This window comes from Streptomyces sp. NPDC058619 (assembly GCF_042717785.1).
In the GTDB taxonomy this organism is placed as follows: Bacteria; Actinomycetota; Actinomycetes; order Streptomycetales; family Streptomycetaceae; genus Streptomyces.
Window position 1 is genome coordinate 113203 of the sequence record NZ_JBHXQN010000012.1, and the last position, 56095, is coordinate 169297.

Consider the following 56095-nt stretch of genomic DNA (forward strand, 5'->3'; position numbering starts at 1 on the left):
CTCGAACACGAGTGTGACGAGCCGCTCCCGCCCGCCCACCAGCTGCTGCTGTGGCTGCCGCCACTGCTGCTGCCGGCGCCCCCTCCGATGCCGGACGTAACGGCGCGCTTGACGGCCCAGATCGCCAGGGTCACGGCGACGGCGACGACGATGGCAAGAAAGATGATTCCGAAGACGAACATGGCGCCCGCCCCTCTCTCACGCCCCGGTCTTCCCGGGGGAACGGGATCCCCGCGTCCCGCGTGACAGGGGGATTCCCATCGGCCCCGCGGCCCAAAGCGCACTTGAGCAAGTCCAGAGGTTGCCCGCAGGATGGCGCCCATGACCGCACCCGTGAGCAGCAACCGCCCCTTCCTGAACCGCCGCCTGGCGGCCTTCGGGACCACGATCTTCGCGGAGATGTCGGCGCTCGCCGCCCGCACCGGGTCGATCAACCTCGGCCAGGGCTTCCCCGACACCGACGGCCCCGCGCAGATCGCCGAGGCGGCCTCCCGCGCGGTCCTCACCGGCCTCGGCAACCAGTACCCGCCCGGCCCCGGCGTCCCCGAGCTGCGCACCGCGGTCGCCGCCCACCAACAGCGCTTCTACGGTCTCGACTACGACCCCGACAGCGAGGTCCTGGTCACCGCGGGCGCCACCGAAGCCATCGCCGCCACCCTCCTGGCCCTCCTCGAACCGGGCGACGAGGTCATCGCCCTGGAACCGTTCTACGACTCGTACGCCGCCTGCATCGCCATGGCCGGCGCGGTGCGCGTCCCCGTCACCCTGCGCCCCCACGCGGGAGCCTTCACACTCGACCTGGACGAGCTGCGCGCGGCCGTGACCCCGCGCACCCGCCTGATCCTGCTCAACACCCCGCACAATCCGACGGGCACGGTGCTCACCCCCGCCGAACTGACGGCGGTCGCCGAACTGGCCGTCGAGCGCGACCTCCTGGTCGTCACCGACGAGGTGTACGAGCACCTGGTCTTCGAAGGGGCCCACGTCCCGCTGGCCGGCCTGCCCGGCATGCGCGGGCGCACCGTCTCCATCTCCTCGGCCGGCAAGACGTTCTCGTTCACCGGCTGGAAGGTCGGCTGGGTCACGGCCGCGCCGGAGCTGGTCGCGGCGGTCCGCTCGGCGAAGCAGTACCTCACGTACGTCGCGTCGGGCCCCTTCCAGTACGCCATCGCCGAGGCCCTCGCCCTGCCGGACACCTACTACGACGGGTTCCGCGCCGGCCTGGCCGCCAAGCGGGACATCCTCGCCGACGGCCTGACCGCCGCGGGGTTCGAGGTCTTCCGTCCGCAGGGCACGTACTTCATCACCACCGACATCACCCCGCTCGGCGAGAAGGACGGCCTGGCCTTCTGCCGCGCCCTCCCCGAACGCTGCGGGGTCGTCGCCATCCCCAACTCCGTCTTCTACGACGACCCCGACGCCGGCCGCAGCCAGGTCCGCTTCACCTTCTGCAAGAGGGACGACGTCCTCGCCGAGGCCGTAAGCCGCCTTCGACGCCTCACATCCTGAACTCACGCCGCCTTCGGCCTCGCCCGAAGCACGCGTCCTCGCCGGCAAGAACGGCGACGGTCAGTGGGAATCCGGCCATTCGTGTCGACCACACTCGGAAATGCCTCCGCCCATAGCGTGCGCCGCCGAGGACGTACGATGCCGGGAGCCACCGGTTCCCCGGCTCCGCGTCAGCGCCGGTCCCCCCTGCGCCTGCGGCGCGGGGGGATTCGCCACTGGTCAGCGGCGCCGCTTGCGGCCGCTCTTGTCGGCAGGACGCCCGCGCCTGTGGGCGCGGCCGAGACGGGCAACGGGTGCGCGCAGCGCCCGGGCCGCCAGCTGCCTGAGCTCTTCCAGACCGGCCCGGTCAGGGTGGGCGGAGTCCGACGCGGCGGCAATCGCGTCCATGACGTGGGGGCCCTGGGCGCGCAGCGCCTCCTCGGCGTTGCCCGAGCCGCCCGCCAGCTCAACGAGCTGGAGCAGGTTCTCGGCGAGCACCAGCAGATGCTCGGCATCGGTCATGTCCTCTGGAGACAGCAGTTCACGCTGCGCCAGCACGTTCAACACCAGCGGCGCCAGCTGGGTGTCGCGACGCAGCGTGTGCAGCAGCCGCTCGCCCTCACCGCCCGGCAGCGCCGTCAACAGCACGTCGAGCATCGCCTGCGCACGCGTACGGAAAGGCGTGGTCCGTACGGCGTCGGTCAGTTCCCGCAGTGCGTCCGCGCTCTCGCCGCGGGCCGTGATCCAGCCGACCAGCTCCGCCTGGGCGGCATCCGGGGGGTACTCCTCAGCCAGCACGCCCAGCAGGCCGGCCGCCGGCGCCTGGGCCAGTTCACCGATCAGCGGTGCGTCCCTGCCGACGGCCAGCAGCCGCTTCCGTACGGCCCAGGTACCGAGCTCGGTGAGACGGATGAGTTCGACCGGCCCGGCGGTCAGCTCCTCCCGCCGGGCATCGGCCCGCTCCCGCGCTGCCGGGTCCAGCGTTGCCCCCGTGACGCCCAGCAGCTCTGTGAGCTCAGGCGGCATGTCCGCGAGCAGCTCGGGTCCGGCATCGGAGAGGTCGACATCGAGGAACACCGGATCGGCCATCCCACGGTCACGCTCGATCGCGCCCAGATCGTCCAGCAGGTCGAGCACCGTGCGCAGGTCCCGGTCGGCGTGCTCGAACCACATCCGGTACTGGAGGTCCGACCGGCCGTCGAGCTGGAAGCCGGTCCGATAGGCCAGGTGTACTGTGTCGCGCAGCCGCGGCCAGGGCATCGGATACGGCAGGCTGTAGAGGGTGTTCAGCACATCCTGAAGGACGTCCTCGTAGACATCGAAGAGCATCGACTCGACGTGCCAGCCGCTGCGCGCTCCGATCAGGGCCTGCCGTACCTCGAAGCACGCGTCGAAAGCGCTCAGCCACAGCCGCAGCGGGTCGGCCAGCACTGGGCGGGCCTTCGCCACAGCGTACAGACGCCCCTTGACCACCCGGACCAGCCGCGCCTTCTTCGCCCACTCCACCAGCAGTCCCAGCCGAGGCAGGTCGGCCGAAGAGCGCACCCCGTCGGTCTCGTCTCCGGTGCCGAGCAGGCCCGCCAACTCGCGGGCGTCTGACATCCGCAGCCGTCCCGTCGCTGTCATGGTGCGCCCGCCCTGCCCCGCCCACTCGGTGAGTCCGCGCAACTGCGCCGCCGTAGTCGACGCCTCGGCCGGCCGGCGCAGTTCGTCGTCCTGGGGCAGTGCGACGGGCAGTTGCGGCTCGGCGCGGGCCGAGCCGGACAGCGCGCGGCCGGTCAGCCGCCGTTCCATGATCGCGTCGAGGGCCTGCCCGTCGTAGGCGGCTTCTCCTCGACGCGCCCGGTCCGCGAAGTGCTGCAACGCCGCCCCGTCCAGGATGTCCACGCCCTGCTCGGCGGCCGTCATCGCCCAGAACTTCGCCAAACCCCAGCGAGTGCGGTCCGTCATCGCCGCCGGATACTGCTCCGCGACCCTGTCGACCGCGGCGAGGGAATCCTGGAGTGAGGGGCCACGTGGGTCCGCCAACTGTGCGGCGTGCAGATAGCGCAGCAGCGTGCGCAGTGTGCCCGGGGCGTCGGAGCGTTCCTCCCCGGGAAGCTCGGTGACGTTCTGGGGCAGCCAGGAGAGCAGGAGCTCCTCCACGTGGCGCGACTCCCACAGCCCCAGTCGGCCGTCGGCCGTCGCCCGGTGCCGGTAGTCCAGCACCGTCTCGGCCGTGAACCCGTCCACCGGCAGCCCGTGTTCCCCGCCCCACCGGACCAGGCGGTCGACCAGCAGCCCACACGCGGCCTCGAACTCCTCCTCGGCCTCGGATTCGAACCTCATCCGCATGTTACTCGTCCAACCTGTCCGCAGCAGTCCTTGCCGTGCCACGCTACCGCCCAACCGCGGCCGCCGAATCGGCCGAGGACGAGCGGCCCGCCGCCTCAAGGGCCTTACGTGGCGGTAGTCACTGGGGCCAACCGCGACTTCGAACACCTTTACAGCAAACCGGACTTCGTCGCACGAACTTGCGGCACGGAGGGGGATGCCCCCAGTCCCGGCCGCTTTTCGTCAACGGGCGTTCGCCTCAGGCTCCGGACGCGGGAGTTCGTCGAGGTCGAGGGTGAAAGTGCGGCCGTCGGCCAGGGGGATGGGGAGTTTGCCTGTGCCGTACTTGTGGGTGTGCGCCGCGATGTAACCGGTGTCAGTCGGCTGGGTGTGGAGGACGACTTCCTGGGCGTAGGGGTCCACCACCAGGTAGACCGGGATGCCGTAGCGGCCGTACTTCGCGGTGCAGTCGTCGTAGTCCTTGCGTGCGGAGGAGGTCGAGACGACCTCGGAGATCAGCAGGACGTCTTCGAAGCTGTAGCGCTTGCCCTCGCGGCGGGCGTCCTCGCGAAGGATCGCCAGATCGGGGGCGGAGTTCTCGTCGGCGGGGAAGTCGATGTAGACGTCGGAGGTGACCTTCGCGTGACGACCGAGGGCGAGAGCGGAGTCGATCTGCATCGATCTGATGGTGCTGGAGCGCTCTTCGCTCTCCGGGGTCATGATCACCTTTCCGTCGGCCCCGAACAGGACCGTGTACCCCTTGGGGAACTCGGTGTGCACGATCGCGTCGACGCTCATGGAGGGCTCCTTCCCGTGTGTGGTCAGCATACGGCGGAGGGCGCCGTGCCATCGAGCCGCAGCCGCCTGCGCCGCCTCTAGGCCGGCCGGGCGCCGCGCCGCCCGGGCGGTGTCCGACGAGGCCGGTTTCCGGAGGCGCTTGCGGGGCGGGCGAGGCCGGTGTGAAGCTGACGGCCTTGAAGGTGCCCGAAGCTCCTATCATCGGATGAGCGTACGCACGACGAGCCGGAAAGTCGGGACACATGGCAACGGGCCGAGCCGCGGTGTCCGCGTCTCCGTTGGAGATCCGCGCCCTCCGCGCCGTCCGGGCCGCGGCCCCGGCGTCCGTGCTCGCGCTCGGGGTGTTCGCCGCCGTCCGCGGGACCGGTGTGCTCGTGGTCGCCCTCGGCTCCTGGTGGGCCGGGCGCGACCCCTTCGCGGTGCTCGGCGGGTCCTGGGACTCCGGCTGGTACCTCGGGATAGCCACCCGTGGCTACGGCCGCACCCTGATGTGGCCCGACGCCGTCACCGGCACCGGGCCCGTCCAGAGCGACACCGCCTTCTTCCCGCTCTACCCGGCGCTGATCCGGCTCGTCTCGGCCGTCCTGCCCGGCGGGCCCGCACCCGCCGGGCTCCTCGTCGCCTGGGTCGCCGCCGCCGCGGCCGCCGTCGGGGTCTACCGGGTCGGGGAACGGCTCCTCGGCGCGCGCGCCGGGCTGCTCCTCGTGGGGCTGTGGGCGGCCCTCCCGCACGCCGTGGTGCTGACCCTCGCCTATACCGAGGCCCTGCTCGCCGCGTTCGCCGCATGGGCCCTGTACGCCCTCCTGCGCGACCGCTGGCTGTGGGCCGCCGGCCTCGCCGTGCTCGCCGGGCTGACCCGGCCCACGGGACTCGCCGTCGCGGCCGCCGTGTGCGCCGCCGCGCTGTACGCGGTCGCCGTACGCGGGTCCCGCGCGCCCGCGGTGTGGGCGGCCGCGCTGCTGGCGCCCGCGGGCTGGGCGGCGTACGTCCTCGCCGTCGGGGCCCGCAGGGGGGATCCGCTCGGCGGCTACTTCGCGGTGCAGCGGCACTGGGGCTCGCGCTTCGACTTCGGCGCCGGGGCGCTGCGCTCCGCGGAGCGGGTGCTGACCGGCGGGCACGTGCCCCTCGCGACCACCGTGACCGTGGTGCTGCTGGCCGCGGCGGGCCTGCTGGCGGTGCTCCTGCTGCTGGACCGCACCCCGCTGCCGCTGCTGGCGTACACCGGGGTACTGCTGCTGATGGCCTTCGGCGGGGCCGGCTTCTTCGAGTCGAAGCCCCGCTTCCTGCTCCCGGCGTTCCCGCTGCTGCTGCCGGTGGCCGCCGCCATGGCGAGAGCCCGGCCGCGCACCTCGGTCGTGGTGACCGCGGGGCTGGCCGGGCTCTCCTACGGCTACGGGCTCTACCTGCTGCTCGTGGCGCGCGTACCGCTGTGACGGGCGACGGCTAGTTGCCGGCGTCGCCGTTCTTGTCCTCGTCGCCCTCGGCGGAGTCGACGTCCTTCTCCAGGCCGAGCTGCTCGACGAGCCACTTGTCGAACTCGATGGACGCGCGGACCCAGCTGACCGTGGAGGACACGAAGTGCTCCAGGTTCACGCCGGTGCCGATCAGCATCTGCGCCTCACCGATCAGACGGACGGAGCCGTCGTCGTGGGTGTGGCTGTAGACCTTCGGCCACAGGGTGCGGCGGTTCCAGTCGTCGATCGACTCGAGCAGCTGCGGCTTCTCGTCGATCTTGTGCGGGCGGTCGTAGAAGGTCCGCACGGAGAAGACCTGCTGCTCGTCCTCGCCGCGGAACATGAAGTACGTGCGGAACTCCTCCCACGGCGCCGCGAGGTCACCCTCGTCGTCGACGACGTACTTGAGCTCCATCTGCTCCAGCAGCTGCTTGACCAGATCCTGGTCGGGGACGACGGGGCCCGCCGGTCCTGTGGCCTGCGGATCGGGCTGCTGCCCTCCGAAGTTCGGAATCGAGGCCGGGTCGATGCTCACCGTGATTTTCCCTTCGTGCGGATACTTGCATCCTCCCCCATCGCGCCCGCTCCGTGTCCACCCCCGGGCGCGCGATCCGCTCCGGGCGGACACGGGAACCCCCGGGGGCGGGAGCGGGCCTCAGAGGACCTTGCCCACCAGCAGGCCCTCGCCGGCCACCTCGACCCGTACGGTGTCGCCGTCGCGGACCTCGCCGGAGAGGATCTCCTTCGCGAGGCGGTCGCCGATCGCCGTCTGGATCAGGCGGCGCAGCGGCCGGGCTCCGTACGCCGGGTCGTTGCCCTTGTCGGCCAGCCAGGCCAGGGCCTCGGGGGTGACGTCGAGGGTGAGGCGCCGGTCGGCGAGCCGCTTGGCCAGGCGGCCGATCTGAAGCCGGGCGATGTGCGCCAGCTCGTCGCCGCTGAGCGCGGAGAAGACCACCAGGTCGTCGAGGCGGTTGAGGAACTCCGGCTTGAAGGAGCTCCGGACCACGGTCAGGACCTGTTCCTTCTTCTGCTCCACCGGGGTGGCCGGGTCCATCAGGAACTGGCTGCCCAGGTTGGAGGTCAGGATCAGGATGGTGTTGCGGAAGTCCACGGTCCGGCCCTGGCCGTCCGTGAGACGGCCGTCGTCCAGGACCTGGAGCAGGACGTCGAAGACCTCGGGGTGGGCCTTCTCGACCTCGTCCAGCAGCACCACGCTGTACGGGCGGCGGCGGACGGCCTCGGTGAGCTGGCCGCCCTCCTCGTAGCCGACGTAGCCGGGCGGGGCGCCGACGAGGCGGGCCACGCTGTGCTTCTCGCCGTACTCCGACATGTCGATGCGGATCATGGCCCGCTCGTCGTCGAAGAGGAAGTCCGCGAGCGCCTTGGCCAGCTCCGTCTTGCCCACGCCGGTCGGGCCCAGGAAGAGGAACGAGCCGGTGGGCCGGTCGGGGTCGGCGATCCCGGCCCGGGTGCGGCGCACGGCGTCCGAGACGGCCCGCACGGCCTCGCCCTGGCCGATCAGGCGGCGGCCCAGCCCGTCCTCCATGCGGAGCAGCTTCTGCGTCTCGCCCTCCAGCAGGCGGCCGGCGGGGATGCCGGTCCAGGCGCCGACCACGTCGGCGATGTCGTCGGGCCCCACCTCGTCCTTGACCATGCTGTCCTTGGCGGTGCCGGTCTTGGACGCCTCGGCCTCCTCCTCGGTGGCCTCCGCCAGCTCGCGCTCCAGTCCGGGGATCTCGCCGTAGAGCAGCTTGGAGGCGGAGTCGAAGTCGCCGTCGCGCTGGGCGCGCTCGGCCTGGCCGCGCAGGTCGTCCAGGCGCTCCTTGAGCTCGCCGACCCGGTTGAGGGACTGCTTCTCCTTCTCCCAGCGGGCGGTCAGGCCGCGCAGGTCCTCCTCCTTGTCCGCCAGGTCCTTGCGGAGCCGCTCCAGGCGCTCGCGGGAGGCGGGGTCGGACTCGTTCTTGAGCGCCAGCTCCTCCATCCGCAGGCGGTCCACGGAGCGCTGGAGCTCGTCGATCTCCAGCGGGGAGGAGTCGATCTCCATGCGCAGCCGGGACGCGGCCTCGTCGACGAGGTCGATGGCCTTGTCGGGCAGGAAGCGGGAGGTGATGTACCGGTCGGACAGGGTGGCGGCCGCGACCAGGGCGCTGTCGTTGATGACGACCTTGTGGTGGGCCTCGTAGCGGCCCTTGAGCCCGCGCAGGATGGCGATCGTGTCCTCGACGGACGGCTCGGCGACCAGCACCTGCTGGAAGCGCCGCTCCAGCGCCGGGTCCTTCTCGATGCGCTCGCGGTACTCGTCGAGGGTGGTCGCGCCGACCATGCGCAGCTCGCCGCGGGCCAGCATGGGCTTGAGCATGTTGCCCGCGTCCATGGCGGAGTCCCCGCCGGCGCCCGCGCCGACGACGGTGTGCAGCTCGTCGATGAAGGTGATGATCTGGCCGTCGCTCGACTTGATCTCGGCGAGGACGGTCTTGAGCCGCTCCTCGAACTCGCCGCGGTACTTGGCTCCCGCGACCATCGCGCCGAGGTCGAGGGAGACCAGTCGCTTGTTCTTCAGCGACTCGGGGACGTCGCCCTTGACGATGCGCTGGGCCAGGCCCTCGACGACGGCCGTCTTGCCGACGCCGGGCTCGCCGATGAGCACCGGGTTGTTCTTCGTACGGCGCGAGAGCACCTGGACGACGCGCCGGATCTCCTGGTCCCGGCCGATGACCGGGTCGAGCTTGCCCTCGCGCGCGGCCGCCGTGAAGTCGGTGCCGAACTTCTCCAGGGCCTTGTACTGACCCTCGGGATCGGGGGTGGTCACCCGCCGTCCTCCTCGTGCGTTCTCGAAAGCGGCCAGCAGCTTCTTCGCGCTCGCGCCCTGGCTGGAAAGTGCCTCACCGGCGGCGCCGCCCTTGGCGGCCGTGCCGATGAGGAGGTGTTCGGTGGAGAGGTACTCGTCGCCGAGCTTCCCGGCCTGTGCGTCGGCCTCGGCCAGTACGGCGAGCAGCTCGCGGGTGGGCTGCGGCGGCGCGACCGTGGAGCCGGTGACGCTGGGCAGGGCGGCGAGCAGCCGCTCGGCCGCGGCCCGTACGGCCACCTGGTCGGCGTCGGTGGCCACGAGCAGGTCGACGACGTTCTCGTTGTCCTCGCCGGCGAGCAGGGCCAGCAGCAGGTGTGCGGGGGTCAGGGCGGCGTGGCCGTCCTTGACGGCCCGGCCGGTGGCCGCGTTCAGCGCGTCACGGCTCTTGTTGGTCAGCTCGGCTTCCACTGCGTCCCTTCCTCTCCCCAAGGGGTAACCCACTCACTCTGACAGAGTCAGCGTATGCAAAGTTGAGTCTATTCCACTCAAGGTGGGGAACGGTACTCCTTCGGGTCTCCGGGCGGGCCTTCCGGCCTTCGGGCACTGCGGGCCTTCGGGGACTCCGCGGCGGCGGCCGCGACCGCGCGGGGACGTACCCTTCGGGCCATGTCCCATGACGTACTCAACCCGACGCCCGAGTACCTCGCCTTCTGGCGGGAACGGCACGTCTGCACGCTGACCACCCACCGCCCCGACGGATCCCCCCACGTGGTGCCGGTGGGCGTGACGTACGACCCGGAGGCCGGCCTGGCCCGGGTGATCAGCAACCGGCACAGCAGGAAGGTCCGCAACATCCTGGTGGCCACCGCCGCGGAGCCCGAGGGGGCGAGGGTGGCGGTCTGCCAGCTGGAGGGACGCCGCTGGGCCACCCTGGAGGGGCGCGCACTGGTCCGTACGGACGAGGCGTCGGTCGCCGACGCGGTGGCGCGCTACGCGGTGCGCTACGGGCGGGTCCCCTCGCCCAATCCGGACCGCGTGGTCGTCGAGATCACCCTGGACCGGGCCATGGGGCGGGCCTGAGGCCGTGGGGCGGGGCTGAGACGCACAACTTTCAACTTGTCCGGTCGAGCACTGGACTCGGACATCACAACGGCGCCATCGTGGTCAGGTCCACGATGGCGCCGTTGTGTGGGGGTAGCGCCTGAGCGATCTGCAACGACGGGGGAATCGCTTCAGGCACTGCGGGGGGTGGCGGTGGTGATGTCGGGTTCGAAGAGCTGGTGATCGCGCTGATCAAGATTGACGAAGACCATTCCGTAGCGCACCTCGCAGCGGACCGGCTGCGGCGCGCCCCTCGGGCGGCGCAGGCACCGGTAGGCACGTACGTCCTCGTCCTCCTCGCGCACGACGACGATCGGCTGACCGAACAGGGTGACCATCAGCGAGTCCCCGGAGTACGGGATCGCGGTGGCAAGGTCGATGAACTGCCATCCGGAACGGTAGGCAGAGGCCATTTCGCGGCGGAACCCGCGGTCGTCGGGGGTCATGCGTCCGACGACTTCCCACCCACACCCCAGCCACTGTCGGACTGCGCGCCGGTCGGCGCGCTGCCCCAGCCGCTGTCGTCCTTGGGCGACGACGGTCCCCAACCGCTGTCGGCCCGGACACTTCCCCAGCCGCTGTCGCTCTTGCCGGGTGTTCCCCAGCCGCTGTCATCACTGGTGACACCGGCCCCCCAGCCGCTGTCGGCGGGCGCGCTGCCCCAGCCGCTGTCCGCGAGCGAGATTCCACCGACAGCAGCAGCCGTAGAGAGAGCAATGGCAGCCACCGAGCGAAGCAATTTCTTGTACATGGTCGACGTTGTCCTCACTTGATGGATTCCTCTCCCCCGCATCTCAGACGATGACTGATCGAGCCACGCCATTGCCACCGTGGCGATGCATCATGTTCCTGTACATGCAGGACCCTGGGGGTGGGAGATTTGCCGATTATGCGCATGAACCAGACACATCCCCATGCGGTGACGGACCTGTGCGACGTGGGGGCAGAGCTGTACGCGAGCGCGCTCAGCTCCGGCCGAATCGCCCGCGAGGAGGTCGAGCAGGTGCCCTGCCTGCTGGAATTCGCGCTGCTGCACCCTGATCCGGACGACGACAACTGGCTCCGCCCGGTTCCACCGTCGGTCGCATTGGCGCAACGCCTCCACCCGCTGGAACGGGAGATCCTGCACCGCAGGCGCTCCTCCATCGAGCTCGCCGAAGCGTTTGAGCCATTCATGGCCATCAGCGCACTCACGCCGGCGCCCACGCACGCGATCACCGTGCTGGAGGGATTCAACAGGATCAACGCGGCGCTCAACGTCGCCACCGCCGAGTGCCAGGCGGAGATGCTCACCATCCAGCCGGGCGGCGGGCGTTCCGAGAACATACTCAACCAGGCGATCGAGCGCGACCAGCCGCTGATCCGGCGCGGCGTGAGCATGCGGACCCTGTACCAGCACACCGTCCGGCACAGCCGGGGCACCATGGCCTACGTCGACCGGATGGCCAGCGGCAAGGTCGAGATCCGGACACTCGAAGAGCTGGTCGAGCGGTTGATCATCTGCGACGAATCGGTCGCTTTCATACCGGCCAGCGACGACCAGCAGATCGCCCTGGAACTGCGCCACCCGGCCCTGGTGCGCTACCTGGTCCGCGTCTTCGAACAGCTGTGGCGGCGGGCCACCCCACTCAACGAACAGATCCCCTACGATCCGACGCCCTCGGGGATCTCCGGCGTGCAGCGCTCCATCGCCCAGCTCCTCGTCGAGGGACACGTGGACGAGGCCATCGCCCGCCGTCTCGGCATGAACGTCCGCACCTGCCGCGCGCACATCGCCAAGCTGGCCACCGCCCTGGGCAGCGGCAGCCGCGCCCAGCTGGGCTACCTGATCGCCCAGTCGGGCATCCTCGGCCGCGTCTCGGGCCCCGCCGGCCGCCCGCCGCTGTGACGCGTGCGGGGAAGACCCCGTCCGGAATCATCCCGGCGGGGAATTCCCGTACTGCCCGAGGAGCCCGGTGAACCGGCTGGGGAAGACCGTCGAAGCAGTGAAGAGACTGACCCGGAGGGGTCGCGAGGAGGCGCCGGCCGGGCCGGCCACGCCGACCGTGACGTTCGTGACGTTCGTCGTCCAGGCCGGGCCGGACACCCCGATCACCGTGCAGTTCGAGCCGCAAGGGACCGAGTTCGAGCTCGCGCCCGGTGACCACCTCGTCGTCCAGTGGCCCGTCCCCGCGAAGGGGCAGCTGCTCGGCGTGTCACGCACGAACCGGACCGGGTGACCCTCAGCGAACCCGCGGGCGGCACGGCCCGCATCTGGAACTCGCGCCGCAGGGAACTCGACGTCTTCGGCTACTGGAGACACGAGAAGGCCCCGCCCGGAGCGTTCCGGGCGGGGCCTTCTCGTACGAGCGGTGCGGACCGGGACCGGGGCCGGCGTCAGGCCAGGGGGCGCTTCGGGGCCGGGCGCCAGACGACCAGGGCGTTGCCCGGCTGCGGGGGCTGGTACGGGACCAGGTCGCGGCGGTACGAGGCGTGCACCTGGGCCTCGCGGGCCTGGAGCGTGGCCGCTGCGCCGTCCACCGCCGCGGAGAGCTCGGCCACGCGCTGCTGGAGCGCGGCGACCTGGTTCTCCAGCTCGATGATCCGCTTGATGCCCGCCAGGTTGATGCCCTCGTCCTGGGACAGCGCCTGCACCGTGCGGAGCAGTTCGATGTCGCGGGCCGAGTAGCGCCGGCCGCGGCCGGCCGTGCGGTCCGGGGAGACCAGGCCGAGGCGGTCGTACTGTCGCAGGGTCTGCGGATGCAGACCCGAGAGCTGGGCGGCCACCGAGATCACGTAGACCGGTGTCTCGTCGGTGAGTTGGTAGCCCCCACCCAATCGGGAGGACTGTCGTCGGCGGCCGTCCATGTCATGCTCCCTTCGCGGACTCGAACAGCGCGGAGCGCGGGTCCTCCGACCCGGTCGCCTCGCGGTACTTCTCCAGTGCCTCGCGCGCCTCGTCCGACAGCTCCGCGGGGACGGCCACCTCGACCGTCACCAGCAGGTCGCCGCGGGTGCCGTCCTTGCGGACCGCCCCCTTGCCGCGCGCCCGCATGGTGCGGCCGCCCGGCGTGCCCGGCGGCAGCTTCAGCGTCACCGGGGGGCCGTTCAGGGTCGGGACCTTGATGTCGGCGCCCAGGGCCGCCTCGGCGAAGGTCACCGGGACGGTCACCGTCAGGTTGTCGTCCTTGCGGCCGAACACCGGGTGCGCGTCGACGTGCACGACGACGTAGAGATCGCCGCCGGGGCCGCCGCGCTCGCCCGGCGCGCCCTTGCCCCGCAGCCGGATCCGCTGGCCGTCGGAGACGCCCGCAGGGATCCGCACCTGCATGGTGCGGGAGCTGCGGGCGCGCCCGCTGCCCTTGCAGATGTCGCAGGGGTGTTCCGCGATCAGGCCGCGGCCCTTGCAGTCCGCGCAGGGGTCGGTCAGGGAGAAACCGCCGCCGCTGCCCCGCGAGACCTGGCCGGTGCCGACGCAGGTCGGGCACACCCGGGGGGTGCCGTTCTTGTCGCCGGTGCCCGAACAGGCCTTGCAGGGTGCCTGCGAGGACATCCGGAGCGGGACCGTGGCCCCGTCCACCGCCTCCGTGAAGGAGAGGGTGACCTCCGACTCGATGTCCTGGCCCCGGCGCGGCTGGGTACGGGTGCCCGCACCGGCGCCGGCGCCGGCACCTCCGCGGTTGAACAGGCCGCCGAAGACGTCGCCCAGACCGCCGCCGAAGCCGCCCGGGGCGCCCTGCGGCTGCTGCCCGCCGAAGAGGTCGCCGAGGTCGAAGTTGAACGAGCCGCCGCCCCCGCCCGGACCCGGGCGGAAGCCGCCGTTGCCGAACAGGGAGCGGGCCTCGTCGTACTCCTTGCGCTTCTTCGGGTCGCCGAGGATGTCGTTCGCCTCGGAGATCTCCTTGAAGCGCTCCTCGGCCGAGGCGTCGCCCTTGTTGGCGTCCGGGTGGAACTCGCGGGCGAGCTTCCGGTACGCCTTCTTGATCTCGGCCTCGGTGGCGTCCTTCGGGACACCGAGGACCTTGTAGTAGTCCTTCTCGACGAAGTCCTTCGTGTTCATCCCCGGTGTCCCTCCTCCCGTGCCTCTACGTGTGGTGCATCAGCCCTTGTCGGGGGCATCCGCGTCCTTGTCCGACGGCGCTTCGCCCTCCGCGTCCGCGGAGTCGGAGCCCGCGGACTTCGGGGCCGCGCCCGGCTGGGGCTCGGCCACCGCGACCCGTGCGGGACGGATCGTACGCTCGCCGATCCGGTAGCCCGGCTGCAGGATCGCCACGCAGGTCGTCTCGGTGACGTCCGGCGCGTACGAGTGCATCAGGGCCTCGTGGATCGTCGGGTCGAAGGGCTCGCCCTCCTTGCCGAACTGCTGGAGGCCCATCTTGGCGGCGACGGTCTCCAGCGATTCGGCCACCGACTTGAAGCCGCCGACCAGCTCGCCATGCTCCCGCGCCCGGCCGACGTCGTCCAGGGTCGGGAGCAGTTCGCTCAGGAGGGACGCGACCGCGATCTCCTTGACGGTGATCCGGTCCCGGTCGACCCGGCGCCGGTAGTTCTGGTACTCGGCCTGGAGGCGCTGGAGGTCCGCGGTGCGCTCGGAGAGCGCCGTACGGGCCTGGTCCAGCTGCGCCAGCAGCGCCGTCTCCTGGCCGGCGGTCTGTGCGTCGTCCCCGGCCGGAGCCGGGGCCGCCTCCTCCTCCTTGGCGGAGTCGGCGGCCTTCGGCTCGTCGGGCGTGCCGTCGACGGGGACTTCGGGCTTCTCGTCGAACCCCGGGGTCTCCTCCGACATCAGGCAGCACCACCCTTCGGCTTCTCGTCGTCGACGATCTCGGCGTCGACGACGTCGTCGTCGGCCTTGGCCTGGCCCGCGTCACCGGCGGCGCCGGCCGCGCCCTGGGCGGCCTGCGCGTCGGCGTAGATCGCCTGGCCCAGCTTCTGGCTGACCGCGGCGAGCTTCTCCGTCGCGGTGCGGATCTCGACCGTGTCCTCGCCCTTGAGGGTCTCCTTGAGCTCGGAGACGGCCGTCTCGACCTCGGTCTTGACGTCGGCCGGGACCTTGTCCTCGTTGTCCTTGACGAACTTCTCCGTCTGGTAGACGAGCTGCTCGCCCTGGTTGCGGGACTCGGCGGCCTCCTTGCGGCGCAGGTCCTCGTCCGCGTACTGCTCCGCCTCCTGGCGCATGCGGTCGACCTCGTCCTTGCCGAGCGAAGAGCCGCCGGTGACGGTCATCTTCTGCTCCTTGCCCGTGCCGAGGTCCTTGGCCGTGACGTGCATGATGCCGTTCGCGTCGATGTCGAACGAGACCTCGATCTGCGGGACGCCACGCGGGGCCGGCGGCAGACCGGTCAGCTCGAACATGCCGAGCTTCTTGTTGTACGCCGCGATCTCGCGCTCGCCCTGGTAGACCTGGATCTGCACGGACGGCTGGTTGTCCTCGGCCGTCGTGAAGATCTCGGACCGCTTGGTCGGGATCGTGGTGTTGCGCTCGATGAGCTTGGTCATGATGCCGCCCTTGGTTTCGATACCGAGGGACAGCGGGGTCACGTCGAGGAGCAGGACGTCCTTGACCTCACCCTTGAGCACGCCCGCCTGGAGGGTCGCGCCGATGGCGACGACCTCGTCCGGGTTGACGCCCTTGTTGGCGTCCTGACCACCGGTGAGCTCCTTGACGAGCTCGGCGACGGCCGGCATGCGGGTGGAGCCGCCGACCAGGACCACGTGGTCGATCTCGGACAGCTGGATGCCGGCGTCCTTGATGACGTTGTGGAACGGGGTCTTGCAGCGGTCCAGGAGGTCCGAGGTGAGCTGCTGGAACTGGGCGCGCGTGAGCTTCTCGTCCAGGTGCAGCGGGCCCTCGGCGGAGGCCGTGATGTAGGGCAGGTTGATCGAGGTCTCCGTGGAGGAGGACAGCTCGATCTTCGCCTTCTCGGCGGCCTCGCGCAGGCGCTGGAGCGCCATCTTGTCCTTGGCCAGGTCGACGCCGTGGCCGTTCTGGAACTGCTTCACGAGGTAGTCGACGACGCGCTGGTCCCAGTCGTCGCCACCGAGGTGGTTGTCACCGTTGGTCGCCTTGACCTCGACGACGCCGTCGCCGATCTCGAGGAGCGACACGTCGAAGGTGCCGCCACCGAGGTCGAAGACGAGGATGGTCTGGTCGTCCTTGTCGAGTCCGTAGGCCAGGGCGGCGGCCGTCGGCTCGTTGACGATGCGCAGGACGTTCAGGCCCGCGATCTCGCCGGCTTCCTTCGTCGCCTGACGCTCGGAGTCGTTGAAGTAGGCCGGGACGGTGATGACCGCGTCCGTGACCTTCTCACCCAGGTAGGCCTCGGCGTCCCGCTTCAGCTTCTGCAGGATGAAGGCGCTCATCTGCTGCGGGTTGAAGTCCTTGCCATCCAGGTTGATCTTCCAGTCAGTGCCCATGTGGCGCTTGACGGAGCGGATGGTCCGGTCCACGTTCGTGACCGCCTGGCGCTTCGCGACCTCGCCGACGAGCACCTCGCCGTTCTTGGCGAAAGCGACGACGGACGGCGTGGTCCTGGCGCCCTCGGCGTTGGTGATGACGGTGGGCTCGCCGCCTTCCAGAACGCTGACGACGGAGTTAGTGGTGCCCAGGTCGATGCCGACCGCACGTGCCATTTCGATTCCTCCAGCTGACTTGAGTGGAACAGACTCAACCATGCACGATCCCCGCGCGTGCGTCAACAGAGCTGAGTCGAGCCGACTCAACCTTTAGGCCTTCCTTACGCGCAACCGCCGGCGTGGCCTGCGCCGCTCCGCCGGAGCTCGCGCCGCCGGGACACCCGGCATCAGCCCCAGCGTGCGCCGCAGGGGCTACCCGGCGCCTGCCGCAGCATGCGCGGCGGGGCGCGCGTCGCGGTGCGCGGCGTCCGCCGAAGCGTGCGCCGCCGGGGCCCGCGGAGAGCCGCCCGGGACGGCGTCCCACCCGAACGGCCCAGCCCGGACACCCGTCCGGCCCCCGCCCGCCGCGCGGCGCGCAGGGCACGCCGCCGCCGTACGGGACCGTTCCCGCATGCCTCTGACGCTCGCCACGCTCCCCCGCCCGCGGCCGGCCCGGCCGCCGGCGAAACGGGTGCTCGACCTCATCGGGGCCGCGATCCTGCTGGCCCTGTGCGCCGCGCCGCTCGCCCTGGCCACCGCCGTGCTCGCGACCGCGCACGGCCGGCGGGTCCTCGTACGGGAGCCCGCGGCGGGGCTCGCCGGCCGCCCGTTCCTGACGTACCGGCTGCGCACGGCCGGCGCGGGCCGGGCCGGAGCGGCGGTGGAGCGGTGCGCCCTCGACGGGCTCCCGCAGCTGCTCAACGTGTTCCGCGGCGAGATGTCGCTCGTCGGTCCGCGCCCCGAACCCGGTACGGATCGGCCCGACCGGCTTCTCGTTCGCCCCGGAATGACCGGATTATGGCAGGTGAGCGCGCGCTCCGACCTCCCCTGGGAGGAGATGGCCCTGCTCGACCGGCACTATGTGGAGAGCCACTGGCTGGGGATGGATCTCGCGATCCTCGCTCAGACCCCTCGCGCGGCCTACCGACAGAGGTATGCCTGAGCGACACAGATCACCGCACGCTCGCCTACATTGCGGCGCGGGGAATGGGTAACCTCAAGCCTTGACTCAATAAGTTACCGCTTAGTAAGTCCCCGCCCGAGGAGCCCTTCCATGCAACTCGCCGCGATCATCGTGTCGCTGGTCCTGACCGTGGTCGGCGTCGCGCTGCTCGCACGAGCCGTGGCGCAGATCTACCGGTTCGTGAAGATCGGCCAGCCCGTACCGGCGGGCAGCCGTACGGACGACCCGAAGGCACGAACGCTCACCCTGGCCCGGGAGTTCCTCGGCCACAGCCGGATGAACCGCTGGGGCATCGTCGGCTTCGCGCACTGGTTCGTCGCGATCGGCTTCCTGACGCTGCCGCCCACGCTGGCGCAGGCGTACGGCCAGCTCTTCCAGGCCGACTGGACGCTGCCGGTCATCGGCGGCTTCCTGCCGTTCGAGATGTACATCGAGTTCATCGGCCTGATGACGGTCGTGGGCATCGTCGTGCTGATCGCGATCCGGCTGCTGAACCTGCCGTCGCGCGCCGGCCGCAAGTCGCGCTTCACCGGCTCGAAGGCCTGGCAGGCGTACTTCGTCGAGTACATCATCCTGACGATCGGCCTGGCGATCCTGGCCCTGCGCGGCCTCGAGGGCGCGATCCACCACGTGGACTCGTACGACGCGGCGTACTTCGTGTCGTACCCGCTGGTGCTGGCCTTCGAGGGGCTCTCGCTCGGCACCCTGCAGAACGCCATCTACTTCACCGCGATGATCAAGATCGGCACGTCGCTGGTCTGGATGATCGTCGTCTCGCTCAACACCAACATGGGTGTCGCCTGGCACCGCTTCCTCGGCTTCCCGAACATCTGGTTCAAGCGGAACGCGGACGGCGCGGTCGCCCTCGGCGAGCTCAAGCCGATGACGAGCGGCGGCAAGGAGATCGACTTCGAGGACCCGGGCGAGGACGACGTCTTCGGCGTCTCCCAGGTCGAGCAGTTCTCCTGGAAGGGCATCCTCGACTTCTCCACCTGCACCGAGTGCGGCCGCTGCCAGTCGCAGTGCCCCGCCTGGAACACCGGAAAGCCGCTGTCCCCGAAGCTCCTGATCATGTCGCTGCGCGACCACGCGCACGCCAAGGCCCCGTACCTGCTCGCGGGCGGCGGCAAGGACATGGAGGGCAACGAGAAGGCCACGGCGGAGCAGCTGAAGGACGTCCCCGCGGCCGCCCTCGCCGAGGCCGAGCGCCCGCTGATCGGGACGGCCGAGGAGAACGGCGTCATCGACCCGGACGTGCTGTGGTCCTGCACGACCTGCGGCGCGTGCGTGGAGCAGTGCCCGGTCGACATCGAGCACATCGACCACATCGTCGACATGCGGCGCTACCAGGTGATGATCGAGAGCGCGTTCCCGTCGGAGGCGGGCACGATGCTCAAGAACCTGGAGAAGAAGGGCAACCCCTGGGGCCTGGCCAAGAAGCAGCGCGTCGAGTGGACCAAGGAGGTCGACTTCGAGGTCCCGATCATCGGGAAGGACGCGGAGGACCTCTCGGAGTTCGACTACCTGTACTGGGTCGGCTGCGCGGGCGCGCTGGAGGACCGGGCCAAGAAGACGACGAAGGCCTTCGCGGAGCTGCTGAACATCGCGGGCGTCAAGTTCGCCATCATGGGCGGCGACGAGAAGTGCACCGGCGACTCGCCGCGCCGCCTGGGCAACGAGCCGCTGTTCCAGCAGCTGGGCCAGGAGAACGTGGCCATGCTGAACATGGCGTTCGGTGAGGACGACGAAGACCCGTCGACGAAGAAGCCGAAGTCGGCGAAGCGGATCGTCTCGACCTGCCCGCACTGCTTCAACACCATCGCGAACGAGTACCCGCAGCTGGGCGGCGAGTACGAGGTCATCCACCACACGCAGCTGCTCCAGCACCTGATCGACGAGGGCCGGCTCACGCCGGTGACGCCGGTCGAGGGCCTGATCACGTACCACGACCCGTGCTACCTGGGCCGGCACAACAAGATCTACACGCCGCCGCGCGAGATCATGTCGTCCGTACCGGGCCTGCGCCAGCAGGAGATGCACCGCCACAAGGAGCGGGGCTTCTGCTGCGGCGCCGGTGGCGCGCGGATGTGGATGGAGGAGCGGATCGGCAAGCGCATCAACAACGAGCGCGTCGACGAGGCCCTGTCCCTCAACCCGGACATCGTCTCGACCGCCTGCCCGTTCTGCCTGGTGATGCTGACGGACTCGGTGAACGGCAAGAAGAACGACGGCCAGGCCAAGGAGTCCGTGCAGGTCGTGGACGTGGCGCAGCTGCTGCTGGAGTCGGTGAGGACCCCGGAGCCGGTGGCGGAGCCGGAGCCTGAGCCGGAGCCTGTGGTCGAGCCCGAGCCGGTGGTGGAACCGGCCGCGCCCGCGGCCGAGCCGACCCCCGCCGCGAAGCCGGCGCCGAAGGCGGAGGCGGCTGCGGAGGCGGCTGCGGAGCCGACGACGCCGGCTGCCGCACCGAAGGCGGAGCCTGAGGCGCCTGCAGCTGCGGCTACGACGGCTGCCGTCAAGGCCGCGCCGAAGGCGGAGCCTGCTGCGGAGCCGGCCCCGGTGCCCAAGGCGGAGCCGGTGGCCACCGAGGCCGCGCCGAAGGCGGAGCCCACCCCGGCTCCCGCCGAGGCCGAGCCGAAGGCCGAAGCGGCACCCGCCGCCGAGGCCGAGCCGAAGCCGGAGCCCGAGGCCAAGGAGCCCGACGCCGAGCCCGAGGCGGAAGGCAAGCCCCAGACGGCGGAGAGCGGCAAGTAACCGCCCGCAGCCGACCACCGCGACGGCCGGTCCCCCACCCGGGGGACCGGCCGTTCGGCGTTCCGCAGGTATAGCCATGTCACCCCACACCGGACATCGCGCGGGGGTGGGGACAACCCCCCGGGGTTCCCCTAGGGGATGTCACAGGTCAGCCGCAAAGGCCGCGTGTTCCGGCCGCCCGGCCACCGGGACCCGCGGGACCAGGTACGTTCGATCACGTGGCTGGATTCAGGATCGGACGCGGCCGGAGCAACAACCGCACCCCGCAACAACCCCCGCAGCAGCAGCCGTACGGTCAGCAGCAACCGCCGCCACCGTACGGCCAGCAGCCCTACCCCCCGCAGCAGCAGTGGCCCTCGCAGGCCCCGCGGGACCACGGCGAGCCCGAGTACTTCGACCCGTACGGTCAGCAGCCGCAGGGGCGGCCCCCGTACGGCCACGGAGCCCCCGGCTCGCCCGGCGCCCCCGCGCCCGGGCCGGCGTACGGGAACGACAACCCGGGGCACACCCGTGCGTTCTCCATCGGCGAGGACCCCTACGACCAGGGCGCGACCTACCAGGCGGGCGCGGCCGCGGCGGCGCCGTCCGGCCCGCGGCTGCCGTGGAAGCAGCTGCTCCGCGGCATCGTGACCCGCCCGGGGCAGACGTTCCTCCAGATGCGCGACTTCGCCGTCTGGGGCCCGGCACTGACCGTGACCTTCCTCTACGGGATGCTCGCGGTGTTCGGCTTCGACAAGGCCCGCGAGGACGCCATAAAGGCGCCCCTCGGCGCGGCCATCCCGATCGTCCTCAGCACCGGAGCGGCCTTCGTCATCTGCGGGCTGATCCTGGGCGCGGTGACGCACACCCTGGCCCGTCAGATGGGCGGCGACGGCTCCTGGCAGCCCACCGTGGGTCTGTCGATGCTGGTGATGTCCATCACGGACGCGCCGCGCCTGCTGTTCGCCATGTTCCTCGGCGGCGACAACATCGTGGTGCAGGTCCTCGGCTGGGCCACCTGGGTCGCGGCCGGCGCCCTGTTCACCTCGCTGATCAGCAAGTCCCACGACCTGCCGTGGCCGAAGGCGCTGGGCGCGTCCGCGATCCAGCTCATCGCGCTGCTGTCGATCATCAAGCTCGGCACGCTGTAACGGCCGACCGCCCCGCCGAACACGCCGAAGGGCCCGCCGCGCAGTCACCTGCGCGGCGGGCCCTTCGTCCGTACGGCGACGATGCCGGATCAGGCGTCGAGGACCTGGCCCTCGCGCTTGACCACGGGCGGCTCGACCGACCAGGGGAAGTTGATCCACTCGTCGGTCTTCTTCCACACGTACTCGCACTTCACGAGGGAGTGGGACTTCTCGTAGACGACCGCGGAGCGCACCTCGGCGACGTGGCCCAGGCAGAAGTCGTGCACCAGCTTGAGCGTCTTGCCGGTGTCGGCGACGTCGTCGGCGATCAGGACCTTCTTGTTCGTGAAGTCGATCGCCTCGGGCACGGGCGACAGCATGACCGGCATCTCCAGCGTGGTCCCGACCCCGGTGTAGAACTCCACGTTCACGAGGTGGATGTTCTTGCAGTCGAGCGCGTACGCCAGGCCGCCGGCGACGAACACCCCGCCGCGCGCGATGCTCAGGATGATGTCGGGCTCGTAACCGTCGTCGGCGATGGTCTGCGCCAGCTCGCGGACGGCGCGGCCGAACCCCTCGTAGTTGAGGTTCTCGCGTACTTCGCTCATGCCTCGTGCCTCACCTGGGTGCGGTGGAAGTTCTGGAAGGAGCGCGAGGCGGTCGGCCCGCGCTGCCCCTGGTACCTGGACCCGTACCGGTCGCTGCCGTACGGGAACTCAGCGGGCGAGCTGAGCTGGAACAGGCACAGCTGCCCGATCTTCATGCCCGGCCAGAGCTTGATCGGCAGGGTCGCGAGGTTCGACAGCTCCAGGGTCACGTGACCCGAGAAGCCCGGGTCGATGAACCCCGCGGTCGAGTGCGTCACCAGGCCGAGGCGGCCCAGGCTGGACTTCCCCTCCAGGCGGGAGGCGATGTCGTCGGGCAGGGAGATGACCTCGTACGTCGAGGCGAGGACGAACTCGCCCGGATGCAGGATGAACGCCTCGTCGCCCTCGGGCTCGACCAGCCGGGTCAGGTCGGGCTGCTCGACGGCGGGGTCGATGTGGGCGTAACGGTGGTTCTCGAAGACCCGGAAGAACCGGTCGAGACGTACATCGATGCTGGAGGGCTGCACCATCGACTCGTCGAACGGGTCGATGCGGACCCGTCCGCTGTCGATCTCGGCCCGGATGTCTTTGTCAGAGAGAAGCACGTCCCGAGGATACGCAGAGCGCGCGGACCTCCCCCAATCGGAGCGGTACCCGCGCGCCCGGCCGTACGTCCCGCACGGCTACCGCTTGGCGGCGCCCCCACCCACGGGCACGGACTGCCTCAGCCGCGCGCACCGCGGACACCGCAGCAGCCGCCCCGGCCCGATCCGGCCGGCACCGAGGTGCTGCAGCGGAAACGAGGCGGTACTGAAAACGTGCCCTTCGGCACAACGGACGACGGTGTGCTCCATCGAGTCCCTTTCCCCAACGAGCCGTACTGCGTACTGCGACGAATCGCCACATTAGGGGATGATCGCGACCTGCTCCAGCCGCCGCTCCGCCCACACACGGTACGCCCCAACTCCCGCCCCCACAGGCCCCCGTGCCCACCCGACACGACAACGACCCCGCGGCAAATTCACCGGGGGTCGACGATGGGGTAGAGTGACGAACGAGACGGATCCAGGCAACTGGCCCGTTATGCGGATGTAGTTTAATGGTAGAACATGAGCTTCCCAAGCTTATAGCGCGGGTTCGATTCCCGTCATCCGCTCTTGAAAGAAGGCCCAGGTCAGCGACCTGGGCCTTCTTCGTTGTCTAGACCTCTCCGGCCCGGCGTGCCAATCACGTGCGATAAGTGACTTATTGGAGCGTCGGGTTGGGCATCGCACGCCTTCCGCTGTCATCTGAGTCCCGCCACAGCGGCTGCCCCGGCAGGACAGCGCTCACCCCACCAGACGCGTCCTGCCGCCAGAGCACCGTCAGCCTCCGGGAGCATGTCGGCGCTCGCTGCCATCACCGCCCGGCCGGCGCCACCGCCTCTGCCTCCAGCGCACTCCGGCAGTCGTCCTCGATGCACCTGGCAGGGGAGCGCGAAACCGCCGGGAGGACCCCCAGGCGGCTGGCCCTATAGTCGCAAAGTAACCACCGAGTAACTTCGAAGGGACAAACGGGTGTTCGGAGCAAGCCGGCAGGTGAGGGCACCCCGGGCCCTGTGGCTGCTGCTCCCAGCGTGCGCCGCCACCGTCGACATCGCCGTCCAGTTGGAATGGGCGTACGCCGACACGAACGACTCCCGGAAGCTGTTCTGGGCGACGGTGGCCCTGTGCGCGCTGCCCGTGGTCGTGCTGGCCCGGCGTCGCTGGCCGATCGCCACGTTCCTCACGACCCTGCCCGGGATGTACCTGGACAGTTGCATCCCCAGCATGATCGCGCTGTACACGGTGGCGCTCATGACCACCCGTCGCCAAGCGGTCACCGTGTGCACCGTCGTGTTTCTCCTCTGGAGCGGCTACACGCTGAACCCCGAGGAAGCCACGTGGGACAACCCCACCGACTACTTCATCCTGATGGACGCCTTTGCCCAGGCCATCCTGCCGGTCGCGCTGGGCCTGCTCGTCAGCAGCCGCGCGGAACTCACCGCACGCGTCGCCGACCTCGCCGCGGCACGCTCGCGCGAGGACGCACTGTCGGCGGAGCGGCTGCTGGTGGCCGAGCGCACCCGCCTGGCCCGTGAGATGCACGACGTCGTGGCCCATCAGGTGAGCCTGATCAGCGTCGAGGCCGCCGCGCTGCAGATGACCACGTCCGACCCCGCGGTGCGGGATTCCGCCTGCGCCGTGCGCACCATGGCCGCCCGCACTTTGGACGAGCTGCGCCAGGTGGTGGGGTCCTGCGGGACGACGGCAACCGCGCTGACACCGGTGCGCCCCAGCCCCGGCTCGCCGACCTTCCGCAGCTCATCCGCGAGTGCCAGCTCGAGGTCGAGGCGCGGATCGACCCGCGCCTCCTTCAGCCTGCCACCGGCTCCCCGAGCCGGTGGCAGGCCTTGGTCCAGCACGCGGTGTACCGCACGGTCCAGGAAGCTCTGACCAACATCCGCAAGCACGCGCCGGGGGCCGTCGTCAGCGTGCGGCTCCACGAGTCGGACGGACACCTGTGCCTCCGGATTCACAACGGCCCGCCCGGCCTCCCCGACCCGCACCCCGACCCGGACCCGGACCTGCCCTCCGGCGGCTACGGCCTCATCGGGCTGGCGGAACGCGCCCACCTCGTCGGCGGTACCTTCGAGGCCCGCCCCACCGACGACGGCGGGCATCTCGTGACCGCCTCCTTCCCGACCCGGCTCCCCGCACAGGCCACGTCCCCCTGAGTCGGCCTGCCCCCGGCCCCTCCCGCGCATCTCCGCGCCCCCTGAGGCCAGTTGGCGGGTTCGTCCGGCCAAGTGGCCGGTACCGAACGGCCAGACGGTGCCGAAATCATGATCGTCGAGTGGCGCCGGCGTGCTCCCGCACGCCGCTCACCCGAAGTTGTCCGCGCGGCGAACCCAACTTCGAACCGGGCGGGCAGAGATCCACGAGAGAGGCAGTTGAGGAAATGAAGAAGGTACTGGCAGGCATCGGTGTAGCCCTCGGCGGTGCGGCCCTGGTCGTCACCACCCAGGGGTCCGCGCAGGCCGCCACTGCGCAGGAGGTTCCTGCCACGGTCGCTTCCGTCGACGGACCCCAGAACGGCCCGATGGGCTTCGGTTCCTTCGTCGGCAAGGCTGCCGGCAAGTTCGCCGGCAAGGCCTGGGTGCACGCCAAGGCCGCCTGCCCGTCGGTGGCCGATGCCGCCGGACAGTTCACCGGCGGCGTCAGCCCGGCCGACATCCCCGAGGGCACGTCCGTCGAGACGGTCTTCGACAAGTGAGAGATCACCGCTTGACCAGGAGGGCGGCACTGCTCATCGGTGCCGCCCTCCTGGGCCTTCACTTCGCCGCCGCAGCCTTCTCCCAGATGCCCCTCACACCGATGAAGATCCGGTACTACAACAAGGTCGCCACCTATCTGGAGCCGTACTCCGCCCAGAACTGGATGCTCTTCGCACCCGACCCGCTGTCGGAGAACAGGGGAATCCTGGCCCGGGCGCAATGCCGGGACGGCTCGGTCACCTCCTTCTACGACGTGACGGCGAAGTACATAGCAGCGGCGCAGAGCAGCAGGTTCTTCCCCTCGCGCATGTCTCGGCTGGTGACCGGGAACATGCAGCAGCTGAGCGGTTCGGACGCCGTGCTGGCCCGGCTGCGGGAGTCCGAGCGGACGAAGAACAAGGCCGAACTGCCCCTCATGCCCCACGAGAAGACCTCCCAGCAGGAAGCCCTGCGCTTCGTTTCCCGCTACTCCCTGACGCAGTTGCCGGCCAACACGTGCGGCGACGGCGCCCCTCCCGAGCAGGTGCAGGTCCGCATGTACATCCAGAGGCTCCCCCCGTGGTCGGAGCGGCACGATCCCGCTGCGGAAGGCCAGGTCGACGCCTACGACATGGAATGGATGAAGGCCGGGGATCTCCTGTGAGCCGTACCCGTACGAACCGGCTCCTCGAGCGGCTGGACGCGGTCGGCAGCCGACCCCTCAGCGTGCTGGGGGTGAGCGGAACCCGCATGCTGCTCGGCTTCGTCGGCTTCATGTACTACGCGAGCCAGTACGGCGACCGGCGGTTCCTCTTCGGTCCGGCCGGGGTGCTGCCCTGGGCGGACTTCACCGCCCAGATCCACGGGAACGGCACCTTCAGCCTCTACACCTTGAGCGACTCCACTCTGTGGTTCGAAATCGTCTTCCACGCGGGGATGCTGGCCGCGCTGGCGGTCACCTGCGGTGTCGGCGGCCGGCTCGGCCTCGCCGTTCACTGGGCCCTCCTGTGGTCCGTCTACCAGCGTCAGCCCGTACTGCTCGACGGCGGGGACAACCTCGCCTATCTCGTCATCCCGATGCTCCTGCTGACGCGCTGCTACGACCGCCTCTCCTACCCCACCGGTCTCGCCCGCGCGCTCGCCCGGCGCGTTCCCCCAGTGCTGCGGTCGCTGTCCACACCGCTGCACAATCTTGGTGTACTCGCCATCGCCGTCCAGATGTGCCTGGTCTACGTCGTCAGCGGGCTGTACAAGGTGCAGGGCCGGATGTGGCAGGACGGAACGGCGCTGTTCTACGTCCTGCGCGTGTCCGAGTTCAACCTCCCCGGCGTGTCCGAGCTGGTGTTCGACAACGACTATCTCGTCTTCATCGGGACGTACTCCACCACGCTGTTCCTGGTGTACTTCCCCATGGGCATCCTCGTGCCGCGGCTGCGGCCCTGGGCTGCCGTCGTCTCCATCGGTTTCCATGTGTCCATCGGCGTCGTCATGGGCCTGACCGGCTTCGCCCTCACGATGGTGGCGTGCGACCTCGTGTTCCTGAGCGGGGCGCTGGAGACCGCCCTGGACCGGGCCCGCGCGGCCCTGCGCCGCCGCGAGCCCGTCCCGGCCGACGCCGTCCTGGCGTTCGACGGGGACTGCGGCTTCTGTCAGGCCGCCGTGAGTCGGATCACCGCCGGCGCTCGGCCCACGGTGCGTGCCGTGCCCTGGCAGTCACTCCCGGATGAGGTCACCGACCCGCATGTGGAGCGACTGGACCGGGAGGTACTACTCCTCCTGGACGGGCGTGTCCTGGCCGGCGGGGCGCAGGCGCTGGCGGAATTCGTACGGGACTCGCCCGTACGCGGATACCGGCTGGCAGCGGCCCTGCTGCGCACGCCCGGCATCAGGGCTTGCGCGGCGGTCGGTTACCGCTGGGTGGCGAACAATAGGCAACGTATGCCGGGCAGTTCGGACGCCTGCGCCCTGCCCGGCCCCAGCACCCGCTCGTGAAAGGGGACCCTCCGTGTTCCGGACACCCAGCTGCCTTCTCGGCAGTGGAATCGAACCCCGTGTCACCCACGGCCACAGCATCTCCGGCTACGTCCAGATCGGATCGCTGACCAAGGTCGTCACCGGCACCGCGTTGATGCGCATGGCCGAGGCCGACGTCCTCGGCGTGGACGATCCCATCGAACGCTGGCTCGACACACCGCCCGGCAGCGGCATCACCCTGCGGCATCTGGCGGACCACACGTCCGGGCTGCCCCGCCTGCCCCCGGACCTGCCGCGCAGGAACCCGTACGGCGGCTTCGACCAGGCCGCCCTGGACGCGCTGCTCGGCGGTCTCGGCGAGATGGCCACGGCTCCGCCCAGCGCGTCCGAGGAGTACTCCAACCTCGGTTACGCGCTGCTAGGTTCAGCCCTGTCCGTGGCGGCCGGGGTCCCGTATGAGGAGGTGGTACGCACCTACGTCCTGGAGCCCCTGGGCGTCGACGAGATGACGGCATACCCCCCGGCCGAGCAGCGGCTGCTCGCGACGACCCGCCTGCTGAACCGCCCCCGGACGCCGTGGACCATGGATGGCGCCATCCTGCCCGCGGGTGGCCTCTGGGCCACTCCCCGGGCGGCCGCCCAACTGCTGACCGGGCTGCTCGTCGACAAACTCCTCGGGCCGCCCGCCCCGACCTGGCAGAAGACCGGCGCCGTGACCTGGCACAACGGTGCCACTGACGGAGCGTCCGTCTTCGCGGCAACGCTCCCCGACGGGCGATGGGTACTCCTTCACCGGCTCGGCGGATCCCCCACCGACACGGACCGTCTGGGCGGCCAGGCCCTCGCGGCCTCCCGCCTCTCGGACCAGTGACGCTTCGGGCACCCGGGCCGCCAGTATGATCTCTGGCGTCATCAGGCCGGGCCGCCGGTGACACCGTGCTGGTGTGTGAGCGGAGTGCCTGGTGATCAAGGTCGTAATCGTGGACGACGAAGCACTCATCCGGACCGGGTTCCAACGCATCCTCTCGACGGAGAGTGATATCGATGTCATCGCTCTGACCAGCGGAGCAGGTGCTATCGAGGCCATCGCCGAACGGGCGCCCGACGCGGTACTCCTCGACATCCGGATGCCGGACGTCGACGGGCTCACGGTGTTGCGGCGGATCCGGGAACTCCCGGATCCGCCAGCTGTGTGCATGCTGACCACCTTCGACACCGACGAGCACCTCACCAGCGCCCTCCAGGCCGGTGCGGCGGGCTTCCTGCTCAAGGACACCGACCCCGAACACCTGGCACCGATGGTGCGCTTCATCGCCTCCGGCGGTGTCGCTCTCTCGCCCCGGCCGGGGAACACAGTCATCGACGGCCATCTCGCCCTGCATGGACGCCTGCCGTCGGGCGAACCCCGGCCGCAGCTGACAGAGCGCGAGCACGAAGTCCTGGGGCTGCTCGCCGAGGGGCTGACCAACACCGCCATAGCCGTCAAGACGTACACGAGTCTCAGCACCGTGAAGGAACATGTCAGTGCCATCCTGGCCAAGCTCAGAGCGACCAACCGGGTACAGGCTGCCCTGGCGGCCGAGCGCAGCGGACTCCTGGTGAACAACGTGCCGGACCGGGGACACGACGACCTCACCAGCCCGCCCACGCAATGACGCTGGGAGCATGCCGGCTTCGCCACCCGTCACGGGATGGCAGGCAACTGCCAGGCTAAGTGGGCATCGCATGGCCTGCGCACACGATCGGGTGCCTGAGCGCTTCGACAAGTGGGTGAGCAGTACCTGGCCAAGTGCCAGCATGCTCAGACCGAACCTCGGTATGCCCAGGGGGACATGGAGCGATCGCATGTGTGCGATGCCCAGCGCCACCTGCAGTGAAGCGAGTACGCGGGATCCGGACGCGTACGTCTTGCGACAACGGCGTCTACTGGAAGGAGTTCGGCAACGCCCCTGCCGGCAGCTACTACATGCAGATCGCCAACGCCCCGCACTTCATCCACTCGTCGGGTCGCGTCGTCTACAACTGGAAGTCATCTCAGACGATGAGCGTCCTTTCCTGTCACGGAGTGACCAAGAGCTTCCGGAAGCACTCCGTGCTGGAAGGGGTTCATCTCAGCCTGGAGGCCGCCGAGATAGTCGGCCTCCTCGGGCTCAAAACGGTGCGGGCAAGACCACCCTGATGCGGGTGATCACCGGGCTGTCCACCCCCGATTCCGGTGAGGTGTGGCTGTTCGGGGAGACCTTGCCGATCGGCCGCGGCAGCTCGACCGGCTCGGAGCCGCGCTCGACGCGCCCGCCTTCCACCTGTGGTCCACCGGACGCGCCATGCTGCGCACCCTGCTCGACACCGCCGGGCTGCCCGACGGCGGGCGCATCGCCCGCACGCTCGACCGCGTCGGGCTCAGCGGCGCCGCCGACCGGCGGCTCGGGACGTACTCGCAGGGCATGCGGCAGCGGCTGGCCATCGCCGCGGCGCTGCTCAAGCAGCCCGACCTGCTGATCCTCGACGAGCCCACCAACGGGCTCGATCCCGAGGGACTGCGCATGGTGCGGCGGATCGTGGCCGACGAGGCCGAGCGCGGGGCCGCCGTCCTCGTCTCCAGCCACCAGCTCGACGAGATCCAGCGGATCTGCCACCGCGTGATCATGCTCGCCCAGGGCCGCGTCGCCGCCGCCGGCACTCTCGACGCGCTCGGCTACGACCCGGAGAGCGGTCCGGCCGCCTTCGAGGACTGGTTCTTCGGGCTCGTTGGGAACGGCGGTCGCCAGTGAACCGCCTCGTCCGGGCGGAGACCCGGCGGCTGCTGCGGCACCCGCTCGCCCTCACCCTCGCCGCGCTGTTCGTCTTCGGCTCCCTCTACTGCGCCTGGGTGAGCCAGAACATGGCCTCATACAACATCACGCAGGTGCAGGCCAACCTCGACTACTTCCCCCGATCGTGTGATTCCGCGCAGAACACCCCGGAGCAGAAGGCCAAATGCCTCGCCGAAGTGCCCCTGCAAGCCGTCGGGCTGGAGCGGATCCAGGACTGGTTCACCGCTGAAGGAGTCCGTGCCGCGCACGCCCAGCACCCGGTGGGCTCGCTGCTGTGGACCGTACGGCTGCTGACGTCCGTTCCCGGGCTCGCGTTCCTCGTCATGCTGGCGGCCTTCTCCGTCGCCGGTGAGTGGAGCCGGGGCAGCATCGTGCCGATCCTCCTCTACGAGTCCCGCCTCAGCAAGCTGCTCGCCGCCAAGACCCTGGCCGTCTGGGCGTGGAGCTTGGTGCTGCTGTGCGTGTCGGCCGCCATTACAGCCGCATTCGGCCTGCTCTACGGCCGCAACGCCTACCCGCTGCCTTCGCCCGGCGCCCTCGGCAACGTCCTGGCCGACACCGCACTCGGCGTACTGGCCGGGGCAGCCGTGCTGGCCGGGGCCGCAGCCGTCGCGGTCGCCCTCGGCGCACTGCTGCGCCAGCCGATGCTCACCTTCCTCGCCGGGATGCTGCTGCTCGTCCTGGTGGTCCGCACCTCCGCCGCCCCGGGGCTCGGCGCCTGGCTTCCCGGGGGCGCGCTGGCCGACCTTGTCGGCTTCGGTGCGGTGGACGGCGTCTGGGACCACTTCTGGATCTCCACCGGCCCCTCCACGGCCCCCGTCCTGCTCCGCGTCCTGCCGCCCCTGGCCCTCATCGGCCTGCTCTGGCTCGGGCTGGATCGCCTCAACCGGACCCGGGATCGCGCCTGATGGCCGGTACCCGGCGGCGGCCGACACGCAGGGAGGGCGCCGCGTGGGCCGGCGAGCTGCGGGCCCTGTGGACTGCTCCCGTGTGGGGAGCCACCGCGGTGGCGATGGCGGTGGTGCTGGGGCTCATCGTCCGGCTCTGGGCAGCGGGAGCCTCGTACGGGGTGCTCGACCCCTCGGTGTCGGTGCTCACCTCGCTCCCGTCCGCGCTACGTGCGGCGGCCTGGCAGTTCGGGACCCTGCTGGGGCTCCTCCTCACGGGAGTGGTCGTCGCGACCGGACTCGGCCAGACCCTGGAGGGCGGCACCTGGAGCGCCCTGCGCCTGTTCGAGATCCGCGTCGGGGTGCTGTGGGTGCGCAAGGCCGGGGCCGCGCTCGCCCTGGCGCTCGCCGTGCAGATCGTCACCGGCGTGCTGCTCTGGCTGGCCACCTCGGCGCTCGCCCGGCTGTGGCCGGTACGGCCCCGCGCGGTGCCCCCGGGGTTCGGCGGGGCAGCCCCCACGGCGCCTCCCCTGCCCGTCGAGTCCGCGACCTGGGGCAAGGCCGCGGGCGCGATCGCCGGCTCCCTGCTCGTCCAGTTCCTCTTCATCTGCCTGGCCGGCCTCGGGGCGGCCCTGCTGCGCAGCGTCATAGGGACCCTCGCGCTCGGGGCCGGCCCGCTGCTGGTGACCGCGCCGCTCGTGATGCTTCCGGCGGCGCCGTTCCTGCCGCACCGCTGGATCGCCGACCTGCTGAACCTGCCCTCCGAAGCCCAGTACCAGTTGTATCTCTGGAACCAGGCCCCGCCCGATCCGTCCCCCCTGATCGGCGGCCTCGCCCTCGCCGGGGCCGCGGCCCTGGCCGCGGTGGCCGCCTGGGCGGCGCTGCGCTCCGAGCGCGCGCTACGGCCCGTTGACTGACACCGCGGCCAAGTGTGGCGCAGCGACTCCCGTGACAGAGGCGCACAACGACGCAAGGGCGCAGCCCCCGCTGCGATCTCTCGCTTCGGTATGCGTGTCGGTATGCGTGCGCACCCGGTGCACCCGCTTTCCCTCGACATTGATGCCGTTCGCGAACAGGGGGCAAGGCCTCACGGCGGCCTCATCGACGCGCTGGTGGAAGGTCATGACGGTACGGAGAATGATCGCCACGGCGTGCTCCGGCAGCGCGGTTCTGCAGCAAGGCGCGCCTGCGCCCGCACTCGCCTGGAATCGCCTGTTCAGCAGCGTGGCCGACACACTCGCCGAGCGTTGACCAGCCTGCAGGCCAGCCCCATACCGGCGCGAGGCCGACGCACAACGACGGCCCAGCCACACCACAACATCCAGGGACCGCCACCCCCGCCCGCACAGCCCGCCCCCCGCACTCTTCACCGCCCGGCCCCTGCCAGTCTGAGGACGGCGAAGCTGCCGTCGCGGCTGTAGCGGGCGAACGCGACGAGCATCGTGGGCAGGGACACCAGCAGGGAAAGGCTTCCCGCCGACTTGATGTCGGCCCCGTACAGCAGCACGATCGTGGGGATCAGCAGCTCTTCGCCCGCGACGTCCATGATCGCGGCGACCACAACGATGCCGAACCCGGCGGCCACTCCGGCCGTCACCTGAACGGCGGGCCGGCGGAGCGAGCGATCCCACGGCGGTGGTGTCCGTGACGACGAGCGGCAGCCATGCCGACCATGAGGATCGCCAGGACCTTGTAGAGGGTGGCAGACCGCATCCGCACAGCCCACGAGGCTCCCGCCCATGCGCCGAGCAGGCTCCCGGCCAGCAGGTCGACCGCGATGGACCCTTGGGCTCCCAGCTCACCGAATGAGACCGCCGCCAGGCGGGCCGGCAGGGCGGTGACCACGACGACCAGGCTCATCGCCTTGTTCACGATGACCGCCGACAACACCGCGAACCCGAACATCCCGATCAGCAACGGCAACCGGAACTCGGCGCCGCCCAGTTCGATCATCCCGCCCAGCCCACCCACCAGGGCGCCTGCGCCGAAGACCAGCGGTGCCGCCTCGGCCACGACCTCGATGTCGTCTTCGAGGTTGAGGAGCGCGCGGAATCCGCTGCGGACGAGCGGCTGGTCGTCGACCATCAGGACACGGATTGCGAGGCTCGTTCCACGGGGAGTTCGGCCCGGACGGTCAAACCGCCCTCGCCGGGCGGTGCTGCCGGGAGTCGGCCGCCGAAGGCGGCGACGCGTTCGCGCATCCCGAGCTGTCCGATGCCGGGCAGCGGGGTGGCGTCCGGCGTGGCCTTGCCGTTGTCGTCCACCTGGAGGGCATTGCCAACGGGTCGCTCGGGGCCACGGCGGCCGTGGTCGCGGGGCTGATCGCCATGGCTCTCGGCGGGCTGGTCGCGGCCCCCGCCGACGGTGGACTCGGCACCGGCAACGGGCTGGGCGGAGCCTACGTGGCCCTGTTGCTCGGGCTGGCCGGCGTTGCACTGGGCGGGCGGGCTCTGACCGGCTCACGCCACATCCGTTGACCACAGCGGATACGCGTTCTGCCGCGGTCACGCCCTGCGGGCGGTCACCGCGCGACGTACCGCGTAGGCAGCGGCGCCGGCGACCACCACTGCGGCCAGCACGGCCAGGACCACGGCGACGATGACGCGGGTTAGCCAGGCGGACTTCTGCACCCTGGCGTAGTTGACGGCGGTCTACGCCACCACGGCGGCGACGGCAACAGCGTGAGCTTGGCCGGGCCACACGTAGGAGCCGACGGTCAGCGCCATGGCCGCGCAGGAGGCGGTCTTGCCGACCACGGAGGCCCATCCGGCGAGGTAGCCCCCAGAACGCGCCCAGCCGCTCCCGCCCGTAGACGCAGGTACCTCCGGAGGCGGGGTAGCGGGCGGCCAGGCGCGCCGAGGACATGGCGTTGCGGTACGCCACCACCGCTGCCAGCGCCAGGCCGGGCAGCAGCCCCGACCCGGCCGCACCGGCCGCCGGAGCCAGGGCGCTCCCCCACGACACTCCGGCAGATGTACCGGCGCACCGTATGGGAACGCAGTGACGGGACGGGGCCGCGTCCGGACGGACCGGAGGTGGCGACGTGCTGTCCGGCCCTGGAGGAATGTCGCAGGCTACGGACACCGCCCCTCCACCGGGGAGGCGACGGGGCTCCCCGGTGGCGCCGGCTAGGTGAGCGCGGTGATGACCTCGCGGGCCGCGCGTTCGCCTTCGGTGGCGCCGCCTTCCATGAAGCCCTGGAAGTCGTAGCTGCAGTGCTCGCCGCCGATGTGGACGTTGCCCTGGGCGGTGCCCTCGTAGCGGGCGTAGCGGTGGAGGTAGCCGGTGGGCCAGTAGGAGTAGGCGCCGAGGGAGTAGGGGCTGCGGTGCCAGGCCGAGATCTGTGCGCGTCCGTTCCAGGCGTTCTTGGTGCCGGGGAAGAACGCGTCGATGCCGGTGAGCATGCGGTTGGCGAGGGTGCGTACGTAGGGGTCGGTCTCGGTGGCGAAGGGGGTCGCGGGGCTGAGGGCGCCGGCCAGGGTGCCACCTCCGTACTGGAGCAGGATGCCGCCGTTGCCTGGCTGGAGTTTGGTGGTGTCCCAGGTCTGCTGGACGTCGGAGTCGGTGAAGCAGTCGCCTGCGGAGACGCCTGGCCAGGGGCCGCTGCCGCGCCAGGGCCGGCTGGTGAACTGCATGTTGAGCTTGGTGCAGTAGCCCATGCGGGCATCGCGCAGGAGGCTCTTCATGAGGGGGTCGAATCCGGCTGCGGTGAGGTCGATGCGCTGGAGTACGGGCAAGGGCAGGCACAGGATGGTGTGGTCGGCGGTGACGGTGCGGGTCGTGCCGGACTCGTTGAAGGTGAGGGTCTGGGTCCCGTCGGCGTTGGCTCGGACGGCGGTGAGTTCGCGTCCCATCAGCAGGGAGCCTGCGGGCAGGGTCTGTGCGATGGCTTTGGGGAGTTGGTCGTTGCCGCCGGTGATGTGGTAGCGCTCGTTGGACAGGCCCCAGACGTTGAAGTGGCCGGGGTTGGGCTGGTAGCCCATGAGGAGGACCAGGGCGAGGGCGGACTGGTCGACGGTGTCGGCGCCGTATTCGACGTTGTAGGCGACGTCGATGAACTGGCCGAGGAGTGAGGTGTGGCCGCCGGGGACCCGGGTCTCGATCCACTGGTACAGGGACATGTTGTCCAGGGCGGTGCCGGTGGGTGTGGTGGAGTTCCAGGTGACCTCGCCGGCGTCTTGGAGGTCGCGGCGCAGGGCCTGGTAGACGGCCTTGAAGTCCTCGTCGGCCTGGGTGCGGGGGTAGTAGGCGCCGTCGAACCAGAGGACTTCCTCGGCTCCGTTGGGTCCGCCGCCGAGGAAGTCCTCGGTGGGCAGGTTGAAGCGGCGGCAGAGTTCGAGGATCTTCTTGTGGCTGGTGTCGATCAGCTCGCCGCCGATCTCGGAGGTCTGGCCGTAGGCCCAGTGGTCGCGCTGGGTCCACATGCGGCCGCCGACGCGGGTGGGGTTGGCCTCGTAGACGGTGCAGGCGATGCCCGCGTCCTTGAGGGTGAGGGCCGCGGTCAGGCCGGAGATGCCCGCGCCGACGACGGCGACGCGCGGGCTGCCGATCGGCGGCTTGCTGCCGTCCGGCGCGGTCTCGGCCCGGGCCGGAACGGCGGCGGCGGCGCCTGCCAGGGCGGTGCCGAGGCCGAGGGCGGTGGCGCGCTCCAGGAGGGCGCGGCGGCTCAGGCCCCGTACGTCGGCGGCGGGCAGGGACAGTCGGCGGGCGGCGGCGTGTTCGGCGGCGAGTTGCTTGAGGGCGTGCATGAGGGAGGTTCGGGCCATGGTGGGTGACTCCCGGGGTGTCAGACGTTCGCGGCGGAGGGGGAGGCGCTTTCGGTGCTGGGGTCGGTGCGTTCGGTGGCGTCTTCCAGGACGATCCGGCCGATGACCTCGTAGCGCTCGGGCGCTCTGAGCTTGAGGTAGAGGCCCAGGGCCAGACCGCCGAGGAAGACGGCGGCGACGATCCAGGGGATGAGGGTGAAGACGAGCGAGTCGGCGGCGAGTCCGGCCGCGGTCTTCATGTTGACGACCAGCAGGACGACGACGGCGCTCATCGCGATCCCGCCGAGCAGGGGGGCGGTGAACGTCTTGAACCAGTGCCGGTCCTCGGGGTGGTTTTTGCGGAAGTAGCCGATCACGGCGAAGGAGCAGAGGGTCTGGACGATGAGGATGGCCATGGTGCCGAGGATCGCGAGCAGGGTGTAGAGGTGGATGTAGGGGTCCTGACCGGTGAGCCAGAAGGCGGCGACGAGGGCGATCGCGATGGCGCTCTGCACGAGGGAGGCGATGTACGGGGAGCCGTGCCGGGCGTGGGTGCGTCCGAGCGCGGGGTGGAGGAAGCCTTCGCGGCCGATCGCGTAGAGGTAGCGGGCGGCGCACTGGTGGAAGGCCATGCCGCAGGCGAAGGACCCGGTCAGGAGCAGCCACTGGAAGGAGTCGACGGCCCAGGAGCCGATGAACTGCTGCGTGGGGGCGAAGAAGAGGTCCAGGGGGTTGGCGGAGGCGGACAGCTCGACGGACTTGGACAGGCCGTTGCCGGCGATGGTCATCCAGGAGACGAAGATGTAGAAGAGGCCGACGCCGACGACCGAGATCAGGGTGGCCTTCGGGATCACCCGCTTGGGGTCGCGGGACTCCTCGCCGTACATGGCGGTCGATTCGAATCCGACCCAGGACCAGAAGGCGAAGAAGAGACCGAGGCCGGCGGAGGCGCCGGTGAAGGCGTTCTTCGGGTTGACCGGTTCCAGCGGGATGCCGTCCGGGCCGCCGCCCGCGAACAGCACCGCGATCGCGACGGCGAACAGGACGGCTATCTCCCCGACCAGCATCACGCCGAGCGCCTTGGCGGTGAGGTTGATGTCGAAGTGCGCCAAGCCGGCGGTGACGCCCAACATGACGGCCGCGTACAGGATCCAGGGAAGGTCGACGCCGAGCTGGTCGTGCACGGTCGTCTTGGCGAAGTACGAGAACACACCGACGATCGACGCCTCGAAGACGATGTAGGCGAGGACGGCAAGCATCCCGGAGGCCATCCCCGCGATCCGGCCCAGGCCGTGGGAGATGTAGCCGTAGAAGGCGCCGGCCGCGGTGATCCGCTTGGCCATGGCGACGTAGCCGACGGCGAAGACGGTCAGGACGACGGTGGCGAAGAGGTAGCCGGCCGGGGCCCCGATACCGTTGCCGAAACCGACGGCGATCGGCAGGTTTCCGGTCATCGCCGTGATCGGTGCGGCGGTGGCCACGGCCATGAACACCACCCCGACCAAGCCGACCGAGTTGGCCTTGAGCCGGTTGACTTCACCGCTGGGACTGTGGGACATGGACGTCCTCTCAACGCTGGCGGCAGGGGAGCCGATGGGAAGGCGGCCACTCTCCTACCGCGTGACCCACGCCACAATCGACATAGAGATGACCAATCACGCTGCAAAGAAGACGAGTTGTCGGCCCACCAGGTGAGGGAAACGCATGTGTAACCGCCAGGTGATGTCCATGGGGAGCTGCGACCGCTACCGCATCAGGAGGTCGCGGCCGACGGCGCGGACCATCGTGTCCTCAAGGGTCGCGCCGGACTGCGTGGAGAGGGTATGGCCGGTGTGACGCAGGTCGTAGAAGCGGAAGTCCTTCGGCAGGCCGACCTTCGCGCGGGCCCTGGCCCACTTGCGGCCGAAGGACGTGCGCCGGAACGGCGCCCCCTTCTCCCCCACGAACAGCAGCCCGTCGGGCTCCTTCTCCGCGAACCAGTCCAGGTGCCGCTTGACCTGATGCGGCACGGGTTGCGGTGGATCAGCTCGTCGTTGGTCGCCGTCTCCATGATGGCCTTCAGTAGCCGGTAGGACTGGGCGACCGTCGTGGCGCCGGTTGCGGCCAGCCGCTCGGCCCGCCAGGTCCGCACGGTCGGCGGGGTGAGCTCGTCCGGGTCGAGGTCACCGAAGCCGGGGAGGACGTTCAAGCGCAGGAGGCGGTGGTACAGCTCGTCCGTGGTGGCGGCGAGAGCCCGCTCGTCCACCCACTGACGTGCTGGCGGGACCAGCCGACGCGGCGGCCGGCCGCAGCTTTCTGACTTGACGCTATGGAACTCTCCCGGTGGAGGACCGAGCCGAGGGAAGCGACGCACCATGGAAATGGATGGAAGCTGAGCCCTGAAGCGCGCGAACGCCGGGAGCCCGGGGGTTACCCCACGGCAGACAGGAACCATGCGAAGCCGCCAGCCGTGCCACCACTGCCAGTAGCTGAGGTTGTCGGCGGCCAGGACATGCCGCAGCCGATGGGCCCCCTGGCTCATGATCGCTGCGTTTGCGGTGAATCAATATCTGCCCCGGCGGTCTAAGAATTCAATGGACCCCGCAAGGAGAGTTTCTTCCGCAACACCTCGGGAGGAAATCTTTTACGTACACAAGCCGCTGCAGCGTGCTACTGTCGATCTCGGTTGCAGTTTTGGTACCCAAAAACTTCAAGCGCCTCAAGTCGGCCTCCGGGCCGCATGGAGGCGCTTCATATTTCCGGTCATTTTTCCGGGCGGGGCATCATCGCGGCGACACGGCATCCGCACAGTGCAGACGCTGATGTACTGCCCCAAAGGAGATATGACATGGCTGCTGGCACCGTGAAGTGGTTCAACGCGGCAAAGGGTTTCGGCTTCATCGAGCAGGACGGTGGCGGCGACGACGTCTTCGCCCACTTCTCGAACATCGCCGCCCAGGGCTTCCGCGAGCTGCTCGAAGGCCAGAAGGTCACCTTCGACATCGCGCAGGGCCAGAAGGGCCCGACGGCCGAGAACATCGTTCCCGCCTGACGCTGACGCGCATTGTGCAGCTGGGGCCCGCATCCCTCGGGGTGCGGGCCCCAGCTGCACACATTCCCCCGCAGTGCGTCCACCTGCGGGACAAGGCACTGCAGGATGCATCCTCCTTGAGGCTGCATCCGAGTGATTTCCCTGGATTTCTCGCGTCCGTATGACGCCATCTCATTCCAGCGCCTGCGCCCCTGCAGATTCTCTGTGGGCCAGATGCGCTTTCGCATTCCGTTCGGCCCGTTCCTGTGATTCCCGCGCTGCTCTTCCGCTGCCGGAATTCCTTGATTGGTGCCGCAATCAAGGAAGGTTCTGAATGAACCCCACACGTACGAACAACCGCTCCTCCCGCAGCCGCACCGGCGGCCCCGCTTTCGGCACTGACGCCGGTTCGGGTCGAAGCAGCCGCTTCGGCTCGTCGGCCCCGAGCCGTTCCGGAGGTCCGAGCCGTTCGGGCGGCTACGGCCGCCGACCCGCCGCGGTCCAGGGCGAGTTCGCCCTGCCGAAGACGATCACTCCCGCGCTGCCCGCCGTCGAGGCGTTCACCGATCTCGACATGCCGGCCGAGCTGCTCGCCGCGCTGGGCGCGCAGGGTGTGACCATGCCCTTCCCGATCCAGGGCGCCACCCTGCCCAACACCCTCGCGGGCCGTGACGTCCTCGGCCGCGGCCGCACCGGCTCCGGCAAGACCCTGGCCTTCGGCCTCGCCCTGCTGGCCCGCACCGCCGGTCAGCGCGCCGAGCCCCACCAGCCTCTCGCACTGATCCTCGTACCGACCCGCGAGCTGGCCCAGCAGGTCACCGACGCCCTCACCCCGTACGCCCGCTCGGTGAAGCTGCGCCTGGCCACGGTTGTCGGCGGCATGTCGATCGGCAAGCAGATCGGTGCGCTACGCGGAGGCGCGGAAGTCGTCGTGGGCACGCCCGGCCGGTTGAAGGACCTCATCGACCGCGGTGACTGCCGCCTCAACCAGGTCGCCATCACCGTCCTGGACGAGGCCGACCAGATGGCCGACATGGGCTTCATGCCCCAGGTCACCACCCTGCTGGACCAGGTGCGCCCGGAGGGGCAGCGGATGCTGTTCTCCGCGACCCTGGACCGCAACGTCGACCTGCTGGTCCGCCGCTACCTCACCGACCCGGTCGTGCACTCAGTCGACCCGTCCGCCGGTGCGGTGACGACGATGGAGCACCACGTGCTCCACGTCCACGGCGCTGACAAGCAGCGGATGACGACGGAGATCGCGGCGCGCGAAGGCCGGGTGATGATGTTCCTGGACACCAAGCACGCCGTGGACCGCCTGACCGAGCACCTCCTCAACAGCGGGGTCCGCGCCGCGGCCCTGCACGGCGGGAAGTCCCAGCCGCAGCGGACCCGGACCCTGGCCCAGTTCAAGACCGGCCACGTCACCGTCCTGGTCGCCACGAACGTCGCCGCGCGCGGCATCCACGTCGACAACCTCGACCTCGTCGTGAACGTCGACCCGCCGACCGACCACAAGGACTACCTCCACCGCGGCGGCCGCACCGCCCGCGCCGGCGAGTCCGGCAGCGTCGTCACCCTGGTCACCCCCAACCAGCGCCGTGACATGACCCGGCTGATGACGACCGCGGGCATCACCCCGCAGTCCACCCAGGTCCGCTCCGGCGAAGAGGCACTGAACCGGATCACCGGCGCCCGGACCCCGTCCGGCATCCCGGTCACCATCACCGCACCGGTATCCGAGCGGCCCAAGCGCAGCGCCGCCTCCCGCGGCCGGCGCAGGCCCGTTTCGGCTGCCCGGCGCGTGAGCGCGCGACAGTCCGCCTTCGACGCGGCGGCCTGAGCATTAGTGATCCGGAAACTGACCCACCTCTGCAGGAGGCACGTGTTGACGCTGGTCCAGATGCAGTCCCGCTCGGCGAACGCCACCGTTGTACCCCGGACGGTGGACGACGCGATGGAAACGGCCGGCCCACAGGTCTGCGACGACATGACGGTCGAGGTGGCCCTGGCCGTCATGGCCGGTGCCCGCGCCGACCATCTGCTCGTCTGCGACGAGGACGGCCTGTGCACCGGACTGGTCACCCAGTCCCAGCTCTCCGCCATCCGCGACAGCGCCGCGTACACGGACCAGGTCCGTCTGCGCGCCGTACTCGGCGACCGGGGGCCGTTCGCCTCGCCCCTGACCACGATGGCCGAGGCCGACCACGCGATGCGCTACCGCAGGCTCGATGCCCTGCCCGTCGTCGACGAGCAGGGAAGCGCGCTGGGCGTTCTCGCCCTTGCACGCTGACCGCCTGACCGCGGCACGACCGTCCCCTCCTTCTTCTCCCTGTGAGGCATCATGCGCTGCGTCATCGCCCGCTTCCCGTTCGACCTGACCAAGAGCGGTGTCCTGGAGTCCATGAAGGGCGTCAAGCCCGAGCAGGTCATCGGCGAGTCCGTGATCATCGGTCGGCGCCACTACCCCGTCAAGCAGGTCGGCCAGGTCGTCACCCGCCAGGACCGCCGTGACTTCAGCGCCGGCGAGGTCCTCCGCGCCATGACCCAGCTCGGCTTCACCTGCCGCAGCCTGCCCCGCGCCGCCGCCGTGCCCGCGAGCGTTCTCAGCCCGCTCCAGCGGGCATCCGTGATGCTCGGCGTCCCGGCGACTGTCTGACGAGCAGGTCCGGCGCGAGCCGCCACCCGCACAGCGAAGAGGGCCCGACCGGCACGCCGGTCGGGCCCTCCCGCGTACCCGTGGTTCCTTACGCGGATGTCGGGTCAGTGATCGGAGTAGCTGAAGTCGCCCACGGTCCAGGCGCTGACCTCCGCGATCGAGACCCGATACATCCCACCCGTCTCGGGGATCCCCACCGTGCCCTGGAGGATGCGGGCCACATGGAAGTGCAGGTGCGTGGGCGGCCCCTCCTGGGGTGCCGTGGCGGTGAAGACGGCGGAGAACTCGCCCAGCCGGGCGGAATCCGTCAGGACCTCCGACACCCGCTGCCTCCACACGGCTTCGGGCGCCAACCGACCGGTAACGACAGCGCCACCAGTAACGACGGTCAGGGACATCTGATTGCTCTGCCCGGACTCCACCAGGGTGGCAATATCAACGAGCAGCTCGTCAGGCTTCGACATGAGAGCCGATTTTATGCACCGCGGGCCTGTCCTCTCGCACAGTCGCGCTACCGGGCGAAACGAGCGCTCACCGGCTTCCGCCGGAGGGCCGCCGGGTGCCCGTGGTCGCCCGGACACGGCGGTCGGCCGTGGGCCGGCCGGACCGACCGGTGCTTCCGTACACGGCGAGACGCGGAACCCACGCGCGCGGCTGCGGCCCTCCTGGGCATCTGACCTGCTGCGCAGGCTGATCTCCACGTATCGGACCGACCTCGAAGGCCTAGCTCTCCTCGATGGACGCGAAAATCTGCCTCGGCCGGAGTAGACATTGGGCGGTGGTGTGGTTATGGTTTCTCTCGTAGCCCAGAGAGACCGCAGGGCCTGGCAGAGACGAACTGCCGGGCAGCAGTACTCGCAGTACAAGCAGTAACCGCAGTTGCAGTACGCAGGACGGTGCGGTGGTGGAGTTCCGAAGCCAGGGTTGTTGCACGACGGCGACGGGGCTGACGACCGGACCGGGTGGCCCGCAGTGATCAGGGGCCGCCGCGAGCAGTAACGCAGTTGACGCAGTGGCAGTACCCGTAAGTGCAGTTCGCGGTATCCAGCAGTGAAGTGAGTGGAGCAGCACCTCGGTGAAGGCGTCGACTGCGGGCGCGCGCACCGGGAAGTTCGGCAGTGGGGTTCTAAGCCAGAGCAGATGCAGGACGGGCGACGGGGCTGGCTGCCGAAGAGTGGCGCTGAGTGAGGCCACGGAGCAGTACGCATCACCAGCAGTACGCATTACCCGCTGGGTAAGTAGTTGATCACCGAGGGAAGAACGGAGGGACCAGGCGCCATCAGGATCGCCCGGGCAGAGTGTTGAGTCCGGGTACCGCAGGACATCGTTAGTGAGGTGGTCTCCGGTCAAGCAACCGCGATCCCCGCATACCCGACAGCATTCCGGTCGGTTCAGCGGACACAGAAGGCCGGCGCAGGATCAGGGTCGGCAGATGGTGTGGTAGTTCCTTCGGGGCCCTGGTGCCATAGGCACCAGGGCCCCTCCACGCGTTCCACGAAAGAGGTGCGATGACAGCGGACGACTCGTTCGGCCGGCTCGACGACGACGACTACCCCGCCTACACGATGGGCCGGGCCGCCGAAATGCTCGGCGCCACCCAGGGCTTCCTCCGCGCCATCGGCGAAGCCCGCCTGATCACCCCGCTCCGGTCCGAGGGCGGCCACCGCCGCTACTCCCGCTATCAGCTGCGTATCGCCGCCAGGGCCCGGGAACTCGTCGACCAGGGCACCCCGATCGAGGCGGCCTGCCGCATCGTCATCCTCGAAGACCAGCTCGAAGAAGCCCAGCGCATCAACGCCGAGTACCGCCGCGCCACCGAATCATCCGCTCCGTCGACCTCGACCTGAGGTGAGTGCGTGCCCCGTGCCGGCGGGTCCGGCCTTGGATCGCTTCCCGCACGGGCAGGGGTGTGCGGGCGTACCGCGTCGGTCGTCTCCCTTTCCGCCGCCACCCTCCACAACCGTGCCGTGATCCGAAACAGAGTCGGCATCGGCCCACACTCGGGGAAGGCGTCCCTGCGCTGCGTGCGCTGACGGGACACCGTGCTGGCACTGGCACGGCGCCCGCCCGGAATCCTAAGGACCTGGTTGCACGGCAGGCACCGGGGCATGCGGACAGGACGTACGAGCCGGCGCTGCTGATGAGCCACCGCGCCCGGTTGCAAAGGACAAGGATGAGGAGACGGGGCTGTGAGTGGTGTGTGGGTTTACACGCAGGACAGCGGATACACATCCCGGCAGTCACTGGTCGGTTTCACCGTGGAGGCCGCTGACGGTGTCATCGGGCACGTGGACCGACAGCAGGACCAGCCCGGCAGGCAGCACCTGGTGGTGGACACCGGCGTGTGGGTGTTCGGCAGGAGCGTCCTGATCCCGGCAGGCGCCGTCACCAGCATCGACACCGCATCGCAAACGGTGAAGGTCTCGGCTACCCAGGAGGAGGTCAAAGCCGCCCCCCGCTTCACGACCGACAGCGAAACAGCGGACCACGATTACCTGTCTGCGGTCGGCAACTACTACGTCGCCCCCCGCCGCCCGCTCGCACCCTGACCGAAGCACGCCGGCTCAGAAGGCAGCGATGAGGATGGCGATGTAGTGCGCGGCGAAGGCCGCCACGGTCAAGGCGTGGAACACCTCGTGGAAGCCGAACCAGCGGGGTGAGGGGTTGGGACGCTGGAGGGCGTAGACGACCGCGCCGGCGCTGTAGAGGAGCCCGCCCGTCACGATCAAGGCGAGTACGGCAGCGCCGCCGCTGTGCAGGAAGTCGGGCAGATAGCGCACCGGTGCCCAGCCCAGGGCCAGGTAGCAAGGGGTGTACAGCCAGCGGGGCGCTCCGACCCACAGGACTCGGAAGGCGATGCCCGCCAGCGCGCCCGTCCACACGATCCACAGGAGGACGGACCGCTGGTCGGGGGAGAGCAGGAGCACCGCGAGCGGGGTGCAGGTGCCGGCGATGATCAGGAAGATGTTGGCGTGGTCGAGGCGGCGCAGAACGGCCTCGCCGAGCGGTCCCCAGGTGCCGAGGTGGTACACGGCGCTCGTACCGAACAGCAGCCAGGCGGTGACGGAGTACACGCTGCAGGCCAGCGCGGCCTGCGGTGTTCCTGTCAGGCAGATGAGGACGATGCCCGCGGCCAGCGATGTGGGGACCATTCCGGCGTGTAGCCAGCCCCGTAGCTTCGGCTTGATCGGCTCTACCAGATCGGCGACTCGCTCGACCATGTCGGCAACCGGGTGGGAGTCCTCGCGTCCTCCGACCGTGGGTGCGGAAGAATCACGGCCGGCTTCGGTGTCGTATCGGGAGACTGCTTCCCGTCCCGACTCGGACTGCTGGGCATCGCTGGCAACCATGCGTTTCATGCTAGGAGCCTGCCCGGAGCAGCATGACCCGAGGTCTGCCACAGCCCGGCAGCCCGGCAGCTCCGGCACCGCCGGACGCAGCTGGTTCGGCCGCGTCACGGTTCTGGCCGCGGTCTTTTGACAACTGGGGCCGTGGAACTCGTGTAATCCGGCGGGTCATGGGAACGATCAGGGCTTCCGAACGGGCCTCTCCGCTCTCCTACGTCCAAGGACCGCCGATGCTTCCCGAGTTCCGCTCCCACGCGTCCGTCCCCCTTTCCCATCAGCTGGAACAGCGGCTGGGACTGGACCCCCGCCTCGAAGCCGGCCGAATCGACGTGGAGCGCGTCGCGGACATCGCCGTCGTCGCATCGGCCCACTCCGACGGATACGCTGCCACCGCCCACCTCCTCGGACTCCTGGCCGCGCTACCCGCTCCCACCGATGCCGGAGAGCACTTCTGGTCGGACTTGTGGAGGTCCTCGGGCTCCCTCTACCTGCTTCCTGCCAACATCAAGGAGTACGTGCTCAGTTCGCTGGCCGGAGAAGGCACCGGCCTGGCAGGGCACATCCTCTCGGCCTTCGACGAGATGACCCCGCCCCAGCGCATCGCAGCAGGGGAGGTCATCGGCCAGGCGCTCTCCGAGTCCGACCACCTCCCCGACCTCAAAACGCAGGTCATCGGCGAGCTATGGCTCCGGGACCTCGAACTCACCGCCTGGCGCGTACTGCACGCCGACCACAAATCAGCCGACCCGGCCAGGCGGAAGGCCTTCCTCGCCGCATGGACGAGTGCCTGATCGACAAGGTCGCCTGTGCCGTTCGGCCCCGATGGCACCCGTAGGGCCGGTGAGGGGAGGGATGCCTGACGCTCCCTCCCCTCACCTACCGATCGTCAGGCGCCCCTCGCTGATCTCCTCACAGCCCTCTTGTCCCGGATCGTCCTGCGCCATCTCCCCCAGGCCGAACGGGGCGAGCACCCGCCAGCCGCTCGGTGCGCCGGAGTCGAGGTGGACTGCGCAGGAGCGTCCGTCGGCGAAGTGCAGGGGCGTCTCTGGCGGGGAGCTGGAAGTCTGCCCAGAAGTGTTCGATCGCGGTCATGGGGCTTGCCCTTTCCGTTGTGCACAGGCCGTGGCCTCTCCGTGGAGTGGCGGGCATGCGGGGCCCGTCCACCCGCCGATCGGCGGGGTGGCAATCCCCCCTCAGGTGTAGCAAAGGGCGTTCAACCGCTGCCTAGGGTTCCCGCATGGAGCATATGAGCGAGTATCTGATGACACAGAAGACCACCCCGCTGGTCAACCGTTACGTGGTCACGGCGCCGGACGGCGGGGAGGTGCTCGCCTTCGCCGAGCAGAAGCGGCTCGCGCTCAAGGACGAGCTGACCCTCTGGAGCGGCGAGGACCGGGCCCGCAGGCTCGGCGGGTTCACCGCCCGGCAGGTCGTCGACTTCGGGTCCGCGTACGACGTCACCCGCCCGGACGGGCAGGTCGTCGGGGGTTTCCGCAAGGACGTCAAGGCTTCGCTCGTACGGTCCACCTGGCACCTGACCCCGGGGGACGGGGTGCCCGTGGTCGGCCGGGAGCGGCGGCTCTCGGTCGCGCTGGCCCGGCGCGGGTGGGAGGTCGCCGACCTCGTCCTCCCGGTCCCGGTACCGCCCGTGCCGTTCGTCTACCACTTCGACTTCGTGCGGGACGGGAAGCCCGTCCTGTCGGTCGAGCGGAAGTGGGGCATCCGGGACCGCTACGTCATCCGCGTCCAGGACCCCTCGCTCGACCGGGTCCTCGCCCTCTGCATGGCCGTGGGACTGGACACCCTCCAGGCGCGCTGACCCGCGGACCGGCCGGGCCTTCCCCCACCGAACGGCGGGGAGGGAAATGGCAGTTCGGCGGGTACAGCCGTCTCCGACCCGTCGGTAACTTCGTCTCCGGGCCGTCGCCGAACGCCTTCCGGTGTTCAGCAACGGGGGCGGTCCCCTGTGCAAGACGAAAGGTGCAGTACCGATGGACGAGTTCTACCTCGACGCCCGCGTGACCGTTTCCGCCGACCCGGCCGAGACGCAGCTGTCCCCCGCCGCGAGCATCGCCTCGCGCGTCGTCAGCAAGGCGGTCGTCAAGCAGACGATCAAGCAGACGATCAAGATGACGGCGGCCTGCGCCGCGGTCCGCACGAACGGCAAGTGCTGACCGAGCCGTCCGTTCACCTCGCGTGGTGGGTCCCCCGGCCGTCGCCGGCCGGGGGACCGGCCCCGAAGCTTCCTGGGCCGTACATGACCGACGCACCCGTCCTTCCGGCCGACCTCGTCGGCCGGGCCGCCGCCGTGGCCGACCTGATCGGGGAACGCCTGGACACGCCGGAGCGCGCCGACGCCGCGGCCGTGCGGGCCGCCCGGCAGACCGACACGCCCTTCTGGTCCGGTGCCTCCCTCAGCGAGGGGCACGCCGGTCTCGCCCTCCTGCACCTGCATGCCGCCCGCAGTTCGGCGGACGTCGGGTCCGCCGGGCGGGAGGAGGGGTTCGAGCGGGCCTCCGCCTTCATACGGGCCGCCTTCTCCGCCACCCGGGAGGATCCGCTGGAGCACCCCGGGCTGTTCGACGGGACCGCCGGGTTGGCGTTCGCCCTCCAGGACGTGTCCCGCGACGAGCCCCGCTTCCTTCCCAGTCTCGGCCGGCTCAACGAGCAGCTCGCCCGGCAGGTGCTCGCCGCCGCCTGGCCCGAGCAGCCCGGCGCCGTCGCCGACCACCACTACGACCTCGTCTACGGGGCTGCCGGGACCGCGGTCCAGCTGTGCGCCGCCCCGACCGCGACCCCGGTCGTCGAACAGGCCCTGGAGCGGTGTCTCAGGTACCTCGTGTGGGTCGCCGCGGAACGGAACCGGGCCGTCGCGGGCCGTCTCGACACCGGCATGTCCCACGGCGCCGCCGGGATCGCCGCCGCCCTGGCCACCGCCTGGCACCAGGACCGCCGGGTGCCCGGGCAGCGGGCCGCGCTGGACGGGCTGACCGGGTGGCTGTTGGCGGTCGGCCACGGTGACGGGCGCCGTCTGCAGTGGCCGCGGGCCGTGCCGACGGACGACGGCGAAGCCGCACCCGCCTGGTGCCACGGCACCGGGGGCGTCGCCGCCGGGCTGCTGGCCGTGGCCCGCGCGACCGGTGACCGGGGCCTGCGCGACCTGGCCTTCGCCGCGCTGGACGGGCTCCTCGACCGGGTCGCCGCCGGAGACGTACCGCGCTCGCCCACCGTCTGCCACGGCCTCGCCGGCCTGGTCGCGCTCGCCCACGAGTTCGCCGGCCACGGCAGTGCCGGGGCGGCCCGCGCCCTCCCGGCCCTCGCCCGCCGGCTGGTGGACGCCGCCGACCCGGACCTGCCCCTGGTCTACCGCGACCACGAGACCACCGGGCACGTCGTCGACAACCCCGGTCTCCTGACCGGCGCCGCCGGCGTCGCGCTCACCCTCCGCACCCTCGCCACCGGCCACCGGCCCGGCTGGTGGAACGCCCTGCTCCCCCGGTGACCCGACCGTGAGTGACCCGACCGTGCGGTGATCCGACCGTGCCCGAGACCCACAAGGACCCCGCCCCCGCCATGCAGCGGTACCACGCCCTCGACTTCCACCTCCTGCGCGCACCGGCCCTGCCCGTCGGTGCCTGGCGGGACGCCCTCGACGGGGGCGACCGCGACCGCACCCGGGCCCGACTGCGCGACCTCGTCGACGACCCCCGGGTCCGGCACGGGCTCGTCGCAGCCGGGAGCGGGCTGCTCGACGGGCTGGCGAAGCTCGACGAGCCGGCGAAGCCCGACGACCGGGCGAATCTCAACGAGCCGGCGAAGCCCGCCGGGCCGGGCCGGGCCGCAGGCACGGACGCCGGGAGCAAGGAGGCCCGGCGGGTCAGGTCGCGCACCCTGCGCTACCTCACCCGCATGAGCACCCGCCCCACCCCTTTCGGCGCCTTCTCCGGCGTCGCCCTCGGCACGTTCGGCGACACCACGACCGCCCGCCTCGGCGACACCGCGCTCGGTGACGCGCACGTACGGACCGACATGGCCTGGCTGCTCGCCCTGGTCCAACGCCTGGAGGGGGGCCCGGAGGTCCTGGCCAGGCTCGGCGTCCGCGTGAACGCCATGGCCCGCCGGGTGGGCGACCGGCTCGTGCTGCCCTCCTCCGGAGTGCACGGCGACTCCTCCGACCGCCGGGCCGTGCGCGTCCGCCACACCGCACCGCTGGCCCGGATCCGGAGCCTCGCCCCACCCGCCGCCCCCGTCCCGTACGCCACGCTGGTCACCGACCTCACCGCGGGCTTCCCCGCGGCCGGCCCTCAGCGGATCGGCGCCTTCGTCACCGAGCTGGTCGGTCTGGGGGTGCTCGTCACCGACCTGCGGCCGCCCGTCACCGAGCCGCGCCCCGAGACGTACGTCCTGGACCGCCTCACCGCCGCCGGCGTCACCCACCCCGCGGTGGCCGCGCTCCGGGAGGTCGTCGAGCTGACCGGCCCGGCCGCGCACGGCGACACCGCCGCCCTCCAGCGGCTGCGCGCCGCCCAGCGCGCCCTCGTCCCCGGACACACGGCCCAGCCGTTCCAAGTCGACTCCGCCCTCGACCTCACCGCGGGCACGCTCAACCGGCAGGTCGCCGACGAGGTCGCCGAGGCCGTGGGGTGCCTGGCCCGGCTCAGCCGCACCGCGCCCGCCGGGTACGACCACCTCGCCGCGTACCACCAGTCGTTCATGGAGCGGTACGGCACCGACGCCCTCGTGCCCGTCCTGGACCTGCTCGGCGCCGAACGCGGCCTGGACGCACCCAACGGCTACCTCACCCCGCCCCGCGCCATGGTCATGAACCAGCACGCGGCCGAGGCCGATCCGTCCACGGACCGGGCGCTCGTGGCCCTGGCGGCCGACGCCTGGCGGCGCGGTGCGGACGAGGTCGAACTGACCGACGAGGTGCTCCGGCGGCTGCTGCCCCCGGCGTCCCCGGACACCCCGGCCCGGGCCGACGACGCCCGCCCCGCCTGCCCCGGCGTCGACGCGTACGTCCAGATCGGCGCCGACAGCCCCGAGGCCATCGACCGGGGCGAGTGGCGGGCGGTGCTCAACGGCGACGGTCTCGGCGAAGGCGGCCGCACCTTCGGCCGGTTCCTCCACCTCCTCGGACCGGACGCCACCGACCGGCTCCGTGCCTACGCCCGGGCCCGCGAGGCCCTGGAGCCGGACGTCGTCGTCGCCGAGCTGGCGTACCTCCCCGCGAACGGCCGCGGCGCGAACGTGGCGATCCGCCCCGCGCTCCACTCGTACGAGATCCCCGTCAACGTCGCCCCCTCGGGCACCCCCGAACGGACCGTCGACCTCGCCGACATCCACGTCGGCGCCACCGACGAGGGTTTCCGCCTCTACTCGGCCCGGCTCGGGCGCGAACTCGTCGTCGTCCAGAACCACATGCTCAGCCCGTACGGGGCACCCAACGTCTGCCGCTTCCTCCTGGAGGTCTCCCGGGCCCGCTACGCCACCCCCACCGGCTTCGGCTGGGGCCCCGTCGAGGGCGCCCCGCACCTGCCGCGCGTCGTGCGCGGCCGGGTGGTCGTGCGCCCCGCCGAGTGGAACCTGCACCCGGCCGGGGCGCAGGCCGACGCCACCACGGCGGGTCCGGTACCCGTACCGCGCACGGCGGACGACGTGGCCGGCTGGCGCCGCACCTGGGGGGTGCCGCGCCACGTCTACCTCGCGGACGACGACAACCGGCTGCTGCTCGACCTCGACCACCCGGCCTGCGTCGACGAGCTCCTCGCCGACCTGCGCACCGCCACCGGCCGCACCACCCTCCAGGAGGCGCTGCCCGGACCGGACTCGGCGTGGCTGCGCGACGGCTCGGGGCGCGGCCACCTGTCCGAGGTGGTCGTCCCGCTCCTCGCCGCCCCGCAGGAGGGTGCGGCGCAGCAGCGTCCGCGTACCGCTCAGGCCGAGATCCGGCGCAAGGCCGCGCCCGACGCGCACCCCGCCCACCTGCCGGGCTCCGCATGGTCGTACCTCAGGCTGTACGCCGCCCGGGACCTCCACGACGAGATCGTCGCCACCGAACTCCCCTCCTTGATCGCGCAGCTGGGGGACGCCGGCCTCGCCCCGGACCGCTGGTTCTACATCCGGTACGCCGACCCCGACCCGCACCTGCGCATCAGGACCCGTACGGAGTCCGCCTCCGGTGCGGCCGCACTGACCGCGCTGTTCGCCTGGGGCGAGGGACTCGTACGGCGGGGGCTCGCCGACCGCCTGGAGGCGGCCACCTACCACCCGGAGATCAGCCGGTACGGCGGTCCCGCCGTGTACGACCACGTCGAGGAGCTCTTCGCCGCGAACTCGGCCGTCTCCTGCGGGCTGCAGCGCCTGTTGTGGGACAAGGAGCACGGCCTGGAACCCGAGGCCGTCACCATCGCCGCCGTCGACGCGCTGTACGCGCAGTGGGGGCTCGACGTCCGCGAGCGGCTGGCCGTCATGCCCCGCCCGGCGGAGGATGCGGAGGCGCGCGAGCGGTACCGGAAGGACCGGGACTACCTGTGCGAACTGCTGCGGCCCTGGGACCGCCGGCCGCACCCGCTCGGCCGCGCCCACCACGCCCGGCTGGCCGCCGTCCTCGACGCACAGGCCGCTGCCGTGGGACGGGCCGCCCGCGCGGTCGCCCGGGCGGAGGCCGCCGGCACGCTGTGGGGCACCCGGGACGCGATCCTGGCCAGCCTGGCGCACATGCAGGTCAACCGCCTGCTGCCGATGGACCGGCCCGCCGAGAACCGCTGCTACCTGGTGTGGGCGCACGTCCTGAACTGCCTGCGCGGGAGGCCCCAGTGAACGCCGGGCCCCACGCCCCGGAGCAGGACGCCGCGTCCCGGGAGCAGCGGCGGCTCTCCCGGGACCTGCGCTACTGGTGGCTCGTGGTGCGCTCGTTCTGGGGGCTCAGCCCGCTGCGGGTGACCGCCCTGGCCCTGCTCACGCTGCTGACCGCCGGCGTGCCGGCCGCCGGGATCTGGCTCACCGCCCACGCGGTGCAGGCGGTCGCCGACGCCGTCGAGGACACCCCGGGGGCGTGGGACCGGCTCACCACGGCAGCGGCCTGGCTGGTCGCGGTGGCGGTCGCCGAGCACGTGCTGTCGTCGGTCGCCCAGTACCTGAACTCCCTGCTCCAGCTGGAGTTCAGCGCGGAGATCGGCGAGCAGGTGATGGTCAAGGGCACCCGCATGGACCTCAGCGCCTACGAGGACCCCGAGGCGTACGACCGGCTCCAGCGCGCCCTGCGCGAGAGCGGCGGCGGCACGGCCTTCGAGGTCTTCGAGGAGATGCTGCGCACGCTCACCTCGCTGGCGTCGCTCGTGATGGTCAGCTCGGTGCTGTTCTCCTGGAACGCATGGCTCGCGGCCGTCATCCTCGTCGCCCCGGTGCCCGCGCTCGCCGCGCACGTCGTGTTCAGCAAGGAGGGGTACGCGGTCGAGTACCACCGCGCCCAGGACCGCCGCCGCGCCTTCTACTACCAGGACCTGACCACCACGGACTCCTCGTACAAGGAGGTGAAGCTCTACCAGCTGGGCCCGTACTTCGTGGACCGCTACCGGGCGCTGGTCCGGGGCTTCTTCCGGGTGGACCGGAGGCTGGCCCGCCGACGCCACGGCTGGTCGGCGGCGCTGGGCCTGGTCAGCGTGGCCGGCTCGGCCGGGGCCCTGGTCTTCGCCCTGACCTCGACCGTGTCGACGGGGCGCCTCGGCGAGCTGGCGGGGTACCTCCAGGCCCTCGGCGCCGTGCACGTGGCGGCCGGCGGACTGCTGCTCGGCGTGGCCACCCTTTACCAGAACACGCTGTTCGCCGGGAACCTCTTCGACTACCTCTCCCTGCCGGAGGAGAGCATCACGGGCGGCACCCGGCCGTTCCCCGCCCGGCTCGCCCACGGCATCGAGTTCCAGGACGTGACGTTCACCTACCCGGGCACCGAGACCACCGCCCTGAACCGCTTCAGCTGCTTCATCCCCGCCGGCACCTGCTGCGCCCTCGTCGGTGCCAACGGCGCCGGCAAGAGCACGATCGTCAAGCTCCTGACCCGGCTGTACGAGCCCACCCGAGGCCGCATCCTGATCGACGGCGTGCCCATCGAGGAGTACGACACGACCGAACTCCAGCGGAACATCGGCGTCGTCTTCCAGGACTTCATCCGCTACGAGATGCCCGTCCGCCACAACATCGGCTTCGGACGCGTCGGGCAGCTCGACGACACCGACCGCATCCGCGCGGCCGCCGAGGCGAGCGGGGCCGCACCGTTCGTCGACCGGCTCGACGCCGCGTACGACACCGTGCTGGGCCGGCACTTCGAGGGCGGCCGCCAACTGTCGGGCGGGCAGTGGCAGAAGATCGCCCTCGCCCGGGCGTTCCTGCGGGACGCGCCGATCGCGATCCTCGACGAGCCGACCGCCGCGATCGACCCCGAGGCGGAGGCGGACGTCTTCGGCCGGCTGCGCACCATCTGCGCGCGGGCGACCTCCCTCGTGGTCTCGCACCGGTTCTCGACCGTCCGGGTCGCCGACAGGATCCTCGTCCTGGAGGACGGCTCGCTCATCGAGGAGGGCAGCCACGAAGAACTGCTGGCCCTGGACGGCACGTACGCCCGGCTCTTCCGGCTCCAGGCCGACGCGTACCTGACGCCGCCGCCACGGGCGGCCGAGCACGCCCAGGCTCCCGCGTGACCGCCCTTCCCCCGCCCCCGCACCGACATCCGCACCCGCCGACGTCCACGGAGACTCCCATGACCACGAACGCCCCGGGCGCCCCGCCGCCCCTGGCCCTGATGTACCCGCTGATGGCCTGCGACCTGGACGAACTCGCCGCCTTCGGCCGGGCCGTCGGGGAACTGTCACTGGCGCGCCTGTACCTGGGGCAGTCGCTGGTCGTCGACACCCACCAGGCGTTCGCCCACCTCGCCGGGCGTGGCATCCGGGTGCCCACGGGGACCAGCGTCGCGCTGACCGCGCTGCGGCACCCCCTGGACGCGGCGGTGCAGGCCCGGTCCCTGGCGCTGCTGACAGGGCGGCCGGTGCTCGCCGGGTTCGGCGCCGGGGACCCCGACACCGTGGCGGCGCTGCGCGGGGAACCGTACGAGAGCCCGCTGACCGCCGTCGCCGAATACCTGGGCGTGGTGCGGCGGCTGCTGGACGGCGAGGCCGTGGACGACTTCCGGGGGCGGTACGTGCGGCTCGACGGCGGGCCGCTGCCGCAGCCGCACCCGGCGGCGCCCCGCCCGGCCGTGTCGCTCGGCGTGGGCGTGCTCCGCCCGCGCATGGCCCACGTTGCCGGTCAGGTCGCCGACGTGGCGATCACCCTGCTGACTCCGGCCGCCCACCTGGCCGACGAGATCGTCCCCGCCCTGGCGCGGGGCGCCGCGTCCCGCGGGCGGGCGGCGCCCGGGGTGACGGCGATCGTTCCGTGTGCGGTGCGCAGGCCCGGCCGGGATGCCCGGAAGCTGGCGTACGCGGCGCACCAACTGCACCTGGAGGGCGCGCACTACGCGGCCATGCTGCGCGCGGCCGGGCTCGCCGTGGACGTGTCCGACCCGTGGGGCGGGGCGGGCGCGCTGGTCGACGGCGGCGTCTTCGCGTACGGGACACCCGACGAGGTGGCCGACCGCCTCACCGGTTACGGTGAAGCGGGGGCGACCGAGATCGCGCTGAGCTGCGCGGGGGTCCTGCTGACCGAGGGTCCCGAGGCGGCACTGGCCGATGTGCGGGCCATCGCCGAGGCGGTGCGCGACCGGGCAGCGGCACGCGACCGGTGACCGCCGCGTGCGTGCGCGCGCGTACGAACCGGCGGACCGGATCCGCCCACGTCTTCCACGAGTCGTCCGAGTTGAGGAGCGATCAACCACATGTTGTTGCTGGAATTCGCCGCGCACTGCCTGATGGACCTGGTGGTGTGGGTCGGCGGCAAGGGGCTCGACCGGGCCCGTTCGGCCCGCCACATCACCGCGTTGCGGGGCGGTGAGCCGGTGACGCTGCGCTGCCGGTACCGCACGGGCGACCGGCCGGCCGCAATGCAGCGCGGGAAGCTCACGTTGAGCCGGTCCGGCGCCACGCTCGACGGACCCCGCACGAGCGGGCTGCGGCTGGCGGGACCGACCGGGACGGCCACCGGGGGCGGGCGCGGCGGTACGGCCGTGACCTGCGCCACCGTCGAAGGCGAGAAGGTCGAACTGCTGCTCCTGACTTGGGACTCCACCCTGGTCGCGCTCGTCAAGGAAGCCCTCGACACGCGTTCCTGAAGTGGTTCGCCGCGTTCCGCAGAGCCCCACCCCGATACGTCAACCCTTTTTACCGAGTTGATACCTTGGCAGAAGTGCGGCCAAACGGGGTGGCTGCTCTAAGGGGGCGTGATGATCCGCGTAATGATTGTCGACGACGAAGTTCTGCTGCGGTCGTGCATGCAGCGCATTCTGGAGGGCGAACCGGACATCGACGTGCCGGTCGCATGCGACGGCACGGCGGCGCTGGAGGCCATCGCACTCCACCGGCCGGACGTGGTGCTGCTCGACCTGCGCATGCCGGAGGTGGACGGGTTCACGGTCCTGGCCGGACTCGGCACCCTCCCGGATCCGCCGGCCGTGGCGATCCTGACGACCTTCCTGGCCGACGAGGACATCGCGGCCGTGCTGGCTTCCGGGGCCCGGGGCTTCCTGCTGAAGGACGCGACGCCGCAGGAACTCGTCCATGCGGTACGGGTGCTGGCCTCCGGCGGGACGGTGCTGTCCCCACAGGCGGCGCGCATCGTGGTGGACGGCTACCTCGGCGGCGGGCCGGGCCACGACGGCCCGAACCCGCGCCCGGCCACCGGTCCGGACCCCCGGCTGGACTCGCTCACCGAGCGGGAGCAGCAGGTGCTGGACCTGCTGGCGGAAGGCCTGACCAATGCCGACATCGGGCGCCGGCTGCTGCTGAGCGCGTCCACGGCCAAGGAGCACGTCAGCGCCATCCTGGCCAAGCTCGGCCTGGCCAACCGCGTGCAGGCGGCCGTGCTGGCGCACCGCGCCGCGTCCGCTCCGGACCGGCACCGCCCACAGGCCCTCGCCGGCACCCGCTGAGGCGGCCGGGGTCCACCCGGGCCTGGGCACCGCCGCGGCGCGGCCCGGAGCCGGCCTCCACCCTCCCGGACACCACCGGACCGTCTCCCCTCGGCCCGGCCCCGACCATGCCCCAGGGCACCCGTTTGGAGTGACTCCCGCATGACCCTCGGCAATGCGCTGTACGACCGCAAGCTGGCGAGCGTGTACGACCTCATGTACCCGATCGACCACGACACGGAGCAGGCGGTCGCCTTCGTCGCCTCGCTCACCCGGCCGGGCGGCAGCGTGCTCGAACTCGGCGTCGGCACCGGCAGGATCGCCGTCCCGCTGGCCGGCCTCGGCTTCACCGTGCACGGCATCGACGGCTCCGGGGCGAT

General features: G+C 70.9%; 55 protein-coding genes, 1 tRNA gene and 2 pseudogenes (2 of these 58 running past the window's edge). 37 read left to right on the forward strand and 21 right to left on the reverse strand.

The window, feature by feature from the left end:
• Positions 1-39, reverse strand: the 5' portion of a protein-coding gene (locus ACFWTC_RS14800; protein ID WP_383916404.1) for a hypothetical protein. It extends 189 nt beyond the left edge of the window; 39 of the gene's 228 nt are visible here — the first part of the coding sequence; its start codon is at positions 37-39; its stop codon lies off the left edge, out of view.
• Between the two features lie 282 nt (positions 40-321).
• Between ACFWTC_RS14800 and ACFWTC_RS14805 the strand changes: the two genes are divergently transcribed.
• The gene (locus tag ACFWTC_RS14805; protein ID WP_383916401.1) at positions 322-1509 is read left to right on the forward strand and encodes a pyridoxal phosphate-dependent aminotransferase; all 1188 of its coding nucleotides are present in this window, start codon (positions 322-324) and stop codon (positions 1507-1509) included.
• A gap of 219 nt (positions 1510-1728) precedes the next feature.
• Here the strand turns inward: ACFWTC_RS14805 and ACFWTC_RS14810 are convergent, their stop codons facing one another.
• Positions 1729-3816: a hypothetical protein gene (locus ACFWTC_RS14810; RefSeq protein WP_384027512.1), complete on the reverse strand. Its 2088-nt coding sequence runs from the start codon at positions 3814-3816 to the stop codon at positions 1729-1731.
• Positions 3817-4044: 228 nt separating this feature from the next.
• On the reverse strand, positions 4045-4599 hold the full coding sequence (locus ACFWTC_RS14815) for a Uma2 family endonuclease (protein ID WP_384027510.1): 555 nt from the start codon (positions 4597-4599) through the stop codon (positions 4045-4047).
• Positions 4600-4841: 242 nt separating this feature from the next.
• Here ACFWTC_RS14815 and ACFWTC_RS14820 point away from each other — a divergent pair, with 242 nt between their 5' ends.
• A complete protein-coding gene (locus tag ACFWTC_RS14820) occupies positions 4842-6032 on the forward strand; it encodes a glycosyltransferase family 39 protein (RefSeq protein ID WP_383916392.1) in 1191 nt (396 codons plus the stop codon).
• Between the two features lie 10 nt (positions 6033-6042).
• Here ACFWTC_RS14820 and ACFWTC_RS14825 read toward each other — a convergent pair whose 3' ends face one another.
• Positions 6043-6588 carry a YbjN domain-containing protein gene (locus ACFWTC_RS14825; RefSeq protein ID WP_383916389.1) on the reverse strand — a complete coding sequence of 182 codons (546 nt, stop codon included), beginning with the start codon at positions 6586-6588 and terminating at the stop codon, positions 6043-6045.
• Between the two features lie 120 nt (positions 6589-6708).
• Complete coding sequence (clpB, locus tag ACFWTC_RS14830; protein ID WP_383916387.1) at positions 6709-9309, reverse strand: ATP-dependent chaperone ClpB; 2601 nt, start codon at positions 9307-9309, stop codon at positions 6709-6711.
• Positions 9310-9507: 198 nt separating this feature from the next.
• On the opposite strand from clpB, the gene ACFWTC_RS14835 reads away from it, so the two are divergent.
• Entirely contained in the window at positions 9508-9921 is a 414-nt protein-coding gene (locus ACFWTC_RS14835) for a pyridoxamine 5'-phosphate oxidase family protein (protein WP_383916384.1), read from the forward strand.
• Positions 9922-10073: 152 nt separating this feature from the next.
• Here ACFWTC_RS14835 and ACFWTC_RS14840 read toward each other — a convergent pair whose 3' ends face one another.
• Positions 10074-10388, reverse strand: coding sequence for a (2Fe-2S)-binding protein (locus tag ACFWTC_RS14840; RefSeq protein WP_351275361.1), 315 nt, complete (start codon positions 10386-10388; stop codon positions 10074-10076).
• On the reverse strand, positions 10385-10693 hold the full coding sequence (locus tag ACFWTC_RS14845) for a 5'-nucleotidase (protein WP_383916381.1): 309 nt from the start codon (positions 10691-10693) through the stop codon (positions 10385-10387). The genes ACFWTC_RS14840 and ACFWTC_RS14845 overlap by 4 nt, the downstream gene beginning before the upstream one ends.
• Positions 10694-10837: 144 nt before the next feature.
• Here ACFWTC_RS14845 and ACFWTC_RS14850 point away from each other — a divergent pair, with 144 nt between their 5' ends.
• Both ACFWTC_RS14850 and ACFWTC_RS14855 read left to right on the forward strand, forming a co-directional pair.
• Positions 10838-11830, forward strand: coding sequence for a helix-turn-helix transcriptional regulator (locus ACFWTC_RS14850; RefSeq protein ID WP_383916379.1), 993 nt, complete (start codon positions 10838-10840; stop codon positions 11828-11830).
• 97 nt (positions 11831-11927) lie between these two features.
• Positions 11928-12161, forward strand: coding sequence for a hypothetical protein (locus ACFWTC_RS14855; RefSeq protein ID WP_384027508.1), 234 nt, complete (start codon positions 11928-11930; stop codon positions 12159-12161).
• 157 nt (positions 12162-12318) lie between these two features.
• Here ACFWTC_RS14855 and ACFWTC_RS14860 read toward each other — a convergent pair whose 3' ends face one another.
• Genes ACFWTC_RS14860 through dnaK form a run of 4 tightly spaced genes read right to left on the reverse strand, consistent with a single transcriptional unit; the run spans position 12319 to position 16551 of the window.
• Positions 12319-12789, reverse strand: coding sequence for a heat shock protein transcriptional repressor HspR (locus ACFWTC_RS14860; protein ID WP_383916373.1), 471 nt, complete (start codon positions 12787-12789; stop codon positions 12319-12321).
• A 1-nt stretch (position 12790) separates the two neighbouring features.
• Positions 12791-13981 carry a molecular chaperone DnaJ gene (dnaJ, locus tag ACFWTC_RS14865; RefSeq protein ID WP_383916370.1) on the reverse strand — a complete coding sequence of 397 codons (1191 nt, stop codon included), beginning with the start codon at positions 13979-13981 and terminating at the stop codon, positions 12791-12793.
• Between the two features lie 39 nt (positions 13982-14020).
• On the reverse strand, positions 14021-14704 hold the full coding sequence (gene grpE / locus ACFWTC_RS14870; RefSeq protein ID WP_383916367.1) for a nucleotide exchange factor GrpE: 684 nt from the start codon (positions 14702-14704) through the stop codon (positions 14021-14023).
• Positions 14704-16551 carry a molecular chaperone DnaK gene (gene dnaK / locus ACFWTC_RS14875; RefSeq protein ID WP_383916365.1) on the reverse strand — a complete coding sequence of 616 codons (1848 nt, stop codon included), beginning with the start codon at positions 16549-16551 and terminating at the stop codon, positions 14704-14706. Before dnaK ends, grpE begins: the two co-directional genes overlap by 1 nt.
• A 394-nt stretch (positions 16552-16945) precedes the next feature.
• Between dnaK and ACFWTC_RS14880 the strand changes: the two genes are divergently transcribed.
• The 3 genes from ACFWTC_RS14880 (at position 16946) to ACFWTC_RS14890 (ending at position 21378) form a co-directional block, all read left to right on the forward strand.
• A complete protein-coding gene (locus ACFWTC_RS14880; RefSeq protein ID WP_383916362.1) occupies positions 16946-17476 on the forward strand; it encodes a sugar transferase in 531 nt (176 codons plus the stop codon).
• A 111-nt stretch (positions 17477-17587) separates the two neighbouring features.
• A complete protein-coding gene (locus ACFWTC_RS14885; RefSeq protein ID WP_384027506.1) occupies positions 17588-20248 on the forward strand; it encodes a heterodisulfide reductase-related iron-sulfur binding cluster in 2661 nt (886 codons plus the stop codon).
• A 218-nt stretch (positions 20249-20466) separates the two neighbouring features.
• Entirely contained in the window at positions 20467-21378 is a 912-nt protein-coding gene (locus tag ACFWTC_RS14890; protein ID WP_384027504.1) for a Yip1 family protein, read from the forward strand.
• An 89-nt stretch (positions 21379-21467) separates the two neighbouring features.
• Here ACFWTC_RS14890 and ACFWTC_RS14895 read toward each other — a convergent pair whose 3' ends face one another.
• Complete coding sequence (locus ACFWTC_RS14895; RefSeq protein WP_383916354.1) at positions 21468-21965, reverse strand: phosphoribosyltransferase; 498 nt, start codon at positions 21963-21965, stop codon at positions 21468-21470.
• Entirely contained in the window at positions 21962-22549 is a 588-nt protein-coding gene (dcd, locus tag ACFWTC_RS14900) for a dCTP deaminase (protein WP_383916351.1), read from the reverse strand. The genes ACFWTC_RS14895 and dcd overlap by 4 nt, the downstream gene beginning before the upstream one ends.
• Positions 22550-23029: 480 nt before the next feature.
• Here dcd and ACFWTC_RS14905 point away from each other — a divergent pair.
• From ACFWTC_RS14905 to ACFWTC_RS14960, 12 genes are all read left to right on the forward strand, one after another.
• Positions 23030-23100, forward strand: a tRNA-Gly gene (locus ACFWTC_RS14905).
• Between the two features lie 421 nt (positions 23101-23521).
• Positions 23522-24418 (forward strand): histidine kinase, encoded by an 897-nt coding sequence (locus ACFWTC_RS14910; RefSeq protein ID WP_384027502.1) that lies wholly within the window; start codon positions 23522-23524, stop codon positions 24416-24418.
• The gene (locus ACFWTC_RS14915) at positions 24376-24699 is read left to right on the forward strand and encodes an ATP-binding protein (RefSeq protein ID WP_384027501.1); all 324 of its coding nucleotides are present in this window, start codon (positions 24376-24378) and stop codon (positions 24697-24699) included. The genes ACFWTC_RS14910 and ACFWTC_RS14915 overlap by 43 nt, the downstream gene beginning before the upstream one ends.
• A gap of 224 nt (positions 24700-24923) precedes the next feature.
• Positions 24924-25238 (forward strand): hypothetical protein, encoded by a 315-nt coding sequence (locus tag ACFWTC_RS14920; RefSeq protein WP_267721064.1) that lies wholly within the window; start codon positions 24924-24926, stop codon positions 25236-25238.
• An 11-nt stretch (positions 25239-25249) separates the two neighbouring features.
• On the forward strand, positions 25250-25882 hold the full coding sequence (locus ACFWTC_RS14925; protein ID WP_384027499.1) for a DUF5819 family protein: 633 nt from the start codon (positions 25250-25252) through the stop codon (positions 25880-25882).
• Positions 25879-27210, forward strand: coding sequence for a DCC1-like thiol-disulfide oxidoreductase family protein (locus tag ACFWTC_RS14930; protein ID WP_384027497.1), 1332 nt, complete (start codon positions 25879-25881; stop codon positions 27208-27210). The genes ACFWTC_RS14925 and ACFWTC_RS14930 overlap by 4 nt, the downstream gene beginning before the upstream one ends.
• A 13-nt stretch (positions 27211-27223) precedes the next feature.
• Positions 27224-28063, forward strand: coding sequence for a serine hydrolase domain-containing protein (locus ACFWTC_RS14935; protein WP_384027495.1), 840 nt, complete (start codon positions 27224-27226; stop codon positions 28061-28063).
• 91 nt (positions 28064-28154) lie between these two features.
• Positions 28155-28847, forward strand: a complete 693-nt coding sequence (locus ACFWTC_RS14940; RefSeq protein WP_383916320.1) for a response regulator — start codon at positions 28155-28157, stop codon at positions 28845-28847.
• A gap of 218 nt (positions 28848-29065) precedes the next feature.
• The gene (locus tag ACFWTC_RS14945) at positions 29066-29371 is read left to right on the forward strand and encodes a hypothetical protein (RefSeq protein WP_383916318.1); all 306 of its coding nucleotides are present in this window, start codon (positions 29066-29068) and stop codon (positions 29369-29371) included.
• A gap of 43 nt (positions 29372-29414) precedes the next feature.
• Complete coding sequence (locus ACFWTC_RS14950) at positions 29415-29963, forward strand: ATP-binding cassette domain-containing protein (protein ID WP_384027493.1); 549 nt, start codon at positions 29415-29417, stop codon at positions 29961-29963.
• Positions 29960-30913 carry a hypothetical protein gene (locus tag ACFWTC_RS14955; RefSeq protein ID WP_384027491.1) on the forward strand — a complete coding sequence of 318 codons (954 nt, stop codon included), beginning with the start codon at positions 29960-29962 and terminating at the stop codon, positions 30911-30913. The genes ACFWTC_RS14950 and ACFWTC_RS14955 overlap by 4 nt, the downstream gene beginning before the upstream one ends.
• Positions 30913-31809 (forward strand): hypothetical protein, encoded by an 897-nt coding sequence (locus ACFWTC_RS14960; protein WP_384027490.1) that lies wholly within the window; start codon positions 30913-30915, stop codon positions 31807-31809. Before ACFWTC_RS14955 ends, ACFWTC_RS14960 begins: the two co-directional genes overlap by 1 nt.
• 449 nt (positions 31810-32258) lie before the next feature.
• Here ACFWTC_RS14960 and ACFWTC_RS14965 read toward each other — a convergent pair whose 3' ends face one another.
• Both ACFWTC_RS14965 and ACFWTC_RS14970 read right to left on the reverse strand, forming a co-directional pair.
• Positions 32259-32477, reverse strand: a complete 219-nt coding sequence (locus ACFWTC_RS14965; RefSeq protein WP_384027488.1) for a hypothetical protein — start codon at positions 32475-32477, stop codon at positions 32259-32261.
• Between the two features lie 8 nt (positions 32478-32485).
• Positions 32486-32977: a TSUP family transporter gene (locus ACFWTC_RS14970; protein WP_384027486.1), complete on the reverse strand. Its 492-nt coding sequence runs from the start codon at positions 32975-32977 to the stop codon at positions 32486-32488.
• 11 nt (positions 32978-32988) lie between these two features.
• Between ACFWTC_RS14970 and ACFWTC_RS14975 the strand changes: the two genes are divergently transcribed.
• Positions 32989-33369 (forward strand): DUF6223 family protein, encoded by a 381-nt coding sequence (locus tag ACFWTC_RS14975; RefSeq protein ID WP_384027484.1) that lies wholly within the window; start codon positions 32989-32991, stop codon positions 33367-33369.
• A 78-nt stretch (positions 33370-33447) separates the two neighbouring features.
• Here the strand turns inward: ACFWTC_RS14975 and ACFWTC_RS14980 are convergent.
• The 4 genes and pseudogenes from ACFWTC_RS14980 to ACFWTC_RS14995 form a co-directional block, all read right to left on the reverse strand.
• Positions 33448-33883, reverse strand: a pseudogene (locus ACFWTC_RS14980) (amino acid permease); the annotation flags it as partial.
• Between the two features lie 137 nt (positions 33884-34020).
• Complete coding sequence (locus tag ACFWTC_RS14985) at positions 34021-35658, reverse strand: flavin monoamine oxidase family protein (RefSeq protein ID WP_384027482.1); 1638 nt, start codon at positions 35656-35658, stop codon at positions 34021-34023.
• A 20-nt stretch (positions 35659-35678) separates the two neighbouring features.
• Positions 35679-37196, reverse strand: coding sequence for an APC family permease (locus ACFWTC_RS14990; RefSeq protein WP_383916305.1), 1518 nt, complete (start codon positions 37194-37196; stop codon positions 35679-35681).
• A gap of 213 nt (positions 37197-37409) precedes the next feature.
• A pseudogene (locus ACFWTC_RS14995) lies at positions 37410-37894 on the reverse strand (site-specific integrase); the annotation flags it as partial.
• Positions 37895-38464: 570 nt separating this feature from the next.
• On the opposite strand from ACFWTC_RS14995, the gene ACFWTC_RS15000 reads away from it, so the two are divergent.
• The 4 genes from ACFWTC_RS15000 to ACFWTC_RS15015 all read left to right on the forward strand — a co-directional run bounded on the left by ACFWTC_RS15000 (position 38465) and on the right by ACFWTC_RS15015 (position 41306).
• Positions 38465-38668 carry a cold-shock protein gene (locus tag ACFWTC_RS15000; protein ID WP_283454069.1) on the forward strand — a complete coding sequence of 68 codons (204 nt, stop codon included), beginning with the start codon at positions 38465-38467 and terminating at the stop codon, positions 38666-38668.
• A gap of 313 nt (positions 38669-38981) precedes the next feature.
• On the forward strand, positions 38982-40490 hold the full coding sequence (locus ACFWTC_RS15005) for a DEAD/DEAH box helicase (RefSeq protein ID WP_384027480.1): 1509 nt from the start codon (positions 38982-38984) through the stop codon (positions 40488-40490).
• Positions 40491-40535: 45 nt separating this feature from the next.
• Positions 40536-40940, forward strand: coding sequence for a CBS domain-containing protein (locus ACFWTC_RS15010; RefSeq protein ID WP_383916300.1), 405 nt, complete (start codon positions 40536-40538; stop codon positions 40938-40940).
• Between the two features lie 51 nt (positions 40941-40991).
• On the forward strand, positions 40992-41306 hold the full coding sequence (locus ACFWTC_RS15015; protein ID WP_383916298.1) for an SCO5918 family protein: 315 nt from the start codon (positions 40992-40994) through the stop codon (positions 41304-41306).
• Positions 41307-41410: 104 nt separating this feature from the next.
• On the opposite strand, the gene ACFWTC_RS15020 is transcribed toward ACFWTC_RS15015, so the two are convergent.
• Positions 41411-41770, reverse strand: coding sequence for a hypothetical protein (locus tag ACFWTC_RS15020; RefSeq protein WP_383916296.1), 360 nt, complete (start codon positions 41768-41770; stop codon positions 41411-41413).
• A gap of 1044 nt (positions 41771-42814) precedes the next feature.
• On the opposite strand from ACFWTC_RS15020, the gene ACFWTC_RS15025 reads away from it, so the two are divergent.
• Positions 42815-43153, forward strand: a complete 339-nt coding sequence (locus ACFWTC_RS15025; protein ID WP_383916295.1) for a MerR family transcriptional regulator — start codon at positions 42815-42817, stop codon at positions 43151-43153.
• Between the two features lie 342 nt (positions 43154-43495).
• Positions 43496-43855: a PRC-barrel domain containing protein gene (locus tag ACFWTC_RS15030; protein ID WP_384027478.1), complete on the forward strand. Its 360-nt coding sequence runs from the start codon at positions 43496-43498 to the stop codon at positions 43853-43855.
• A 15-nt stretch (positions 43856-43870) separates the two neighbouring features.
• Here ACFWTC_RS15030 and ACFWTC_RS15035 read toward each other — a convergent pair whose 3' ends face one another.
• Positions 43871-44656 carry a hemolysin III family protein gene (locus ACFWTC_RS15035; protein ID WP_383928547.1) on the reverse strand — a complete coding sequence of 262 codons (786 nt, stop codon included), beginning with the start codon at positions 44654-44656 and terminating at the stop codon, positions 43871-43873.
• Positions 44657-44883: 227 nt separating this feature from the next.
• Here ACFWTC_RS15035 and ACFWTC_RS15040 point away from each other — a divergent pair, with 227 nt between their 5' ends.
• The 10 genes from ACFWTC_RS15040 to ACFWTC_RS15085 form a co-directional block, all read left to right on the forward strand.
• Positions 44884-45444, forward strand: a complete 561-nt coding sequence (locus ACFWTC_RS15040) for a hypothetical protein (RefSeq protein WP_383928544.1) — start codon at positions 44884-44886, stop codon at positions 45442-45444.
• Positions 45445-45890: 446 nt separating this feature from the next.
• Positions 45891-46472 (forward strand): hypothetical protein, encoded by a 582-nt coding sequence (locus ACFWTC_RS15045; protein ID WP_383928541.1) that lies wholly within the window; start codon positions 45891-45893, stop codon positions 46470-46472.
• A 172-nt stretch (positions 46473-46644) separates the two neighbouring features.
• Positions 46645-46827, forward strand: coding sequence for a hypothetical protein (locus ACFWTC_RS15050; RefSeq protein WP_383928539.1), 183 nt, complete (start codon positions 46645-46647; stop codon positions 46825-46827).
• Positions 46828-46910: 83 nt separating this feature from the next.
• Positions 46911-48155: a lanthionine synthetase LanC family protein gene (locus tag ACFWTC_RS15055; RefSeq protein WP_384027476.1), complete on the forward strand. Its 1245-nt coding sequence runs from the start codon at positions 46911-46913 to the stop codon at positions 48153-48155.
• A gap of 38 nt (positions 48156-48193) precedes the next feature.
• Positions 48194-51475 carry a lantibiotic dehydratase gene (locus ACFWTC_RS15060; protein WP_384027474.1) on the forward strand — a complete coding sequence of 1094 codons (3282 nt, stop codon included), beginning with the start codon at positions 48194-48196 and terminating at the stop codon, positions 51473-51475.
• Positions 51472-53352: an ABC transporter ATP-binding protein gene (locus tag ACFWTC_RS15065; protein ID WP_383928530.1), complete on the forward strand. Its 1881-nt coding sequence runs from the start codon at positions 51472-51474 to the stop codon at positions 53350-53352. The genes ACFWTC_RS15060 and ACFWTC_RS15065 overlap by 4 nt, the downstream gene beginning before the upstream one ends.
• Positions 53353-53411: 59 nt before the next feature.
• Positions 53412-54437, forward strand: a complete 1026-nt coding sequence (locus ACFWTC_RS15070; protein ID WP_384027472.1) for an LLM class flavin-dependent oxidoreductase — start codon at positions 53412-53414, stop codon at positions 54435-54437.
• A 90-nt stretch (positions 54438-54527) separates the two neighbouring features.
• Positions 54528-54920 (forward strand): hypothetical protein, encoded by a 393-nt coding sequence (locus ACFWTC_RS15075; protein ID WP_384027470.1) that lies wholly within the window; start codon positions 54528-54530, stop codon positions 54918-54920.
• 123 nt (positions 54921-55043) lie between these two features.
• Complete coding sequence (locus ACFWTC_RS15080) at positions 55044-55736, forward strand: response regulator (protein WP_384027468.1); 693 nt, start codon at positions 55044-55046, stop codon at positions 55734-55736.
• Between the two features lie 141 nt (positions 55737-55877).
• Positions 55878-56095, forward strand: partial view of a class I SAM-dependent methyltransferase gene (locus tag ACFWTC_RS15085; RefSeq protein ID WP_383928519.1) — the start only. 544 nt of this gene lie beyond the right edge of the window; 218 of the gene's 762 nt are visible here — the first part of the coding sequence; it begins with the start codon at positions 55878-55880; the stop codon falls past the right edge of the window.

Coding starts and splice junctions, on each gene's coding strand:
- ACFWTC_RS14805 (WP_383916401.1), top strand. CDS start 322: ATGACCGCACCCGTGAGCAGCAACCGCCCCTTCCTGAACCGCCGCCTG.
- ACFWTC_RS14810 (WP_384027512.1), bottom strand. CDS start 3,816: ATGAGGTTCGAATCCGAGGCCGAGGAGGAGTTCGAGGCCGCGTGTGGG.
- ACFWTC_RS14815 (WP_384027510.1), bottom strand. CDS start 4,599: ATGAGCGTCGACGCGATCGTGCACACCGAGTTCCCCAAGGGGTACACG.
- ACFWTC_RS14820 (WP_383916392.1), top strand. CDS start 4,842: ATGGCAACGGGCCGAGCCGCGGTGTCCGCGTCTCCGTTGGAGATCCGC.
- ACFWTC_RS14835 (WP_383916384.1), top strand. CDS start 9,508: ATGTCCCATGACGTACTCAACCCGACGCCCGAGTACCTCGCCTTCTGG.
- ACFWTC_RS14840 (WP_351275361.1), bottom strand. CDS start 10,388: ATGACCCCCGACGACCGCGGGTTCCGCCGCGAAATGGCCTCTGCCTAC.
- ACFWTC_RS14845 (WP_383916381.1), bottom strand. CDS start 10,693: ATGTACAAGAAATTGCTTCGCTCGGTGGCTGCCATTGCTCTCTCTACG.
- ACFWTC_RS14850 (WP_383916379.1), top strand. CDS start 10,838: ATGAACCAGACACATCCCCATGCGGTGACGGACCTGTGCGACGTGGGG.
- ACFWTC_RS14860 (WP_383916373.1), bottom strand. CDS start 12,789: ATGGACGGCCGCCGACGACAGTCCTCCCGATTGGGTGGGGGCTACCAA.
- dnaJ (WP_383916370.1), bottom strand. CDS start 13,981: ATGAACACGAAGGACTTCGTCGAGAAGGACTACTACAAGGTCCTCGGT.
- grpE (WP_383916367.1), bottom strand. CDS start 14,704: ATGTCGGAGGAGACCCCGGGGTTCGACGAGAAGCCCGAAGTCCCCGTC.
- dnaK (WP_383916365.1), bottom strand. CDS start 16,551: ATGGCACGTGCGGTCGGCATCGACCTGGGCACCACTAACTCCGTCGTC.
- ACFWTC_RS14880 (WP_383916362.1), top strand. CDS start 16,946: ATGCCTCTGACGCTCGCCACGCTCCCCCGCCCGCGGCCGGCCCGGCCG.
- ACFWTC_RS14885 (WP_384027506.1), top strand. CDS start 17,588: ATGCAACTCGCCGCGATCATCGTGTCGCTGGTCCTGACCGTGGTCGGC.
- ACFWTC_RS14895 (WP_383916354.1), bottom strand. CDS start 21,965: ATGAGCGAAGTACGCGAGAACCTCAACTACGAGGGGTTCGGCCGCGCC.
- ACFWTC_RS14920 (WP_267721064.1), top strand. CDS start 24,924: ATGAAGAAGGTACTGGCAGGCATCGGTGTAGCCCTCGGCGGTGCGGCC.
- ACFWTC_RS14960 (WP_384027490.1), top strand. CDS start 30,913: ATGGCCGGTACCCGGCGGCGGCCGACACGCAGGGAGGGCGCCGCGTGG.
- ACFWTC_RS14970 (WP_384027486.1), bottom strand. CDS start 32,977: ATGGTCGACGACCAGCCGCTCGTCCGCAGCGGATTCCGCGCGCTCCTC.
- ACFWTC_RS14985 (WP_384027482.1), bottom strand. CDS start 35,658: ATGGCCCGAACCTCCCTCATGCACGCCCTCAAGCAACTCGCCGCCGAA.
- ACFWTC_RS14990 (WP_383916305.1), bottom strand. CDS start 37,196: ATGTCCCACAGTCCCAGCGGTGAAGTCAACCGGCTCAAGGCCAACTCG.
- ACFWTC_RS15000 (WP_283454069.1), top strand. CDS start 38,465: ATGGCTGCTGGCACCGTGAAGTGGTTCAACGCGGCAAAGGGTTTCGGC.
- ACFWTC_RS15005 (WP_384027480.1), top strand. CDS start 38,982: ATGAACCCCACACGTACGAACAACCGCTCCTCCCGCAGCCGCACCGGC.
- ACFWTC_RS15015 (WP_383916298.1), top strand. CDS start 40,992: ATGCGCTGCGTCATCGCCCGCTTCCCGTTCGACCTGACCAAGAGCGGT.
- ACFWTC_RS15020 (WP_383916296.1), bottom strand. CDS start 41,770: ATGTCGAAGCCTGACGAGCTGCTCGTTGATATTGCCACCCTGGTGGAG.
- ACFWTC_RS15025 (WP_383916295.1), top strand. CDS start 42,815: ATGACAGCGGACGACTCGTTCGGCCGGCTCGACGACGACGACTACCCC.
- ACFWTC_RS15035 (WP_383928547.1), bottom strand. CDS start 44,656: ATGGTTGCCAGCGATGCCCAGCAGTCCGAGTCGGGACGGGAAGCAGTC.
- ACFWTC_RS15040 (WP_383928544.1), top strand. CDS start 44,884: ATGCTTCCCGAGTTCCGCTCCCACGCGTCCGTCCCCCTTTCCCATCAG.
- ACFWTC_RS15045 (WP_383928541.1), top strand. CDS start 45,891: ATGGAGCATATGAGCGAGTATCTGATGACACAGAAGACCACCCCGCTG.
- ACFWTC_RS15050 (WP_383928539.1), top strand. CDS start 46,645: ATGGACGAGTTCTACCTCGACGCCCGCGTGACCGTTTCCGCCGACCCG.
- ACFWTC_RS15055 (WP_384027476.1), top strand. CDS start 46,911: ATGACCGACGCACCCGTCCTTCCGGCCGACCTCGTCGGCCGGGCCGCC.
- ACFWTC_RS15070 (WP_384027472.1), top strand. CDS start 53,412: ATGACCACGAACGCCCCGGGCGCCCCGCCGCCCCTGGCCCTGATGTAC.
- ACFWTC_RS15075 (WP_384027470.1), top strand. CDS start 54,528: ATGTTGTTGCTGGAATTCGCCGCGCACTGCCTGATGGACCTGGTGGTG.
- ACFWTC_RS15080 (WP_384027468.1), top strand. CDS start 55,044: ATGATTGTCGACGACGAAGTTCTGCTGCGGTCGTGCATGCAGCGCATT.